The sequence below is a fragment of the Streptomyces sp. NPDC002623 genome, assembly GCF_053592635.1.
In genome coordinates, this window is the sequence record NZ_JBSFWB010000035.1 from 1 (window position 1) to 55,517 (window position 55,517).

Genomic DNA, 55,517 nt, shown 5'->3' on the forward strand with positions numbered 1-55,517 from the left:
CAGCGACATCCGCACCATGGCGGAGATGGTCGAGAAGACCGGCCAGGGCGAGATCTTCAAGGCGCAGGACACCGAGGCTCGGGCCGGCCGGCCGACGGGTCCGGGGTCGGATCCGGAGGACGGTCCGGTGGCGGCCGGGCCGGCTACCGGGCTTGACGACATGTCACTTCACTCCCTGCCGCTGGGCGATCTGCTTGGCCTGGCTGACAGCGTCCTTCCAGGCCGTGTCGGGGTCCTTGCCCTTGGCCTCGATGCTGGTGAGCTCGCTGTAGAAGGGAGCCGAGACCGCCGCGTCGGCCGGGGCCTCGTAGGCGGCGGGGATCTTCTCGGCCGCCGGTCCGAAGATCTCGATGGTCTTCTGGCCGCCGAAGAAGGCGTCGCCGCCGGTCAGCGCGGGCAGTTTGTAGGCGGCCGGGGCGGTCGGGAACAGGGCCGCGTCGGTGAAGCCGCGGGCCTGGTTCTCGGGGCTGAGGATCCAGCTGATGATCTTGAAGGCCTCTTCGGGGTTTCCGCTGGTCGCGGGGATGGCCAGGAAGGACCCGCCGAGGTTGGACGGCCCGCCCGGCAGGCTCGCCACCCGCCACTTGCCCTTGGTGCCCGGGGCGGCGTTGCTGATGTCCAGCGCGTGCCAGGCGGCGCCGATCTCGGTGCCCAGGGTGCCGGCGCCGATCGCCGCGTTCCACGTGTTGTCGTTGATCTTGGCGTCGATGCCGAGGGTGTAGGGCTTCACCGCGGTGGTCCAGGCGGTGCGGATGTGGTCCTGGTCGCCGATGAACTTGCCGTCCTCGTCGATGAACCGGGTGGTTCCCTGGCCGACGACCATGGTGAAGACCGAGCCGATGTTGTTGACGAGGTAGGTCTTGGGCACGGCCTTGTGCAGCTCGACGCCGGCCTTGAAGTAGTCCTCCCAGGTGGCGAGTTGCGCGGAGACCTGGGCGGGGTCGGTGGGCAGTCCGGCCTGCGCGAAGAGGTCCTCGCGGTAGAAGGTGGCGCAGGGGCCGATGTCGATCGGGAAGCCGATGAGCTTGCCGTCCTGGGTGGTGGCCTGCTTCAGCTTCCACGACAGGTACTGCGGGACCAGCTTGTCCGCGCCGACGGTCTTCAGATCGACGAAGCGGTCGGCGTTGGGCAGGAAGGAGGCGATGTCCTCGCCCTTGATCCCGGTGATGTCCGGGGCGGACTGTGCCGCCCGCAGGCCGGTGAGCAGCTTGGTCTTGAAGTCGCCGCCGACCACGGAGGTCTTGAGGCTGATCTCGGAGAAGTGCGTCTTGGCGTCCGCGACGACCTTGTCGCTCAGGCCGCCGGCCCAGTACCAGAGGCTCAGGTTCTTGCTGTCCTTGCTGCCGCTCGACCCGGAGCCGCCGCACGCTGCGGTGGCGCCGGCCGCGGCGGCCGTCAGTACGGCGGCCTGGAGGAATCGTCTGCGGGAAAGGTCCACGGTCTTCTCCTAGTTTTCGGCATGTCAAAGAGGGGCCTGGGGCGCTGCGGGGACCGAGTGGCCGAAGGGCATCGGCGTGGTGTGAACCCTTCGGCCACCCGGGGCTTGTGACCTGGTCCTCTCAGACGGTGCCGATGCGTCCATGGCGGCGTAATGCGCCGTTCATCCGCTTCGGCCGACCGGAGTGGGGTCCGGAACTGGCTCCGAATTACGCAAGAGAGTGCACCCGGTGCGCAGGTTTGACAAGGGTCAAGCACGTATCGAGACATTCATGCGTGACTTTGCTTGAGTTTGGCGAGTTCGCGAGTATGGTCTGCCGCATGCTCCCTGACCGAAGACATCAGCTGATCCTGCGTGTCCTGCGCGCGGACGGGCCCACCTCGGCGGTCTCGCTGGCCGTGAAGGTCGGGGCCAGCCAGGCCACCATCCGGCGCGACCTCGTGCAGCTGGAGGAGGAGGGCCTGCTCAAACGCGTCTACGGGGGCGCCGCGCCCGTGCTGGGCGAGGACGACCCGTTCGCCGACGTGGCCGCCGTCCGGGTCGAGGCGAAGGACGCCCTGGCCGCCTGGTGCGCAAACCTCGTCATGGACGGCGAGACGGTCCTGCTCGACATCGGCACCACGGCCCACCGGGTGGCCCGTCATCTGCACGGCCGGTCCCTCACCGTGATCACCAGCAATCTCGCCGTCTACGAGGAGCTCCAGGACGACAAGGACGTCCAGCTGATCCTGTTGGGCGGGGTGGTCCGGCGCGACTACCGCTCGCTGGTCGGCTTCCTCACCGAGGACAACCTGCGGCAGATCCACGCCGACCGGCTGTTCCTCGGCACCAGCGGGGTCCGCCCCGACGGGCAGGTGCTGGACACCACCGCCGTCGAGGTGCCCGTCAAGCGGGCGATGATCGCCGCGAGCGCCCAGGTGGTGCTGGTGGCGGACGCCGGGAAGTTCCCGGGCACCGGCATGGCCCGGGTGTGCGGTCCGGAGGAGCTGGACGTCGTGGTGACCAACGCCCCCGGGGACGAGAAGACCTGTAATCGACTGCGTGAGGCGGGAGTTGAGGTGGTCGAAGTATGAGACTCACGATCCTGGGCGGCGGCGGTTTCCGGGTGCCGCTGGTCTATCGCGCGCTGTTGGGCGACCGCGGCCCGGGGCGCGTCACCGAGGTGACCCTGTACGACCTCGACGCCTCCCGGCTGACCACCATCCACAAGGTCCTCGCCGACCAGGCCGCCGGGCACCCCGACGCCCCCGTCGTCACCGTGACCACGGACCTGGACGAGGCGGTGACCGGCGCCGACTTCGTGTTCTCGGCCATCCGCGTCGGCGGGCTCGGCGGACGCGCCGCCGACGAGCGGATCGCCCTGGAGGAAGGCGTCCTGGGCCAGGAGACCGTCGGCGCGGGCGGCATCTCCTACGGGCTGCGCACGGTCCCGGTGGCGGTGGAGATCGCCCGCCGGGTCGCGGCCCTGGCGCCCGACGCCTGGGTCATCAACTTCACCAACCCCGCCGGCATGGTCACCCAGGCCATGACGGCCCATCTCGGCGACCGTGTGATCGGCATCTGCGACTCCCCGGTGGGTCTCGGCCGCCGGGCGGCCGGCGCGATCGGCGCCGACCCGGCCCGCGTCCGCCTGGACTACGTCGGGCTCAACCACCTGGGCTGGCTGTGCGGTCTGTACGCCGACGGCCGGGACCTGCTGCCGGCGCTGTTCGCGGACGAGGCGGCCCTGACCTCCTTCGAGGAGGGCAAGCTCTTCGGCGCCGACCTGCTGCGCACGCTCGGGGCGCTGCCCAACGAATACCTGCACTACTACTACTTCAACCGCGAGTCGGTCGGCTCCGCTATGGCCGCCGAACAGACCCGGGGCGCGTTCCTCCACTCCCAGCAGCAGCACTTCTACGACTCCCTGGGCACGGCCGAGGGATCGCCGCCGGCCGCGCGGGCCGCCTGGAACGCCTGGGACGCCACCCGGCTGGAGCGCGAGATCACGTACATGGCCGAGAACCGGGACGCCGTCGGCATGGGCGAACGCGACTCCTGCGACCTGGAGTCCGGCGGCTACGAGCAGGTGGCCCTCGCCCTGATGCGGGCCATCGCCCTGGACGAGCGCGTCTCCCTGATCCTCAACGTCCGGGGCCGCGGCCGGATCGACGTCCTCGATGACGACGACGTCGTCGAGGTCCCCTGTCATGTGGACGCCAACGGCGCCCGGCCCATCGCCGGAGCCCCGCTGCCCGACCACGGCAAGGGCCTGGTGTGCGCGGTCAAGGCCGTCGAGCACGCCGTCATCCACGCCGCCGCCACCGGTGAGCGCGCCCACGCGGTCAAGGCGCTGACCATCCACCCGCTGATCGACTCGTACGCCGTCGCGAAGCGGCTGCTCGACGCCTACCAGCGCCACTTCCCCGAACTCGGCTATCTGGGCCGCTGACCTTCCTCCGGGACGCCGTCCGGGTGCTCGAAGGCGTCGAGCGGCGGGACCGGGCGCGGGCCGGAGCCCGGACGCCAGCCCAGGTCCAGCTTGCGCAGGCCGACGCCGTCCGGCGCCCAGATGTGGCAGCTGTCGAGCACCCCGGCCGTGGCGCGGGGACCGTTCGCCGGCTCGCCCGCGGCACGGCGTCGCGCGTTGGCCGACATGGCGGACTGCACCACGGCAGGTCCGAGCACCCGGGCCAGCTCATAGAGGTGGGAGCAGCCCGAGACGCCGCGGAAGCGCTGCTGGACGGCCCGGTTGTATCCGGCGGCCACGCTGAGCCCGACCAGGCCGTCGAAGGCCGGCGCGATGAGCGGGCACTCGGCGTGCGGGAAGGTCCGCAGGTCCGCCGCGGCGGCCGTGATCACCATGTCCGTGCGACGGACGCGCACGGCCAGCGTCATCCGGTGGACCGCACCGGCCGGTCCCTGCGCCCACGGCCGCTCGTCGCACAGCTCCGCCTCGACCGAGATCTCCTCGCCGTCCTCCTCCCGGGCGGTGACGGTGATCGTCCGGCGGTGCAGCGGGGGTTCGGCGGGGGTCATGACGCGGTCGCCTCCGGTGCAGCCTGCGGCTCGTCCTGAAGTTCGTCCTGCGGTTCGGTCTGCGGTTCGGTCTGCGGTTCGTTCTGCGGTTCGTTCTGCGGTTCGTTCTGCGGTTCGGTCGCGTGCTCGCCCAGTCCCGCGAACTCGGGCGGCCTGCGCTCGATGAAGCTGCGCACGCCCTCGCGGTAGTCGGGGGCGCGCTTGGCCGTGGCCAGGAGGGCGGCCGCGTGGTCGCGGGCTTCGGTGAAGGTCCTGGCCTGGTCGTCGGCGAGCTGCCGTTTGATGAGCGACATCGCGTACGGGCTGGCCGAGCGGGCCAGTTCGCTCGCGTAGGCGAGTGCCGCCGGGAGGAGTTCCGCCGGCTCGACCAGTCGGTTGACCAGGCCCATCGCCAGGGCCTCGGCACCGGTGATCCGGCGTGAGGACAGCAGCAGATCGCTGGCGGCGCCATGGCCGACCAGCCGGGGCAGGAGCCAGGACACGCCGTCCTCGGCGACCAGCCCGCGTGCGCTGAACGCGGCGGCGAACTTGGCGTGCGGCACGGCGAACCGGACGTCGCACATCAGCGCCTGGTTGAACCCGATGCCCGCACAGGCGCCGTTGATCGCCGCGACGACGGGCTTCGGGAAGGACATCGGGCGGGTGCGCGGCGGCAGCCGATCGGTGGGCCACGGGCGGGCGCCGGACGAGGCTCCGTCCAGCACGCTCATGTCCATGCCCGGGCAGAAGCTGCGCCCGGCGCCGGTGAGCACCACGGCCCGCACCCGTGGATCGGCCTCGGCGCGGTCGAACAGCTCGTTGTAGAGCAGCTCCGTCTCCAGCGTCCAGGCGTTGTGCCGCTCGGGCCGGTTCAGGGTGAGCAGCATGACGCCGTCGTCGGTGAGTTCGGTGAGGATCACCGGGGTCGGCGGGGCCACCGGGGCCATCGGGGTCGGGTTCTCGGTCATCGAGGTCTCTCCCACCAGCCTAATAGGTAGATGAATCACCTGTATACCAGAAGCCTCGCCGAAGTCCCGCCAAGGGAAGATCCACCCATCCCTTGACCTGGTACCCTCGATGCACTAAGACGATTCATTTTGCTATTTGAGGAGCCCACCGTGGCCGAGGCAGCCCGCGCAAGCGAAACGGCGACCGTGCCCGTCCCCGCCCGCAGCCGCGTCGGGCGTCAGGTGCGGGTGCCGAAGACCGCCGAACTGGTCGCCGCGCATCTGCGCCGCCAGATCGTCCGGGGCGAGCTGCAGCCCGGCGACGCACTGCCGCCCGAGTCGGGCCTGATGGAGCAGTTCGGGATCTCCCGGCCGACCCTGCGCGAGGCGTTCCGGGTGCTGGAGTCGGAGTCCCTGATCACGGTCCGCCGCGGCGCCCACGGCGGCGCCCGGGTGAGCGCGCCCGACGCGGAGGTCGCCGCCCGCTTCGCCGGCCTGATCCTCGAGTACCGCGGCGCCACCCTGGGCGACCTCTACCGCGCGGCCGCCATGATCGAGCCGCCCTGCGCCCGCCAGCTCGCGGCGAAGAACACGCCGGACGACATCAAGCGGCTGCGTGCCGCGGTGGCCGCCGAGAAGACCGTCCTGGACGACCCGCTCGCGCTGGTCGAGGCCCAGGACGCCTTCCACGCGCTGCTGGTCGAGCTCACCGGCAACCAGACCCTGATCCTGCTGTGCAGCATGGTGCGCACCATCATCGACCGCGCCAACGCCTCGTACACCGCGGCCGCCACGGACGCCGAGACGCAGAAGGCGCAGGCCCTGAAGGGGCACCGGGCGCATGTGCGACTCGTCGGACTGATCGAGTCCGGCAAGGCGGACGAGGCGGAGAAGCTGTGGCAGCGGCACATCTCCAGCGCCGACGACGTCGTGAACGCGGCGGGCCCCAAGACGGTGCTCGAACTCCTCGACTGAGCCGACCCCGGCTCCGCCTGCCGACACCGCCCGCCGTCACCCCCTTGCCTCAGCGAAACAGTTAGATAATTATAGGAGGCGTACCGATTAGCTCTGGGGTCCGGAGGCGACGGCCATGGCCGAACAGCGCAAGCGCATCTTCGACTGCGACCAGCACATGTACGAGGAGCGGGACTCCTTCACCCGCTACCTTCCCAAGGAGTTCCTCGGGGCGGCTGTCGCGCCGGTGACGCTGCCGGACGGGCGGGAGGTGATTCTCGCCGGGGACCGGATCGTCGTATGCCTGGAGCCGGAGTTCGGCCAGGTGTACCGCCCGGGTTCGCTGAAGGAGATGCTCAAGGCGATGGCCTCGGGCAACCCCGAGGAGACGTACCGGTTCGAGCCGATGCACGAGGCGTACCAGAACCGCGACGCCCGGCTGCGGGTCATGGACGAGCAGGGACTGGACCAGACGATCATGTACCCGGGCGGCTGGGCTCTGGTCGCCGAGGAGTATGTGAAGGGCGTCGAGCCGCTCTACGCCAACTACCACTCGTTCAACCGGTACATGAACGAGGTGTGGGGCTTCGACCACCAGAGCCGCATCTACGCCCCCGCACTACTCTCGCTGCGCGATCTGCCCAGCGCCGTCAAGGAGTTGGAGTACGTCCTGGAGCAGGGCGCCCGCTTCATCCTGCTGCCCACCGGGCCGGTGTACGGCCGCTCGCCGGGCGACCCGTACTTCGACCCGTTCTGGAAACTGGTCAACGAGGCCAAGGCCAGCGTCTGTTACCACATCAGCGAGTTCTACTACAACTCGCAGGTGGCGCCCTCGTGGGGCTTCGACCCCCACCCCATCCACTTCCGGATGTCGGCGTGGCAGTGGCAGAACACCTACGGCCAGCGGCCCATCGAGGAGACGCTCTCCGCGCTCATCTTCGACAACCTCTTCGGCCGCTTCCCCGACATCAACGTCCTGGTGTCCGAGTTCGGCGCCGAGTGGGTGCCGCACTTCGTGCGCCACATGGACAAGAGCCGGGGCATGGGCCGCAACGGCCCCTGGATCGGCGGGCAGTTGGAGGAGCGGCCCAGCCAGGTCTTCCGCAAGCACATCCGCGTGGTGCCCTACCCCGAGGACGACACCGTGGCCCTGGTCAAGCGTCTCGGCTACCACGAGTCCATCGTCATGGGCTCCGACTTCCCGCACGCGGAGGGCCTGGCCGACCCGGCCGACTTCCGCAAGCTGATCTCGGAGCTGGACGAGTCGGTCCAGGACGACATCATGTACCACAACGCTCAGCAGCTGATCAGCCGCTGAGCGCCATGGAACCTCGCCTGGCGGCGGGCCCGGTCCGGCTCTAGGGCCTGTCCGGTCGATCAAGTCGCAGGAAAGCGACGGTGCCGAATCAGCACCGGTGAGCGGGGTGATGGGGGTCCCCCCGCTCGAGCGCAGTCGAGAGTGGGGGAGCGTGCAGCTGCAAGGCGGAGGAGGGCGTCGACGCGGAGCGTCGGCAACCGACGACAACGCAGCAGATGTGCGTGCCACACCCCGCGTCTGCGGCATGATCGGCCGGACAGGCCCTAGCGGACCAGGCCCGCCGCCAGGTTCGCCATGTCGGCGATGAACGCGGTGCCGTGCGGCGAGTGGTCGTAGCCGGCCAGCGGGTAGCCGTTGCTCAGACAGGCGAAGGACAGGCCTGACTCCGGGTCCATGAAGCCGAGTTGGTAGGCCGCGCCGGCGCTGCCGAACAGCGCCGGCGACCCGGTCGACGGCAGACCGCTGCCCGCGTCGGGGCCCGCCACGGTCACGAACAGCCCCATGCTGGTGCGCCGGCTGCCGCCCCCGCCGTAGATCTGCTCGCCGCGCGGGTGCTCGGTCAGCCTGATCCGCCGCCCCTCCGCCACCGCCTCCGGCTTCCACAGGCCCGAGTGCTCCAGCGCCTGGAAGTAGAGCGCGACGTCGGCGGCCGTGCCGACGAGCGCGTGGCTGGGCTCGCCGGCCGCGAGGACGCGCGGGTCGGACAGGTACCAGGGGCCCCACGGGTCCGGCTCCTGGTCGTCATCGGTGCGGTCCGTCGCGAGCATCGGGGCGACGGTGGCCGACTGCCGGTCCTCCGGGACGCCCAGCTCGATCGACGACAGGCCGAGGGGCCGGGCGATCCGCTCGTGCAGATAGTCGGCGAAGGCCAGACCCGTGCGCCGCTCGACGATCTCGGCGATCAGCCAGGCCGCCGAGGTGAGGTGGAACTGGAAGCGGCTGCCCGGTGGGCAGTCGAGCCGCCAGCGCCCGAAGGCGGCGAGCCGCTGCTCACGGTCGAGCATCTTGGGGTACCCGAGAGGCGCGAACGGGAAGCCGGCGGTGTGCGTGAGCACCTGCTCGACCGTCACCGCCTCCTTCCCGTTGGGCGCGAACTCCGGGATGATCGCGGCGACTTGCTCCCCCACGTCCAGGAGCCCGTCGCCGATCAGCTTCCACACCGCGCCCGCGACGATCGACCGTCCGACGGACTGGAGGACGTACCGGGTGCCGGGACCGGCGTCGCCGTAGGTCTCGAAGGCCGCCAACCGCCCTTCATGAGCGACGGCGACCTGCGCGGACGGCAGGGGACCCTGCTCGACCTCCCGGCGGATCCGGCTCAGCAGGGTGTCGAGGCGGACCGGGTCGACCGTGTCAGGCACGTGTTCCTCCTTCGTGCGGCTCCCGCAGCCGACTGCGGACGAGCTTGCCGTTGGCGTTGCGCGGCAGTTCGTCCACGAACCACCAGCGGACGGGGACCTTGAACCCGGACAGCCGGGCGCGGGTATGACTTCTGAGCGCCGTCGGCTGCGGCGGGGCGTCGGGATCGGCCGGGACGACGAAGGCGACGACGGTCTGTCCGAGCCGTTCGTCGGGCATGCCCGTCACCGCCGCGTCCGCCACCGCGGGATGTGCGGCGAGGACCGTCTCCACCTCCAGCGGATGGACGTTCTCACCGCCGCGGATGATCATGTCGGTGCGCCGGCCGAGGAGGTAGAGGTAGCCGTCGTCCGCGATCCGGCCCAGGTCTCCGCTGTGCAGCCAGCCCTCGGCGTCGATCCGGAAGAAATGGTCGGCGCGGGCGTGGATCTCGCCGATGCCGTCGGGCCCGGGATCGTCGACCCTGACCTCGACCCCGGGAGCGGGCCGCCCCACCGAGCGCAGCAGTTCGGTGCGTCCGGCGACCGCCTCCCGGTGGTCCTCGGGGGTGAGCACGCTGATCGGGGAGCCCTCGGTCTGGCCGAACATGTTGAGCATACGGACGCCGGGCATGGCCTCGTACGTCCGTCGCAGGGTGCCCGGGCGGACGGGCGCGCCGCCGTACTGGAGGACCCGCAGCGTTTCGTGGCGGGCCTCGCCGGCGGCCAGGAGGGTCTCCAGCATCGCCGGGACCATGCTGGTGTGCGTGGCCCCGAGGCACCGCAGCAGGGCCCAGCCCTCGACGGTGAAGCGGGGCAGGCCGGTGATCAGCGCGCCCGCGGCGAGCGCGACGGCGATGTTGCCGAGGCCCGCGATGTGGTGGAAGGGGGCGCTGCCGCCGTAGAAGCTGTCGGCGTCGAGCGCGCACAGCTCGCCGTTGACGCGGGCGCGGGCGGCCAGGCGTCGTTGGGTCATGGGGACGGGCTTGGGCCGTCCGGTGGTACCGGAGGTGTGCAGGACGGCGGCGAGTTCGTTGGGGTCGGCGGTCAACTCCCGTTCCGTGGCCGCCAGTTCGGGGACGACCGCGACCCTGCGGCCGGAGAGCTCGGCGACCTGTCTGCCGAGCTCGGCGAACTCGGGCTGCACGAGCAGGACTTGACCCCGTGTCTCCTGGACCACGGCGGCGATCTCGTACGCGGTCATCCGGACGCCCAGCGGGGCGAGCGGACGGCCGGACCCGGCGCCGCCGACGACGAGCGCCAGGGCTTCGGCGGAGGTGGCGACCAGCGCCGGGACCGGTGCGCCGGGCTCCAGCCCGAGCGTGTCCAGCCAGTCGGCCGCGCCGCCGGCCCGGTCGAGGAGTTCGCGACCGGTCCAGGTCAGGTCGCCGAACCGGGCGGCGGGTCGGGCGTGGTCGTAGGCCCGGCTCACCATGGCGGTCCAGGTGGCCACCTCGTCACTGCTCCAGGCGGGCCGCCGCGGTGCCGCTGACCACCTCGACGCCGTTCTGGTTGACCGCGGTGAGGGAGAAGCGGGCGACCGCTCCGGACTGCGAATCCTCCACCGACTCCACGGACTCGACCGACTCGACGGTCACCGTGGCGGTGAGGGTGTCGCCGGGCCAGACCTGGGCCTTGAAGCGCACGCCGTAGCTGAGCAGGGCCTCGATGCCGACCCAGTCGGTGAGCACGCGTCCGGCCATGCCCATCGTCATCATCCCGTGGGCGAAGACGCCCGGATATCCGGCGACCTCGGTGGCGAACACCTCGTCGGTGTGCACGGGGTTGTAGTCGCCGCCGGCGCCCGCGTACTGGACGATCCGGGTGCGCTTGAGGTCGTCGACGAGCACGCGCTCGCGGCTCTCCCCGACCTTGACGTCGTCGATGTGCAGGGTCATCGGCCCTCGTCCTTCCTGGTGACCGGCCCCTCGGGCACGACGGCCACCTGACGGGCCGTGACGACCGGTTCGCCGGCCGCGTCCCGGTACTCGGTGATCCGCTCGCTGAACAGCAGTCGTCCGCTGCGGCCCCGCTTCTCCCAGCTCCCGCCCGGTACGACGTGGGCGTACAGCGTCTCGCCCACGCGCACCGGACGGTGGTACTCGTAGTGCTGCTCGGCGTGCAGGCCCCCGCCCCACTCCGGCATCACCCCCGGTGCACGACCGGAGCCGAACCACTCCTGTCCGGCCCCCGGCCGCATCCGGTAGTCCGGGTCGTACTGGGCGCTCGCGATGGTGAAGGTCGGCGGGGCGAACTCCGCGTACGAGGGGTTCTCGTCGCCGATGGCGCGGGCGAACATCATGATGTGCCCCGCCTCGACGGGGAACGGTTGCGCTGTCATCTCGTCAACTCCTCGGTCAGTACGGCAGGAACGCGTCGCGGGTGGCCTCTTCGGGATCGAAGTCCGGCGGCAGGCCCTCGAACTCGGGCTCGCGCTTCTCGACGAAGCTCGCCACGCCCTCGCGGAAGTCCGGTGAGCCCGCGAAGAACTCCATCGCGGAGTAGGAGCGGGCCAGGGCGTCGGTGAAGGGGCGGTCGAGGTCGCCGTACACCTGGTGGCGTACGACGGCCATGGCGCGCGGTGAGCAGTTGCGGGCGATGTCACGGGCGTAGGCGCGGGCGGAGTCCAGCAGGTCCGCCGGTTCCACGACCCGGCTGACGAGACCGAGGGCCTTCGCCTCGTCGGCGTCGAAGACGCGGCCGGACAGCAGCAGGTCGAGCGCGTTCTCCAGGCCGACCACGCGGGGCAGCACGTACGGCAGGTTGTACTCGCCGGCCAGGCCGCGGCGGGTGAACGCGGTGGTGAAGCGGGCCCCGCGGGCGGCGAACCGGACGTCGCAGACGAGGGCCTGGACCAGGCCGATGCCCGCGCACGCGCCGTTGACGGCGGCGATCAGCGGCTTCGGCATGTTCCGCTTGCTGTACATGGGCACGCGGGCCTGTAGGTTCAGGGACTGGCCGGGCTGCGCGTTCCGCTCCAGGCGCTGGACGTCCATCCCGGGGCAGAAGGCCCGGCCCGCGCCCGTGACGATCACGACCCGGACGGCCGGGTCCTGCGCGGCCTCGTCGAGCAGCGCGAAGTAGCGGCGCTCCATGGGCAGGCTCCAGGCGTTCTTGCGCTCGGGCCGGTTGAGGGTGACCGTGGCGACGCCGTCCTCGTCGACCTCGTACAGCACCAGGTCGTCGTCAGCGTCCTTGCCGGGCTCATCGGGCATCGCGTCACTCCTCCGTCAGCGGTTCGATGGGGTCGCCGACACCGGCCCGTTCCCCGGAGATGCTCACCACGACCTGCCCACGGGCACAGATACGGCCGTCGGCCATCACGTCGACGTCGGCGAAGTGCAGTCTGCGGCCCCGCCGCAGGCAACGGGCGTAGGCAACGGCCTCCTGGCCCCGGGCGAGCGCGAGGTACTGCACCGACATCGACACGGTGCTGAGCAGACTCCCCTTGGTGAAGTCGTGCCCGGAGATCACGGCTCCCGCGCCCGCGGTGTCGATGAGCGCCGAGATCACCCCGCCGTGGAAGACGCCCTCGTGGGCGGAGAGGGTCTCGGTGTAGGGGAGTGCGATCTCGACTCCGTCCGGGTCCCAACGCGTCACGCGCAGGCGGCAGAAGCGGTTGAAGGCGACCCCGCGCTCCCAGCGGGCCCGGAACCACTCGCGGCGTTCGCGCTGTTCCTGGTCGGTGAGGGTCCTCGCCGCGACGGTCATCCGCGCACCTTCCGGTCTCTGCCTCGCTACCCAGGTCCATATAGTTACATGATTCAGCGCCATCCGCGAGCATCGATGTATCATTTATCTAACCAATTAAGAGGGAGCGTGCTCGATGCCGTCTGCCGCCCTGGAGGGGATCCGCATCCTCGACCTGTCCCGTATTCTCGCCGCGCCGCTGGCCACCCAACTGCTGGGCGACCTGGGCGCCGAGGTGATCAAGGTCGAGCGGCCCGGAGCGGGCGACGACTCACGGACGTACGGGCCCCCGTTCGCGCCCGGGACGGACACCGCCGCCTTCTATCTCTCCTGCAACCGCAACAAGCGGTCGGTCACCGTGAACCACGCCACCGCCGAGGGGCAGGAGCTGATCCGAGCGCTCGCCGCACGCTCGGACGTCGTGGTCGAGAACTTCCGTGTCGGCACCCTGGCGAAGTACGGCCTCGACCACGAGAGCCTGCGCGGAATCGATCCCCGGCTGGTCTATCTGTCGGTCACCGGCTTCGGACAGACCGGCCCCTACGCCCGGCGGCCCGGCTACGACGGGATCTTCCAGGCCATGTCCGGGATGATGAGCGTCTCCGGGCACCCGGACGAGCCGATGAAGGTCGGCATCAGCATGGTCGACATCCTCACCGGGCTCTACGCCTCGACGGCCGTGCTGGCGGCCCTGCGACACCGGGACGCCACCGGGGAGGGCCAGTTCATCGACCTCTCCCTGCTGGACTGCGGGCTGGCCTCGCTGTCCCACTTCGCGATGAACTACCTGGTCTCCGGCGAGGTGCCCGAGCGGCGCGGGAACGGCGGGTACGGGGGGATCCCGTCCCAGTCGTTCATGTGCAGCGACAGACCGCTGTTCCTCGTCGCCGGCAACGACAAGCAGTTCGCCGCGTTCTGCGCGGCGGCCGACCGCACCGATCTGCTCCAGGACCCGCGGTTCGCCACGACCTCCGCGCGCATCGCCCACCGCACGGAGATCCTGCCGGTGCTCCAGGACGTCCTGCGCACCCGGACCCGCGACGAGTGGCTGGCCGTGCTCGACCGGCACGACGTGCCCGCGGGGCCGTTCAACGAGCTGCCCGAGGTCTTCGCCGACCCCCAGGTCCGGCACCGCGAGATGCTGGTCGAGGCCGGCGGACTGCCCTTGCTGGCCAACCCCGTCCGGCTCTCGGCGACCCCCGTCGAGGGATACGCACCGCCGCCCGCGCTCGGCGAGCACACGGCCCAGGTCCTGGGCGAGCTGGCAGGGGTGACGGAGGATCGGCTGGCGGAGCTGCGGGCGCGGGGGGTGGTCTAGGACCTGTCACACCTGCTCGACGAAGGTGGCGGCGCCCTTCTCGATGGTCACGGCGACGGTCGGACTGCCGGGCTCAGCCGATCAGGGTCCGCCCGCCCTCCAGCATCAGCGTCGCACCGGTCAGATAGGCCATGTCGTCGGAGACGAGCGCGGCCACCGCGCGGCCGATGTCCGCCTCCGGGTCCCCCATCCGGCCGAGCGGAATGGCACCGAGCACGCTTTCGGCCTTCTCCGGGTGTGCGGCGAAGAAGTCCTCCGCCGCAGGGCTCAGCGCCGCCGGACACACGACGTTCACCCTGATCCCGTACGCGCCCCACTCCCGCGCGGCCACCCGGGTCAGCCCCCGGATCGCCTCCTTGGCCATCGCGTACGCCGCGAAGGTCGCCTCGCCCTGCACCGCGGCCGAGGAGCCCAGGTTCACCACGCTGCCCCGGCTCGCCCGCAGCTGGGGCAGGGCCGCCTGCATGGCGTGGAACACCGCCAACGGGCCGCTGCGGTAGGCGAGTTCGACGTCCGCGTACGACGTCTGCTCCAGCCGGCGCTGCACCGACGACTGCGCGTTGTTGACGAGCACGTCGAGGGCGCCGAACTCCCGTACCGTCTCGGCCACCATGCGGTCGACGTCGTCCCGCTCGCCGACGTCCCCGACCACCGTGAGCGCCCGGCCGCCGCGCGCCGCGATCTCCGCGGCGGTGTCCTTCAGCGTGCGTTCGGTGCGGCCGGTGATCGCCACCGCCGCGCCCTGCGCCGCCAGCGCGAGCGCGATGCCCCGGCCGACCCCCTGGCCGCCGCCGGTGACCAGCGCCGTCTTCCCCGAAAGCCGTGTCATCACGTCTCCTTCCCGTTCTTCCAGAAGTCCGTCCAGGTGGGAAAGGCGTCGGGCAGCGCGGGCCGGCCGGCGCCCGCCCAGCCCTCGAAGGCCGCCGCCTGGGGACGCTCGGTCACATCGGCCGCGTACCAGTGCTGCTCGCGGCGCCGGGTGAAGTACCACTCGCCGTCGACGCGCGCGTAGTCGTCGAGATAGCGGATCGCCATGACGATCCATCGCTCCCCCACCTCGTGCTCGGCCCGGCAGTACACGGAGCCGGTGGCGGTGTCGCGGCCGGTGAACTCGATCCGGTGGCCGCAGATCTGGTGGACCGACCGGTGGAATCCGCGGACGAGCGGGTCGATGAACGCGCGCAGCGTCTCCCGACCGCTGCCCAGGCGCCCCATGTCGACGTCGGGCGCGAAGCAGCCCACCCAGGCGTCGAGGTCACGGGCGTCCACGGCGAGCGCGTAGCGGACGGGCAGCTGCTGGACGGCGAGATGCGACTCGATCCGGTCCAGGCGCTCTTCGAGTGACGTCGTCATGGCCGGGGTTCCTTCGGCAGGCCGAGGATCTGTTCCCCGATGATGTTGCGCTGGATCTCGCTCGATCCGCCGTAGATCGTCTCCGCGAGGGAGAGCAGGAAGGAGCGCTGGCGGGTGTCCAGGCCGTAGTCCTCGCCGACGATCTGGCCCGCCGGACCTGCCAACTCCATGGCCAGATGGCCGAGTTGCTGGTGGCGTGTCGAGGCGTACAGCTTGGCCGTGGCGGCCTGGGCGCCCGGGGTGCGACCCGCGGTGAGTTCGGCGACGGTCCGCAGGTTGGTGGTGCGCATGATGCGTACGGAGATCCAGGCGTCGACGATCCGGCGGCGCAGCATGGGGTGGTCCAGGGCGCCCCGTTCCCGGGCGAGGTCGATCAGCGCCTCCGCCTCCCGTTCGAAGGTGAGCTGCTGGGGGAGCAGGGTGGTGCCGCGCTCGATGCCGAGGGTGGTCATCGCCGTGCGCCAGCCCTGGCCGACCTCTCCGACGACCAGGTCCGCGCCGGTGCGGGCGTCGGAGAGGAACACCTCGGCGAACTCGTCCTGACCGGCGAGGTTGCGGATGGGCCGGATCTCGACGCCCGGCTGGTCGGCCGGGAGGAGGAGCATGGTGAGCCCTTGGTGCCGCACGGAGTCCGGGTCGGTGCGGGTGAGGAGATAGAGCCAGTCGGCGTGGACGCCGAACGAGGTCCACACCTTCTGCCCGTTGACCACCCACTCCGCGCCGTCGCGTTCGGCCCGGGTGCGGACGGAGGCCAGGTCGGAGCCCGCGCCGGGTTCGCTGAACCCCTGGCCCCAGAGTTCCTCGACGGCGAGGATCGGGGGCAGGAACCGCTTCTTCTGCGCCTCGGCGCCGGTCTTGAGGAGCATCGGCCCGAGCAGGTCCAGGGCGTTGCCCGTGGCGCGGTAGGGCGCGTTCGCCCGGGCGTACTCGTACTCGAAGACGATCTCCTCGATCAGGCCGAGGCCCCGGCCCCCGTACTCCTCGGGCCAGCCGACGCCCAGCCAGTTCCCGGCGGACAGCTCACGGTCCCAGGCGAGCCGCACCCCCCAGGCCTCGCCGTCGGTGGGGCCGCCCACGCCCCGGTGCTCGGCGAACTCGCCCACGAGGTGGTCCGCCAGCCAGTCCCGCAGCTCGTCGCGGAACTCGCGTACGGCGGGACCGAAGTCCAGTTCCATGTCGGCTTCCATGTCAGCTCCCTTGCCGGTGATCGCGGGCCGGTGGTCAGATGCCGAGCCGGGCCGCGAGCAGCTCACGGTGGTACGACGGCGTGCCCAGCAGCGCCTCGGAGCTCTTGGCCCGCTTGAGGTACAGGTGGGCGGGGTGCTCCCAGGTGAAGCCGATCCCGCCGTGGACCTGGATGTTGTCGCCCGCGACCTTGGTGAACGCCTCCGAGCAGAAGGCCTGGGCGATCGCCGCCGCGATCGCGGTCTCCGTCTCGTCGTCGGCGTCCAGCGCCCAGAGTCCGCCGTACGCGGCCGAGCGGGCGGACTCGATCTCCATGAGCATGTCGGCGCACTTGTGCTTGACGCCCTGGAAGGAGCCGATGGGCCGGCCGTACTGCTCGCGGATCCTGGCGTAGGCCACCGCGGCGTCCAGAGCGGCGGAGGCTCCCCCGACCTGTTCGGCGGCCAGCAGGACGGAGGCGGTGGCGAGGGTGCGTTCGAGGGCGGGCCAGGCCGTGCCCTCGGCGCCCAGCAGTCGCGCGGGGGTGTCCGTGAACTCCAGCCGGGCCTGTCCGCGGGTCTGGTCGAGGGTGGGCAGGGGCGTGCGGACCAGGCCCGGCGCGTCGGCGTCGACCGCGAAGAGGCTGATGCCACGGGGGGTACGGGCCGCGACGAGAAGCAGGTCGGCCAGGTGCCCGTCCAGGACGTAGGTCTTGACGCCGGTCAACTGCCAGCCGCCGTCCGCCCTGCCGCGCACGGACTCGCAGGCGGACTCGCGGGCGGACTCGCGGGCGGACTCGCCCGTGGACTCACGGGCGGTGAGCCGGATGCCCGGCTCGTCCCAGCGGCCGCCGTCCTCGGTCAGCGCCAGGGTGGCCACCGTCTCGCCGGACGCGATGCCCGGCAGCAGCTCACGTCGGGCCCGTTCGTCCTCGCAGCGCAGCAGGGCCTCGGCGGCCAGCGCCACGGTGGCGAAGTACGGCGAGCACAGCAGGGCGCGGCCCGCCTCCTCGAAGACGATGCCGAGGTCGACGTAGCCGAATCCGGAGCCGCCGTACTCCTCGGGTACGGCGAGTCCCTGCAGACCGAGCTCGCCGGCCATCCGACGCCAGACGACCGGGTCGTGGCCCAGCGGGTCGGCCGCCGGGCGGCGCACCTGCGCATCGCCGCAGTGCTTGGCGAGGAACGACCGTACGACCTTGCGCAGTTCGTCCTGTTCCTCGGTGAAGGAGAAGTCCATGCCTCGTCTCCCGCTTGTCGACCCGACCACGATACAGTTAGATAATTATAGTATCCGCACTGATTGCACCAGGAGCGCGACGTGACCGATCTCTACGCCGAGTTCACGAGCCTGACCTTCGAGCGGCCCGCGCCCGGCGTGCTGCGCATCGTGCTGGACGCCCCGAACCTCAACGCCGTGGATCCGCGGATGCACGGCGAGCTCGCCGACCTCTGGCCGGTCGTCGACCGGGACGCGGACACCCGTGCCGTGCTGGTCCAGGGGGCCGGCCGGGCCTTCTCGGCGGGCGGGACCTTCGACTCCATCGACGCCCTGACCGAGGAGTACGCGGTGCGCGCCCGGGTGATGCGCGAGGCCCGGGACATGGTCTACGGGGTGATCAACTGCTCCAAGCCGGTGGTGTCCGCGATCCACGGCCCGGCGGTCGGCGCGGGGCTGGTCATCGGCATGCTCGCGGACATCTCCATCGCCGCCCGCACGGCGAAGATCGTGGACGGGCACACCCGGCTCGGGGTCGCGGCCGGTGACCACGCGGCCATCTGCTGGCCGCTGCTGTGCGGCATGGCCAAGGCCAAGTACTACCTGCTGACCTGCGAGGCGCTCACCGGCGAGGAGGCCGAGCGGATCGGACTGGTGTCAAAGTGCGTGGACGACGGCGAGGTGCACACGGAGGCACTGCGCGTGGCGAAGGTCCTGGCCACCGGGCCCGCCAGTGCCCTCAGCTGGACCAAGCGGTCCCTCAACCACTGGTACCGCACCGCGCAGCCGATCTTCGAGGCCTCCCTCGGGCTCGAGTTCTTCGGGTTCGGCGGGCCCGAGGTCGTCGAGGGACTCGCCGCGCACCGCGAGAAGCGCGCACCGGATTTCGAGGGCGTGGCCGGCAAGCATCCGATCGACCTCTGATCCCCGCCTCGACCTCTGATCCCCGCCACTCACGAGGAGCCACCGATGACATCCGAACCCACCACCGCCACCGCCCGTGACATCCCCCCGCTGGTGCGGGGACTGACCTACGAGGACATGCCCGCGGGGCAGGTCTTCCGCACCGCCCGGCGCACGATCACCGAGACCGATCTGGTCAACTTCATCACCTGGGGCGGCTTCAACGAGCCCCTGTTCTGGGACGCCTCGCACGCCGCGGACGGCGGCTACACCGGCCGGCTGGTCCCCGGGGCGCTGACGTACTGCATCGCCGAGGGGCTCGTGCTCCAGACGAACGTGCTGCACGGCACCGGACTCGCCTTCCTGCACATGGAGCTGACCGTGCAGGGGCCGGTCTACGTCGGCGACACGCTGTACGCCGTCGTCGAGACCACGAAGTCGCGCCCGTCCGCCAAGCCCGGCCGGGGCGTGGTGACCAGCCGGATCACGGTACGCAACCAGCGCGACGAGGACGTGCTCGTCTACACGCCGGTGCGGCTGATCCGGGGCCGGGACTACGAGGCCGGGACGCCCTGAGGCCGGCCGGGGGCCGGTACGAGCGTCAGCACGGACAGGGAGTGACCGGGTCCGGGCTCCCCGCCGGGGTCGAAGGCCTCGCCGTGCACCCAGTCCGAGGGGATCGGCGGGCGGGACGGGAGCTCGTGGTCGGGGACCGCCATCGCGTACAGGCGGGTGTAGCGGAACTTCGCCTCCAGGTTGTCCAGCACGGACCAGTACTCGTAGCCGCACACGTCCACCCCGGCCGCGACGAGTCGGGCCAGCCAGGCGAGTCGGGCGCGCAGCAGGTTCCGGCGCCGGGCGTCGTCGCCGTGTCCTGACGCGTCGACGAGATCCAGATCGCCCATGCCGTTGTCGACGATCGAGAGCGGCGGCAGCAGCTCCCCGTAGAGGTCGTGGAGGCCGGCGACGGCGTCGGCGAGTCCCTCGGGGAGGATGGGCCAGCCGTAGGCGGTCGTCTCCACCTCGTCGAAGGGGACGATCGCGAAGCCTAGGCCCACGAGCAGGCGGTTCACCTCGTTGAGGGCGCTCAGGCACTTGGCGGTGGGCAGGACGCGCGGCAGGTTCTCGGGGGCGGTGACCCGGAACGGCGTGTGCCAGGACAGGCCGAGGACGTCCTGTTCGGCCGCGATGATCTCCAGGTCGCCCGGGCGCACACAGCCGCTGGCCTCGACGGGGGAGACGTCCTCCTCGGTCACCATGTGCTCGCCGAGCAGCAGGGGGTCGAGGAAGAGCCGGTTGGTCCAGCTCTCCAGGCGCTCGACGGCGAGCCGGTCGAAGGGGTCGTCGGTGGCCGGGTAGCAGCCGACCAGCGTGACCGTGGTCCCGATCCGGCCCCGTGCGCCGGCGGCCCGGAGCGCCTGGGTGGCGAGTCCGCAGGCGAGCAGGATGTGGTGGACGGTGGGCAGACCGGCTCGGCCGATCCCCCGGGCCGGTGGATACATTCCGGCCACATGGTCCGCGAGGGTGGGTCCGGCCAGGTCGGTGGAGGTGATCCAGCGCTCCACCCGGTCGCCGAAGCGGCGGCCGAGTTCGGCGGCATACGCGGCGAAGTGCTCGGCGGTGTCCCGTTCGAGCCAGCCGCCGGCGGCGTCCAGCCAGGGCGGCAGGGTCCGGTCGAACAGGGTGAGGCCGGGCCGTACTCCTTGGGCGAGCAGGGCGTCGAGTGCGCGGTCGCAGCGGTCCAGGGCGTCCCGGTCCCAGCTGCCCGGGCCGTCGGGCTGGAGTCGCGGCCAGCCGGCGACCAGCCGGCGTGCGTCGACGTCTGCGCCGGTGAGCTGCCGGATGTCCTCGGTCCACCGGCCGAAGTGTCCGGCCCGTTCGGGCGGGGGCGGCAGCGGGGCCGCGATGGTGTCGGCGGTGGCGACTCCCCAGTCGACACCGCGCAGCGATTCATGCAGGAAACCATCGCTCATGGTTACCGTCCAGGCGGTGAATGGTTTAGCGCATTCAACTGAATGCCCGCCGTCGGGACGCTAACACTTCACGCAGACCACGACAATGTTTCGGCCAGATCTCCGCGCCTGACCCGCCGCCGGTGGCTCACTCGTCGAAGGGGCGGAAGTCCTCGTCCCGCCACCAGGGGTAGATCGCGGGCATGTCCGCGCTGACCCGGCCCGGGAACTTCGGGGGGCGTTTGGCGAGGAACGACTCGATGCCCTCGGTGGGGTCGGGGCCGCCGCCGATCTGGCTCATGATCCGTGAGTCGAGGCGGTGGGCGGTCATGGGATGGGGCTCGCCGAGCATCCGCCACATCATCTGCCGGGCCAGGGCGACCGAGATCGCGGAGGTGTTCTCGGCGATCTCGCGGGCGAGGGCGTAGGCCGCCGGCAGCAGTTCCTCGGGCGGGTGGACGGAGCGGACGAGCCCGGCGGAGAGGGCCTCGTCGGGGCCGAAGACCCGGCCCGTCGCCACCCACTCCAGGGCCTTCTGCATCCCCACGGCCCGGGGCAGGAACCAGCTCGCGGCCGACTCCGGCACGATGCCGCGGCGGGCGAAGACGAAGCCGAACCTCGCCGACGTCGACGCCAGCCGGATGTCCATGGGCAGGGTCATGCTGGCGCCCACACCCGCGGCCGGGCCGTTGACCGCCGCGATCACCGGCTTGGTGCAGGAGAAGATCCGCAGGGCGACCCGGCCGCCGGTGTCCCGGTGCCGGGCGCCCGCCGTACGGTGGTCGAAGGTCGAGCGGCCGGAGCTGACGTCGGCGCCCGCGCAGAAGCCGCGTCCGGCGCCGGTCACCACGATCACCCGCACCTCGTCGTCGGCGTCGGCCGCGTCCAGGACGTCGAGCAGGTCCTGCATCATCTGCGGTCCGAAGGCGTTGAGCTTCTCCGGTCTGTTCAGGGTGACGGTGAGGATCCGGTCCGCCGTCTCGGCCCGCACGGTCTCGTACTGCATGCACACCCTCCACTGCCCTGTTTCCAGTTGAGCTGAATTAGTTATACCATTCAACTCTACTTACTCATTACAGGTGTGCGACGGAGTGGCGATGACGGATCTGGTGGTGACGGCCGTCGGGCCGGTCAGACTGGTGGAGCTGAACCGGCCCGAGCAGCGGAACGCGATGAGCGAGGAACTGCACACCCGGCTCGCCTCGGTGTGGTCGGAGCTGGCGGCCGACCCGCAGGCGGGGGCGATCGTGCTGACGGGGCGCGGCCGGGCGTTCAGCGCCGGCGGCAACCTCGACCTCATGACCCGGGTCCAGCGCGACGAGGCCTTCCGGGAGCGACAGGTCGACGAGGCCCGCCGGATCGTCACCGGCATGCTCCGCTGTCCGCTGCCCGTGATCGCGGCCGTCAACGGCCCGGCCGTGGGCCTCGGCAGCAGTCTGGCCCTGCTCAGCGACCTGGTGCTGATCGCCGACGACGCCTATGTGGCCGACCCGCACGTCCAGGTCGGGCTGGTCGCGGGCGACGGCGGCGCCTATCTGCTGCCGCTGCTCGTCGGCGCGACCCGGGCGAAGGAGCTGCTGTTCCTCGGCGAGAAGGTGAGCGCCGAGGACGCGGTACGGCTGGGGCTCGCCAACCGCGCCGTGCCCCAGGACAAGCTGCTGGACGAGGCCATGGAGCTGGCCCGGCGGCTGGCCGCCCAGCCCGCGCAGGCGCTGCGCCAGACCAAGCTGGCGGTCAACCGGCACCTGGAACAGGCCCTCGGCACGGTGATGGAACCGGCCCTGCTCGCCGAGCGGGACACCATGCACGCGCCGGACCACATCGCCGTCGTCGAGGAGATCATCGCCTCGCGCGCCCGCCGCCGAGCCGACGGAAAGGGCTGAGGCATGGACTTCGCGTTCAGCGACGAGCAGGAGGAACTGCGGCGCACGGTACGGGCGTTCCTGGCGGACACCTCGCCCGAGACCGAGGTGCGGCGGCTGATGGAGACCCCGGAGGGCTTCGACCGGGCGCTGTGGCGCAGGCTCGGTTCGGAGCTCGGGGTGCTGGGGCTGGCCGTGCCCGAGGAGTACGGCGGCGCCGGGTGCGGGCCGGTCGAGGTGGGCGTCGTCCTGGAGGAGGCGGGCCGCGCGCTGCTGTGCGCGCCGTTCCTGTCCTCGGCGGTGCTGGCCACGACCGCGCTGCTGGGCAGCGACGACGAGGAGGCCCGGGAGCGGCTGCTCCCCGGGCTGGTCGCCGGCGAGTCGGTGGCGACGCTGGCCCTGACCGAGGACTCCGCCCGCTGGGACGCGGCGGGAATCGGGCTCACCGCCCGTGCGACCGGGGGGAGTTGGCTGCTCACCGGGCACAAGACGTTCGTCCTCGACGGCGCCTGCGCCGATGTCGTCCTCACCGTGGCCCGGGCCGCGGACGGCATCGGGGTGTTCCTGGTCGACGGCGACGCGGCCGGGCTGCACCGCGCGCCGCTGCCCACCCTGGACCCGACCCGTCGGCAGGCGCGCCTCGACTACGACGGCGTACGGGCGACCCGGCTGCGGACGCACGGCGACGGCTGGGACCTGGTGTCCCAGGTGCTCGACCGGGCGGCGGTGGCGCTGGCCGCCGAGCAGGTCGGGGTGGCCTCGCGCGCACTCGACATGGCCGTGGAGTACGCCAAGGTGCGGCATCAGTTCGGGCGGCCCATCGGCTCGTTCCAGGCCGTGAAGCATCTGCTCGCCGACGTCCTGCTGGAGGTGGAGTCGGCGCGCGCGGCCGCGCACTACGCGCTGCTCGCCGCCGAGGGCGGGAGTCCGGAGCTGCCGGCCGTGGCGAGCCTCGCCAAGGCGTTCTGCTCCGACGCGTGTCTGACGGCGACCAGGGAGAACATCCAGGTCCACGGCGGCATCGGCTTCACCTGGGAGCACCCGGCCCAGCTGTATCTGAAGCGGGCCAAGACATCGCAGCTGCTGTTCGGCGATCCCGCGTACCACCGGGAGCTGCTCGTACGGAGAATCGGCATGGAAGCAGGCGAGGGAGCGGCATGAAGGTCGACGGAAAACTCAACGTGTGGAGCACGGCCGAAGTGGTCGAGGAGGCCCGCCGCCACGAGAAGGCGGGCTACGACGGGCTGTGGGCGTCGGAGTCCAAGCACGATCCGTTCCTGCCGCTGCTGCTGGCGGCCGAGCACACCGACCGGCTGGAGGTCGGTACCGCCATCGCGGTGGCCTTCGCCCGCTCCCCCATGCAACTCGCCCACACGGCCCATGACTTGCAGACCTACTCCGGCGGACGCTTCTCGCTGGGCCTCGGCAGCCAGATCAAGCCGCACATCGAGCGGCGCTTCTCGATGCCGTGGAGCCGGCCGGCCGCGCGGATGCGGGAGTACGTGAGCGCGCTGCACGCGATCTGGGCCGCCTGGAACGAGGGCGAGCGGCTGAACTTCCGGGGCGACTTCTACTCGCACACCCTGATGTCCCCGTTCTTCTCCCCGCCGCCCGCCGTCGGCGGGGCGCCGAAGGTCTTCGTGGCCGCCGTCGGGGAGGCGATGACGCGGGTGGCGGGCGAGGTGGCGGATGGGCTGCTGGCGCACGGCTTCACCACCGAGCGCTATCTGCGGGAGGTGACCCTGCCGACCGTCGAGGCGGGGTTGGCAACCTCGGGCCGGGCCCGCGGCGACTTCTCCGTCTCCCATCTGCTGCTGACCGCGACCGGCCGGACGGAGGAGGAGATGGCCCGCGCGATCGACGGCACCCGTGGGCAGATCGCCTTCTACGGCAGCACCCCCGCCTACCGGGGCGTGCTGGAACTGCACGGCTGGGGCGAACTCGGCGACGAGCTGCACACGTTGTCGACGTCCCGGCGCGAGGACAAGTGGGAGGCGATGGCCCGGCTCGTCGACGACGAGGTCCTGCACACCTTCGCGGTCGTGGCGGAGCCGGAGCGGGTCGCGGGCGAGATCCGGCGCCGGTACGGGGCGCTGGTCGACCGGGTGTCCTTCTACACGGCGTACGAGATCGACGCCGAGGTGTGGGAGCCGATCGTGCAGGAGCTTCGAGCGGGCTGACCGTCAGCCGAGCAGGTCCAGCACGGTCGTCATGGACCTGCTCTGCAGCAGATAGTCCTCGGCCTCCTGGAGGTGGACGCGCCACAGCTCCTCGGCGGCCTCGGTCCGGCGGGCGGCGACCAGGTCGACGAGCGCGACATGGGCGCGGAAGCCTCTGCGGTTGGCCCGCACGTTCTCGGGGCTGCCGGCGTCGAGGTCGACATGGGACCAGTTGGCCTGGTCGATGATGTGCCGGACCATGCCGTTGAGGACGCCCAGCGTCTGGTTGCCGGCGAGTTCGACGACGAGCGCGTGGAACTCCATGTGGGCGCGGATGAACGCGGAGGGGTCGTCCATGAGGAGCTCGGCCGCGGCGACCGCGGCCCGCAGCCGCTCCAGGTCCTCGTCCGTGCGCCGCTCGGCGAGCAGCCCGGCGCAGGGCGCCTCGATCACCGTACGGGCGTCGTAGACGTCCTTCAGGGTCGTGCCCCGGTATTCGAGGACGACGCCCGCGTAGCGCGCGGCGACCGTGCCCTCCGGGATCTGCACCCGCGCCCCGCCCCGCGCGCCCCTGCGCACGGTGATCAGGGACTCCGACTCCAGCACCCGGAACGCCTCGCGCAGGGTGGGGCGCGAGACGGCGAACTCCTCCATGAGCGCGGTCTCCGACGGCAGCGCCTCGCCCTCGGTGAGCTCGCCCCGCACGATCATCCGGCGCAGCCGTGCGGCCACCAGCTCGGCCATCTTGGGCACCCGTACCGGCGTGTTCACCACGGCGTCCACCCCTGCCTTCATCGACTCTGCTCGGGCACGAAGTACGGCAGCGCGATCTCGTCGGTGAGGGCGCGGAAGTCCACCCGCACACGCAGACCGATGACGACCTGATCGGGGTCTCCCGCGTCCACGTGCGACAGCAGGACGCCCCCGTCGTCCAGGTCGATCACGGCGAGCGCGAAGGGCGTGTCGAAGCCGGGGCCGGGGGCGCGGTGGACGACGGTCACCGAGTAGACGGCGCCCCGCCCGGCGCTCGGGGCGTACGTCCAGTCGCGCGCCAGGCACCCCGGGCAGGCGGGCTCGGGCACGAAGAAGCGCAGTCCGCACGCCGGGCACTGCGGGACGACGAGTTCACCGCGGCGGGCCGCTGCCCAGAACGGCTCGGACAGCGGGGTGGGGACGGGTACCGGCCTGCTCATCGGGTCCTCCCCAGCACGCTCATCTCGTAGTGCTGCGCCCCCGAACCGGCGTTGCCGACGACGGCGAGTTCGGCGCCGTCGACCTGGTGGACGGCGGTGCCGCGCAACTGCCGTACCGCCTCGACGACCTTGAGCGTCATCTGCTGGGTCCCGTTCCACGCGTAGGCCAGACAGCCGCCGTCCGGATTGACCGGATGCGTTCCGCCGACGGCGATGGCGCCACTGGCGGCCAGGGGGCCGCCCTCGCCTTCGCCGCACAGTCCGAGCGCCTCCAACTGCCGGATGATCTCGAAGGAGTTGGGGTCGTAGAGGGAGAAGACGTCCACGTCGTGCGGGCTCACCCCGGCCATGGCGTAGGCGCGGCGGGCCGCGTCCCGGCCGAGCTGTCCGACCTCGCGGTGCAGCGCCGGGTTGGCGTAGGCCGCCTGGTGGTACTCCATGCCGCCGCCGAGCACGGCGACGGGCGGCTGCGGCAGGTCGCGGGCGCGTTCGGCGGTCGTCACGACGAGGGCCGCGCCGCCCTCGCCGACGATGCAGCAGTCCAGCAGATGGAAAGGAGTGGCCACCATGCGGGACGCGAGGACGTCGTCGGCGGTGTAGGGGCCGCGCCCGTACATCATCGCCTCGGGGTTGGTGGCGCCGTTGTTGCGGAGGGTGGCGGCGACCTCCGCGAGCTGGCGGGAGGTCGTCCCGTACTCGTGCATGTGCCGTGCCGCCACCAGGGCGAACTGGGCGACGACATAGCTGCCCCAGACGTCGGCGAACTCCAGCGGCACCCCGGCGCCGACGGGCCCGGTCCCGCGCGAGACCAGTTTGCAGCCGCCGACCACGACGGTGTCCGCGTACCCGGCGCGTACGGCGGCCGCCGCCTTGAGCAGCCCGCGCGAGCCGGCGTTGTCGAGCATGGAGTCGCTGGTCCAGCGCAGGTCCCGGCCGAGCAGCCGCGCCCAGGAGCTGCCCTCGCCGGGCACGCCGCCCGGCCCCGGCCAGTCGACCTGGGCGCCGTCGACGTCGGCGGGTGCGAGTCCGGCGTCCGCGATCGCGCCGGTCACCGCTTCCAGGGCCAGGTCCATGGCGTCGCGGTGCGGCAGGGACAGCGCCTGTTCGGTGGCGTGCACCCCGACGACGACGGGCTGCCGGGGGTCGACGGGACTCACCGTCCCGCGCCCAGCTGGGCGCCGCCCGGATAGCCGCCCCCGCCGAAGCGCTCGTCGAGGGTGTCGTAGTCCTTGGCGAAGTCCGCCGTCCGCGGCAGCGCGTCCACGAACTCCACCGTCTTCGGCTTCTTGTACGAGGCGATCCGCGCCCGGCAGTGCTCGACGACGTCCTCGGCGGTCACCGGATCGGCGCCGGGCCGGAGCACGACGACGGCCTTGACGTCCTGCGCCCAGCGCTCGTTGGGGACGCCGATGACGGCCGCCTCCTTGACGGAAGGGTGCGCCTCGATGCAGTTCTCCACCTCGGCGGGGAAGATGTTCTCGGCCGCCGACTTGAGCATGCGGGTCGTGGTGCCGAGGAAGCTGATCGTGCCGTCGGCCTCGCGTCGGCCGAGGTCGGTGGTGTGCCACCAGCCGAACCGGAACCGCTCCTCGTTGATCTCCGGCCGGTTCCAGTAGCCGAGGTGGACGAGATCGCCGCGGACGCAGATCTCGCCGACCTCGCTCTCCGCGCCCTGCTCGTCGAGCACGCGGACGGCCGCGAAGGGACCGGGCCGTCCCGCGTTGCCGAGGCCGCTGCCGCCGTGGGCGCCGGTCACGGCGAAGCCCGTCACCTCGGTCTGGCCGTAGCCCCGGCCCTCGCCGCCGCCGTTGCGGGTGAAGCGGCTGGTGTCGGTGGGCACGGTCCCCTGCCACAGCGGCGCGGCGACGCTCGCCCGCAGGCTGGACAGGTCGTGGCCGGCCTCCCGGTTGAGCGCGACGAGCCGGGCGATGGTCGGAGGCATCAGATAGGCGTGGGTGCACCGTTCCGCCGCCAGCAGGGGCAGCAGTTCCTCGGCGACCACGCGGCGCACCACGACGTTCTTGCCGCCGTGCACGAAGGCCGGGACGCCCCAGAACTGGTAGTTGCCGATGTGGAACATCGGCCCGGCGCCGAGGAAGGCGGTCTCGGCGCCGATGTCGCCCATCCAGGCGGCGCTCGCGCCCATGGCGATCAGGTTGCGGTGCGAGAGCATCGAGCCGGACTGCCGGCCGCTGATCGCCGCGGTGTAGATGACCAGCAGGGCGGAGTCGGGGTCGACGTCGGGGGCGGGTCGGGCCGGGTCCTCGGGGGCGCCGGAGGCGAGGAAGGACTCGTAGGTGCCCGGGCCCTCGGCGTCGTGCCGCAGCCACAGCGCGCGGTGGCCGTCGCCGAGTTCGGCGCGCGCCTTGGCGACCGTCCCGCCGATCTCCTCCTCCTGCCAGACGACGACCTTGGGGTCGAAGTCCTCGACGGCGAAGGCCATTTCGGGGGCCGCCCAGCGCCAGTAGCCGGGGCAGACCATGGCGCCGGTCTTGGCGGCCGCGCCGAGCAGCTCCCAGATGCGGAAGGAGTTCTGGCCCAGCCAGAGGATGCGGTCGCCGGGACCGACCCCGGCGGCCGTGAGGGCGTCGGCGAGCCGGTCGGTGCGTTCGTCCAACTGCGGCCAGGTGAGCCGGACGTCGCCGTCGACGAGGGCGACGCCGTCGGGAAAGGACCGTCGGTGCTCTCGGATGATGTCGCCGAACGTCAGGCGGCGGGCGGAAGTCACGTGAGCTGCTCCTGTGAGGTCTCGTCGGCCGCGGGCTGCGCCGAAGCCGCCCACCGGCCGAGCTTAAATAGCTAACCTATTTATCGAAGCTAGTCAATGCGGTCGACCGTCGCGCTCAGAGCCCGAGCGAGCGGCCCACGATCTCCTGCATGATCTCCGAGGTGCCGCCGAACACCCGCTGCACCCGGCTGTCCCGCCAGATGCGGGCGATCTCGTACTCGTTGACATAGCCGTAGCCGCCGTGCAGCTGCATACAGCGGTCGACGACCTCCCAGCAGGTCTCCGTGGTCCAGTACTTGGCGGCGGCGGCCTCGTCGGCGGTCAGCTCTCCGTCGACCAGCGCGAGGATGCAGCCGTCGAGGTAGCCCCGGGCGGCGGCGATCCTGGCCTTCATGTCGGCGAGGGCGAACCGGTTGGCCTGGAACTCGCCGATCGGCCGGCCGAAGGCGGTGCGGTCCTTGGCGTACGCCAGGGTGACCCCGAAGGCGCGCTCGGCGGAGGCGAGGGCGGCGACGGCGATGGCGAGCCGCTCGGTGGGGAGGTTGCCCATCATGTGGTAGAAACCGCGCCCCTCCACTCCGATGAGGTTCTCGGCGGGGACGCGGACCTCGTGGAAGAAGAGTTCGGCGGTGTCCTGGGCCTTCATGCCGATCTTGTCGAGCTTGCGCCCGCGCTCGAAGCCCTCGGCGCCGCGCTCGACGACGATCAGACTGATGCCCTTGTGGCCGGCCTCCGGGTCGGTCCTGCAGGCGACGACGACCAGGTCGGCGAGGATGCCGTTGGTGATGAAGGTCTTGGAGCCGTCGATCACCCACTCGTCGCCGTCCCGGCGGGCGGTGGTGCGGATGCCCTTGAGGTCGGATCCGGCGGCCGGTTCCGACAGGGCGAGCGCGCAGATCGTCTCGCCGCTGATCACTCCGGGCAGCCAGCGGGCCTGCTGTTCGGGGGTGGTCAGGCCCATGAGATAGGGCGGGATGACGTCGTTCTGGAGCCCGAGCCCGATGCCGACGGCGCCGGTGGCGGCCATCTCCTCCGCCATGACGGCGTTGTAGCGGAAGTCCTGGACGCCCTGCCCGCCGTACTCCTCGGGGAACTGCCAGCCGATCAGGCCCGCCTTTCCCGCGGCGGTCCAGGCGGCCCGGCCGACCTGCCCGTCGGCCTCCCACTGCTCGGTGTGCGGGACGCATTCCCGCAGGTAGTAGGCACGGGCGGTCTCGCGGAACAGCTCGTGCTCCTCGGTGAAGATCGTTCGGCGCATCCTCGACTCCCCACTTCTGCATCTCGCTTATTCAGCTTAAGTAGTTATACGATAGCGCTGTTTTTGGATTCGGGTCGGGTTCGGGACAGGGAGGGCGCGTGAGCGTACGGGACAAGGTGGCACTCGTCACCGGAGCGGGCCGCGGCATCGGAGAGGCCATCGCCGACGCGCTGGCCGCTCAGGGAGCCTCGGTCGCCGTGTGCGACGTGGACGCGGAGGCCGCCGGCAAGGTCGCGGCCCGGCTCGCCGAGCGGCACGGGGTGCGCGCGGCCGGAGTCGGCGCGGACATCTCGGACGGCGCGGCCGTGCGCTCGGCCGTGCAGCGGGCGACCGCCGCGTTCGGCCCGGTCGACATCCTGGTCAACAACGCGGCCGTCGACGTCATCGGCCGGTTCGTCGACAGCGACGAGGCGACCTGGGACCGGATCATCTCCGTCAACCTGCGCGGCACCCTCACCGTGACCCGGGCCGTCCTCGACTCGATGATCGAGCGCGGCGGCGGCCGGATCGTCCACATCGCCTCGGACGCCGGCCGGGTCGGCTCGTCCGGCGAGGTCGTCTACTCGGCGACGAAGGGCGGGGTCATCGCCTTCGGCAAGGCCCTCGCCCGCGAGGTCGCCCGGCACGGCATCACCGTGAACAGCGTCTGCCCCGGGCCGACCGACACCGCGCTGCTCGGGCAGGTCGCCGAGTACAGCCAGAAGATGTACGACGCGACCGTGCGCGCGATCCCGCTGCGCCGCGTCGCCCGCCCGGACGAGATCGCCCGCGTCGTGGCCTTCCTCGCGTCCGACGACGCCGCCTATGTGACCGGGCAGACGCTCTCGGTCAGCGGCGGCCTCACGATGGTCTGAGGTGAGGGACATGCTGCGCGTCGAACTCCGCGACAGGGTCGCCGTGCTGACCCTGGACCGGCCGGAGCGGCTCAACGCGATCGGGACCGGGACGGTCGGCCGGCTGCGGGCGGCCCTGGCCGAGATCCACGACGACGACCGCGTCCGCGCCCTCGTGCTGACCGGGGCGGGGCGGGCGTTCTCGGCCGGCGCGGACCTCGGCGAGATCGAGTCGTTCACCAGGCCCGGACAGTTCCGGGACTTCGTCGGACGGCTCACCGAGGCGTTCGCCGTGCTGGAGGAGTTCCCGAAGCCGTCGGTGGCGGCCGTCCACGGGTTCGCCTTCGGCGGCGGTCTGGAACTCGCGCTCGCCTGCGACCTCAGGGTGGCCGAGCGCGGCGCCCGGCTCGGGCTGCCGGAGATGAAGCTCGGCGTCCTGCCCGGCGCGGGCGGCACCCAGCGGCTGCCGCGGCTGGTGCCGCCGGCCGTCGCCAAGCAGATGATCCTCACCGGCGAACCCGTCGACGCCGCACGGGCCCATGCGATCGGCCTGGTCAACGAGCTGGCCGCGCCCGGTGAGGCGCTCCGGACGGCCGAGGCGCTGGCGGGCCGACTCGCCGCCGGTGCGCCGCTGGCGCTCGCGGCGGGCAAACGCCTGGTCGACCGCGGGCTCGGCATGGATCTGGAGGCGGCCGTCTCCTACGAGCGGGAGACCGTCTCGGTGCTGTTCTGCACCGAGGACCGCGTCGAAGGGCTGAAGGCGTTCCGTGAACGACGCCCCGGGGAGTTCCGCGGTGTCTGACGTCAGGGAGGTGGCCGTGCGGCCGCTGGAAGGCATTTCCGTGGTGGAGCTGGGCATGTGGGTGGCCGCTCCGGCCGCCGCCGCCATGCTGGCCGACTGGGGCGCGGACGTGATCAAGGTGGAGGCGCCGACCGGCGACCCCAACCGCTACACGCTCAAGCACGTCGGCCAGGACATCGACAGCGCGCCGCCCTTCGAGACCGACAACCGGGGCAAGCGCAGTGTGGTCCTCGACCTGCGGTCGGCGGACGGCAAGGCCGCGCTGGAGCAACTCCTGGCGCGCGCCGACGTGTTCGTCACCAACCTGCGCCCGGGCGCCCTGGAGCGGCTGGGCCTGGGGCCCGAGGAGATCCGGGCGCGCCACCCCCGTCTCGTCGTCGGCACCCTGACCGGATACGGCTGGACCGGCCCCGAGCGCGACCGTGCCGGGTACGACGTCTCGGCGTTCTGGGCCCGCCCCGGCATCGCCGCCATGCTGAACCCGGCGGGCGAGCCGCCGCCCGGCATCCGCCCGGGCCTCGGCGACCGCACCGCCGCCGCCAACCTCGTGGCCGGTGTGCTGGCCGCGCTGCTGCGCCGGGCGCGCACCGGCGAGGGCGGCGTGGTCGACGTGTCGCTGCTCAGGTCCGGGACGTACGCGAACGGCAACGACCTGGCCCTGCAGAACTTCTTCGGCCGGCGGGGCCGGACCCGCCCGCGCACCGAGCACGAGTCGCCGCTCTACAACTGCTACCGGGCCGCCGACGAGCGCTGGTTCTGGCTGGTCGGCCTGGAGGGCAACCGCCACTGGCCGGGCGTCGTGAAGGCGCTCGGGCGCGAGGACCTGGCGGCGGACGAACGGTTCGCCACCGGCAGCGCCCGGCGCGGGCACGTCCGCGAACTGATCGCCGCGTTCGACGAGGAATTCGCCCGCCGGCCGCTGCACGAGTGGGCGGAGCGGTTCGACGCCGAGGGCGTGTGGTGGGCGCCCGTGCAGACCCTGGCGGAGGTGTCGGCCGATCCGCAGGCGGAGGCGGTCGGGGCGTTCGTCGAACAGCCCGGCATGGGCGACGCGCCGCCGCTGCGCACGGTGGCGACACCGGTCGGCTTCTGGGGCGTCGACGACACACCGCGCGGCGGCGCGCCGACGCTGGGCCAGCACACCGACGAAGTACTCGACGAGCTTCGGCACACAGGGAGGTAGAGGGTGGGCATCCTCGACGACAAGGTCGCCATCGTGACAGGCGGCGGACGCGGGCTCGGCCGGGCGCACTGTCTGGCGCTCGCCGCGGCCGGGGCGACCGTGGTGGTGAACGACCTCGGCTCCGGCATCCACGGCGAACGGACCGGCGACTCCCCCGCCGACGAGGTCGTCGCCGAGATCACCGGGCGCGGCGGGCAGGCGGTCGCCAACCATGCGTCGGTCACCGACTGGGCGGCCACGGAGGCGATGGTGGCGGACACGGTCGCCGAGTTCGGGCGACTGGACGTCATCGTCAACAACGCGGGCATCGTGCGCGACCGGATGCTGTTCTCGATGACCGAGGCCGAGTTCGACGCGGTGATCGCGGTGCATCTGAAGGGCTCCTTCGCACTCACCCGGCATGCGTGCGCGTACTGGCGGGAGGCGTCGAAGCGGGGTGAGCGGGTCGCGGGCCGGGTCATCAACACCACGTCCGGAACAGGGTTGTTCGGCAATCAGGGGCAGTCCAACTACGGCGCCGCGAAGGCCGGGATCGCCGGGCTCACGGTCCTGACCGCCCTGGAGATGCGCAGGTACGGCGTCACCGCGAACGCCGTCTCGCCGATCGCGGCCACCCGGATGACGCAGGGGCTGGAGGTCGGCGCTCAGTTGGCGGACGGCCCCGAGGGCTTCGACCCGCGCGATCCCGCCAACGCCTCGGGCGTGGTGGTCTACCTGGCCTCCGACGCCGCGTCGTGGCTGACCGGCCAGGTGCTGCGCATCGAGGGCAACCGCCTCAACCGTCTCCAGGGCTGGACCGTTTCCGGCGTGTACCCGAGCCGGTCCGGCGAGGCGCTCACACCCGAGGAACTCATGGACGCCGTACCGCAGTTGTACGGGGCCGCGCCCGCCGGCCGGGCCACCGGAGCGGGCCAGTGAAGGGCCAGGACGCCGCAGCCCTGGTGCTGCGCGCGACGCTCGGGCCGATGCTCTTCGCGCACGGCTGGAACAAGGTCGACGGGCCGGGCGGACTCAAGGGCACCACGGGCTGGTTCGAGGCGCTCGGCCTCAGACCGGCGGAGGTGCACGCCCGGATGGCGGCCGGCACCGAGATGGCGGCGGGAGCGGCCATCACGCTCGGCGCGGCGAATCCGCTTCCCGCAGCCGCGGCGATCGGCCTGATGACGGTGGCCGCCCGGACCGACCACCGCGGCAAGGGCTTCTTCGTCTTCAAGGGCGGCTGGGAGTACGCCGGTGTGGTGGGCGGCGCGGCCGTGGCCCTGGCCGCGCTCGGCCACGGAAGGTACTCGGTCGACGCGCTGCTGCCTCACCAACGGGCGGGCGCAGGGGCCGCGTTGCTGGCCGCGGGGCTCGGGGCGGCGAGCGCGGCGGCGCTGCTGGCCGTGTGCTACCGGCCTGCCGAGAAGGCTGATGAGACAGACAAATGAACCCGATCGATCAGGGAGGCGTCATGGACGCGGCTGACTTCAGCGCGGTGCTGTCCGAGGTCCGGCGCTTCGTACGCGAGCGCGTCGTGCCGCTCGAGGCGGAGATAGACGAGAAGGACGAGATGCCCGCGGACATCCGCGAGGCGGCCAAGAAGATGGGGCTGTTCGGCTTCGCGCTGCCCGAGGAGTACGGCGGGCTCGGGCTGTCGATGTACGACGAAGCCCGGTTGATGTTCGAGCTGGGGTACACGACCCCGTCGCTGCGCTCGATGTTCGGGACGAACAACGGCATCGCCGGGCATGTCCTGACGGTGGGCGGCACACCGGAGCAGAAGGCGCAGTGGCTGCCGAGGATCGCCTCGGGTGACGTCCTGGCGTCGTTCGCGCTCACCGAGCCGGAGGCCGGGTCCGACCCCTCGACGCTGACGACGCGTGCCCGCCTCGACGGCGACCACTGGGTGATCGACGGGGCCAAGCGGTACATCACCAACGCGCCGCTCGCCGACGTGTTCATGGTCTTCGCCCGCACCGACCCGGACGCCCCGCGCACCCGCGGCATCTCGACCTTCCTGGTCCCGGCCGGCACGCCGGGCCTCACCGTGGCTCCCCGGGACCACAAGATGGGCCAGTTCGGCGCCTGGACGGCGGACGTGTACTTCGACGACGTACGCGTGCCGGCGAGTGCGCTGGTCGGCGGGGCGGCCGGGCTCGACCGGGGCTTCGCCACGGCGATGGGCTGCATCGCGCACGGGCGGGTCCATATCTCGGCGCTGATGGTCGGCATGGCCGAGCGTCTGGTCGACGAGTCGGTGGCGTACGCGAGCACCCGCAAGCAGTCCGGCAGGCTCATCGGCTCCTTCCAGCTCGTCCAGGGCCTGATCGCCGACTCGCAGACGGACTACTACACCGGCCGGGCCACCGTCCTGGAGGCCGCCCGCGCCTTCGACGCCGGTACCGATCTCAAGATCGGACCGTCCTGCGCGAAGTACTTCGCCAGCGAGATGGTGTGCCGGGTCGCGGACCGCGCGGTGCAGGTCCACGGCGGGGCGGGCTATATGCGCGGGGTCGCCGTCGAGCGCTTCTACCGCGACGCCCGGCTGTTCCGCATCTACGAGGGCACCAGCCAGATCCAGCAGGTCATCATCGCGAAGGCGCTGCTCGGCGAGGCCGCCCGCGGCTGACTCTGCCCCTGCGGACCGGCCCCGGTTGCCCCGGCGTGCCCCGACCCGCCAGTACAAGGGCAACTCGGCGTTTACGCAACGTTGTTGCGCTATTGTCGCGCCGACATGCGGCACGCGAGACACCGGGATTCCCATGCATGACCAGAACCGCAGCAGGTCCGACGTGATGGCCTACGCGGCGGCAGGCATGGAACCGCCGCCGGTGGTCCCATTGCGTCCGAACGACCCCACGCAGGTCGGCCCGTACCTCCTGCTGTCGGTGCTCGGCAGCGGCGGGATGGGCCGCGTCTATCTGGGCCGGGACACCACCGGCGGATCCGGTCGGGCCGCGGTCAAGGTGGTCCGGCCCGAGTACGCGGAGGACCCCGTCTTCCGCAGGCGCTTCGAGCGGGAGATCAGCGCGCTCGGCCGGGTCCAGGGGGCGCACACCGCGCGGCTGCTGGGCAGCGGCAGCGACGAGGGCCTGGTGTGGGTGGCCACCGAGTACATAGCCGGGCCCACGCTCGCCGAGGCCGTCGACGCGCGTGGGCCGTTGGACGCCGAGGGCGCCTGGCGGCTGGTGGCCGACCTGGGGCGGGCGGTCGAGGCGGTGTGGCGGCAGGGGATCGTCCATCGCGATCTCAAGCCGTCGAATGTGATCCTCGGGGCGGACGGCGCCCGGGTCATCGACTTCGGAGTCGTCCAGGCCACCGACAGCACCTCGATCACCGCCACGGGCCAGAACGTCGGCACCCCGGCCTTCATGTCCCCGGAGCAGGTCCGGGGCAAGGAGGTGACGGCCGCGTCCGACGTCTTCTCGCTGGCCTGCACCCTCGCCTACGCCGTCGCGGGGACGCCCCCGTTCGGTCAGGGCAGCGGCGTCGACGTCCTGCACCGGGTGGCCTTCGATCCGCCGCACGAGGACGTCCTCGAGAAGGTCGCGGCCGTCGACGAGGACCTGGCCGCGTTCGTCCGGGCCTGTCTGGACAAGGACCCCGAGCAACGTCCGGCACCGGACGTCGTCTTCCGGACGGCCATCGGCCACCAGCTGTCCGCCCCGGCCGCGAGCCCGCCCCGGTCCTCCCGGGGCGTGAGCTTCGCCCGGCGTCCCGACGCACCCGACCCCTCGCCCTCCCCCGCCCCTGTCGAGCCGCCCATCACGCCTGCCGCGCCCGCCGCACCCGCCGCGCCTGATGCCCGAAAGCGAAGAAAGAAGCTGGTGACAGCCGTGGCCGCGGCGGCCGTGCTGGCGCTGACCGCCGGGGGCGTCACCGCGGCGATGCTGTCCCAGGACGACGAGAGCACGACGGCCGATTCCGGGCCGCAGCCCGCCCCGTCCGGTTCCGTGCTCGGCAGCCCGGCCTCGGCGCCCGGCACCTCGTCCTCGGCGAACTCGGAGGCCTCGCCCACCCGCATCGAGGTCTCCAAGAGCCCGCAGGAGTCGGCGTCCACGGCGCCCACCACCGAGGCCGCGGTCTCGGACATCCGGTCCACGGGCTGCCCGGAACAGATCGCCTCGGGGGCCCGGGGCGCGTGCGTCACGGTCCTGCAGAACCTGCTCAACGGCTACGGCCTCCACGTCACGGTCGACGGGAACTTCGGCGCGGCAACGGTCGCCGCGGTCAAGGTCTTCCAGACCGAGGCCGGGATCAGCGCCGGCGGGACGGTCGACGCGCAGACCAAGACGCTCCTCTACAGCAAGCCGCGCGGACCGGTCAGGACCGGCAGGCTCACCGTCAGGCAGAGCGTCGACGGCTCGGACGTCGACCGCTGCCTGGACGCGGACACCGGCAGCTCGGGCCGGACGATCCAGGTCTGGACGTGCACGGGTACGAGCAACCAGGCGTGGGCGCTGTATCCGGTGCCCGGGCAGAGCGCCCAGTACATCCTCGTCAACCGGAGCACTCACCTCTGTCTGACCGCCGACGGCAGCGCCCAGAACGGCCAGGGGATCCGCGGCGCCGACTGCGCCGGGCGGTCCCCGCAGAAGTGGAAGCTCGGGGCCTCCGGCCCGGCCGGCGGCACCGAGCTGGTCAGCGTCCCGGACGGCTTCTGCCTGGACGCCGAGGCCTCCGGCTCGGGCCAGGACGGTCAGCGGATCCAGGGATGGGCGTGCGCGGGCAACGGCAACCAGGCGTGGGCCTGGCGCTGAGGCCGCCCGGGTCCCGGCGCCTGCGATCGTGCGGGGTCGTGCCGGGCCGTCAGATGCCCAGCCGGTCCAGCAGCCGCTCGTGATAGACGGCCGGCCCGCCGAACAGCAGCTGCGAGGACTTGGCCCGCCGGAAGTACAGATGGGCCGGGTGCTCCCAGGTGAAACCGATGCCGCCGTGGACCTGGATGTTCTCCGTCGCCGCGAACAGGTACGCCCGGGAGCAGCAGGCGTGGGCGACGGCCGCGGCGACCGGGAACTCCGCGGCCCCCTCCTCGGCCAGCCGTGCCGCCTCCCGGGCGGCCGCCTCGGCCAGTTCCACCTGGACCAGCATGTCGGCGCACTTGTGCTTGACCGCCTGGAAGGAGCCGATCGGCCGGCCGAACTGGTGCCGGACACGCGCGTGGTCGGCGCTGGCCTCCAGGCACCGGCGCGCGCCGCCCGCCTGTTCGGCGGCGAGCCCCACCGAGGCGATGTCCAGCACCTTGGCCATGATGTGCCCGCCCAGTCCGTCCGCGCCGACGGGTGTGGCGGTCACGGAGTCGAAGGTCAGCCGCGCCAACGCCCGAGTGGCGTCGAGGGTCTTCATCGCCGCGGCCGTCACGCCCGGCGCCGTTCGGTCCACCGCGAAGAACGACGGACCGGCGACGGTGCGGGCCACGACGAGGAGCAGGTCGGCGGTCGTGCCGTCGATGACGAAGCTCTTGCGGCCGTTCAGCTTCCAGCCGCCGTCCCCGTCCGGCGTCGCACGGGCGGAGATCAGGGCGGGGTCCCAGGAGCCGTCGTCCTCGGCGACCGCGAGGGCGGCCGTGGTCCGCCCGGACGCGATGCCGGGGAGATGACGCGCGCAGGCTTCCTCGTCCCCCGAGGCGAGCAGGGCCTGGGCGGCGAGGACGACCGTCGAGAAGAAGGGCGAGCAGAACAGGCTGCGGCCCATCTCCTCCAGTACGACGCCGAGTTCGACGGGCCCGAAGCCGTCGCCGCCGTACTCCTCGGGGATGGCCAGGCCCGGCAGCCGCAGCTGGTCGGCCGCCTGGGCCCACACCTGCGGGTCGAAGCGCGGCTCGCTCTCCATGAGCTTGCGCACCGCGTCCTCGGAGGACTTGGCCGCCATGAACTCCCGTACGGAATCCCGGAGTTCTTTCAGTTCACTGTCGTCGGCGCTCATGCGCGGGTCTCCTTCGGCAGGCCGAGGACGCGTTCCGCGAGGATGTTCTTCATGATCTCCTCGGTACCGCCTAGGATGCGCAACGCCGGGGTGGCCAGGAGCAGTTCGGTCCAGGCGTAGGTGCCCCACCTGCCGGTGTCGGCGATGATCCGGGGGCCGAGGCACTCGGAGACGAAGTGCGCGGCACGGGTGAGGTTCTGACCGTACATCAGCTTGGCGACGGACCTCTCCGGGCCGGGGGCGACGCCCGCGCGCAGGGTGCGCCGGGCGCGGTCGTTGAGGTAGCCGGTGGCCATGGCGTCCACGAGGAGTTCGGCGAGGCGGCCCCGCAGGGCGCGGTCGTCCCAGGTCCAGGTGGCGCGCATGAGCGCCGAGAGGCGGTCCGGGGACAGGGCGGCGCCCACCGGTCCCGCACCCTCGCTGCCGACCGTGTCGCGCTCGTTCATCAGGGTGGTCAGGGCGACCGTCCAGCCGCCGTCGACCTCGCCGAGTCGGTGGTCGTCGGGGATGCGGACGTCGGTGAGGAAGACCTCGTTGAAGTCGGCGCCGCCGGTCATCTGGCGCAGCGGCCGGACCTCGACGCCGGGGGCGTCCATGGGGACCAGGAAGGCCGTGATGCCGCGGTGCTTGGGCGCGTCGGGGTTCGTGCGGGTCAGCGCGACGCCTATCTCGCTGTGCTGGGCGACCGAGGTCCACACCTTCTGGCCGTTCAGCACCCAGTACTCTCCCTCGCGGACGGCCCGGGTCGACACGCTCGCCAGGTCGGAGCCGGCGCCGGGCTCGCTGAACAGCTGGCAGGCGATGGCGTCCCCGCGGTACATCGCGGGCAGCCAGCGGTCCTTGATGTGGGGCTGGGCATGGGCGAGGATCGTCGGCCCGATCATGCCGAGCCCGACGACACCGAGCACTCCGGTGTCGGGGACGGCGTACTCGGACTCGACGGCGTCGTAGAGCAGGTCGTGGACGGGGGTCAGGCCCCGGCCGCCGTACTCGGGCGGGCCGGTGATCCAGCCGAAGCCGTTCTCGTGGCGGACGCGCTGCCAGTCCCGCGCCCGCCGCACCTCCTCGCGGTCCTCCTCGGGCGGGAGGCTGCTGAAGTAGGCCATCGTGTCGTCGCCCTCGCCCCAGGTGAAGGCGGTGCGGTCGGGGGCCTTCACCGCGTGCGCGTCGAGGAAGCGGCGCGCTTCGGCGGCGAAGTCGTCGAGGTCCTGTTCCATGTTCCGGCTCCGCGTTCAGGTAGAGAGGATCGTCACCGCCGACACGCCCGGCGCGCCGTACAGGTGGGTGTAGCCGACGCGGGGCGTGCCGGGGATCTGCCGATCCCCTGCCGTGCCGCGCAGTTGGAGGACGATCTCGTGGATCTGGCGCAGTCCGGACGCGCCGATCGGTTCGCCGTTGCCGAGCAGACCGCCGTCGGTGTTGACCGGGAGCCGGCCGCCGATCTCGGTGGCGCCCTCGGCGATCAGACGCTCCTGCTCGCCGTCCTTGCACAGGCCGTTCTCCGCCATGTGGATGACCTCCGACCCGGCGTCGGTGTCCTGGAGCTGGGCGACGTCGACGTCCTCGGGTCCGATGCCCGCGAGCTCGTAGGCGGCTCTGGAGGCGTCCACGGTCGGGCTCTCGACGAGCTCCCCGACCGGGAAGGACGGGCTCTGCACCTCGAAGGCGCCGAGTCTGCGGCTGCGCAGGGCGGTGGAGCGGACGCGGACGGGTTTTCCGGTGTACTTGTGGGCCCGGTCGGCGCGGCACAGCACGAGGGCGGCGGCGCCTTCGTCCGGGCCGCAGTACATGAACTGGCGGAGGGGATGGTTGAGGACCGGGGAGGCGAGGATCTCCTGCGGTGTGAGGGGAGTCCGGCGCCAGGCCTTCTCGTTGGCGGCCGCGTTGCGGAAGTTCTTCGAGGCCACGCGGGCGAGCGTCTCGTGGGAGATGCCGTGGTCGTGCATATAGCGGTTGATCTTCATGCCGAAGAAGTGGGTGGTGAGGAAGAGCCCGGTCTGTCCGTACCAGGAGGGGATGCCCGCCACCGACGGATCGGCGGCGAACGCTCCGCGGGGGTGCTTGTCCAGGCCGATCGCGATGGCGAGGTCGTGTTCGCCGGTCTCGATGGCGCGGGCGGCCAGCGCGACCGCCGTGCCCGCCGTGGCGCAGCCGTTGAACACCCCGCGCAACGGGATTCCGGTGAGGCCGAGCCGGGCGACGATGGCGTCCGGGTTGGCGACCTCGTAGCTGCCGATGTAACCGCCCTGGATCTGCGGCCACTTGACGCCGGCGTCGGCGAGCGCGAGCCGTACCGCGTCCGCGCCCATGTCCAGGGCCGGCTTCCCGGGGAACCGGCCGAAGGGGTGGAGCCCCACGCCGATGACGACGGCCTCGGTCATGACGTCTCCTCCTGCGACTCGACAGGCTCGACAGGCTCCTCGGCCGGGGCGAACGCGAACGTGACGACCTCGGTGCCGTCGTCCTGCACGGTGTAGGGCACCAGCGTCAGCCGCATGGGCTGCCCGATGCGCAGCCGCTGCGGGTCGGACTCGGTGAGGCGGGCCTCGACCAGCAGTTCGCCGGGGAGTTCGACGTAGCCGACGGCATAGGGCTCGAAGGCCTCGGGACCGTCGTACGGCGGGGACGGCGGGCGGAAGTCCTGGGTCGTGTACGTCCACAGCGTGCCGCGGTCGGCGAGCAGCCGTCGTCTCGACTCCGCGCTCGCGCACCGGACGCAGTCCGGGGCGGCCGGGAAGCTCACCAGGCCGCAGTCGGCGCACTCGGAGCCGATGAGGCGCAGGGGGGTCGACGGAGCGGGGGGCCAGGTGAACAGACCTTCGGCGACCGGTTTCTGAGTGATCGTCATGTCACGCGCCCTTCCGTTCGCCCAGGGCGTCCGCGTTCGGCGCGGCCTTGGCCACCAGGTCGGGGACGACCGAGGTGAGCTCCTGCGGGGTCCACCGGGTCTGCGCGCTCGCGCCGGGGCCGTTGACCCAGCCCTCCAGGACCGTGATGCGGTTGCCGACGACGCCGAAGACCCGGCCGGTGACCTCGCGCGAGGCCGCGGAGCCGAGCCACACCACGAGCGGTGAGATGGCCTCCGGGGTGAGGTCCTCCGCCTCGGCGGCCCGTTTCATCATCTCGATGTCCTCGGTCAGCCGGGTGAGCGCGGTGGGCGCGATGGCGTTCACGGTGACGCCGTAGCGGGCGAGTTCGGCGGCCGCGATGACGGTGAGGCTCGCGATGCCGGCCTTGGCGGAGCCGTAGTTGGACTGGCCCGGGTTGCCGAAGACGCCGGACGGCGAGGTGGTGTTGATCACCCGGGCGTCGTTGGCGTGCCCGGCCTTGGCGCGCTCGCGCCAGTACGCGGCGGCGTGGTGCAGGGTGGCGAAGCTGCCCTTGAGGTGCACGGCGAGCACGCTGTCCCAGTCCCGCTCGGTCATCGACACGATCATGCGGTCGCGCAGGATGCCGGCGTTGTTGACCAGGACGTCGAGGCCGCCGTACGTCTCCACGGCCTGCCGCACGAGGCGGCCGGCGCCGTCCCAGGCGGAGATGTCGTCCGTGTTGGCGACGGCCCGGCCGCCGGCCGCGACGATCTCGTCCACCACGGCCTGGGCGGGTCCGGCCGAGGCGCCTCCGCCGTCGCGCGCCCCGCCGAGGTCGTTGACCACGACCCTCGCCCCGTGCGCGGCGAACGCCAGGGCGTGCGCCCTGCCGATGCCGTTGCCGGCGCCGGTGACGACCACGACCCGGCCGTCGACCACTCCTTCGCCCACTGCCTCGACCACTCCTTCGGACATCATCGACTCCTTGCTGACGAAAGCTGGTCGGCCTGCGCGAACAGGACCCGTGGGTCCTCGCTGCCGCAGGCGCACCGGGCGGTGATCACGCGGCCCGCGATGCCGAGCGGCGTCTCGGGGAGCGGCGAGCCGCGTCCCTCGCCCGCCGCCACGGACAGTTGTCCGTCCCGCTCGCCGACCCGCCATTCGGCGGCGTTGACATGGGCGCCGGAGCGCTCGGGGCACTCCAGGGCGAGGGCCGGGCCCAGGGCCGAGATCAGGAAGGCGGGGACGCCCGCTCCGCGCAGTACCGGTACGGCGGCGGGCCGGGCCAGGAGGAGGCGCGTCTGCCGGAACATCTCCGCGAGGTCGGCCGTTCCGCTGAGCCCCTCCAGGGTCTCGGCGGACAGGCCGATCATCGCCTGCGGCCTGAGTTCGCGGTGGAAGACCGAGGTGCGGCGGTGGTCCCAGCCCATCGCCTCGGCGATGCCGTAGGTCACCCGCAGGCCGCGCAGCGCCCCGATCATCGCGTGGCACCAGAAGCCCTCGAAGCCCGAGGCGGTCAGCACGGCCCGCTCCCCGGCGGTGAGCCCGTGTCCGCGCAGCCGGTCGGTGATCCAGGCGGTGTCGCGGGCGATCTGCGCCCAGCTGAGGTCGGTCTCGCGCATCCCGTCGGCGGCGGGGAAGCGCACCAGGTAGGCGAGGTCGGGCCGGTCGAGTTCGCGGGCCCGGGCCAGGGTGTCGGCGCGTGCCATCAGTGCTTCACCACCCGGGGGAACTTGGCGACGCTGGTCATGGTCCGCAACAGCTCGTCCTCGGTGCGCAGATCGAGCACCGGCTGCACGCCGGTCCGTTCGCGCACGGCCCTGCCCAGCCGTCCGGCCAGGGCGTCGACGTCGCCGGTGACGCCGGGGTCGTAGCCGACCCGCAGCCGCAGTTCCTCGACCTCGCGCCGGTCGCGCACGATCTGGAACACTCCCGCGACCGTCTCGGGCTGGTCCTCGACCGCCTGCCAGATGTCGGCGAGGACCACCGAGCGGCCCCGGACGAGGGTCTCGTCGCCGCGTCGGCCGCCCACCCACATACGGGCGTGGGTGCGGCCGCAGCCGCAGCGGTCCCGGGACATCCGCACCAGGTCCTCGCTGCGGTAGCGGATCAGCGGGGCGGCCCGGTTGTCGAGGTCGGTGGCGACCAGTTCGCCCAGGTCGCCGTCCGGGACGTCACGCCAGCCGGGTTCCGCGCTCTCGTCGAGTTCGAGGCACTCGGCGAAGACGGTGTCCTCCCAGAGGTGGAAGCCGTCGTGCTCGCGGCACTCCCAGGCGGTGCCGGTGTCGGCGGCGCTGGTGTACTCGTAGACGTCGATGCCCCAGTCGCCCCGGATCCGGTCGCGCATCTTCCGGCTGAGCGGCTGGCCGGCGCAGGAGGCGCCCTTCAGCGAGGAGAAGGCCTCCCTGAGGTCCACCTTGTCGGCCAGGTGCTCCAGCTCCACCATGTGCGGGTACATCATCTGGAGGTAGACCGGCCGGTACTCCCGGATGGCGTCGACGATCTCGTGCATCCGGCCGAGCCAGATGTCCACCTCGATCACCACGGCTCCGAGGGCCTGGTACCCGGGGTCCATGAGGTTGCGGAAGTTGCCGGCGGCGCTCAGCACCCGGTCCCCCGGTCTCAGGCCGAGCTCCCACAGGTCGCGTACCGACGCGGCCACCAGGGGCGGGGCGTCCTCCCAGATCTCGGCGAAGAACTCCGGGTCGCCGGTGGTGCCCGAACTGGAGGAGACCGAGGTCAGCTCGTCGACCGGGACGCAGAGCAGCCCGCCGAAGGGGTCGCCGGTGCGGGCCCGGTGGGCGCGGATCATGTCCTTGGTGATGAAGGGGATCCGGGCCCGGAAGTCCGCCAGCGAGCGGACGTCCCGCGGGTGCACCCCGTGCGCGTCCCACAGTTCGCGGTAGAAGGCCGAGTTGGCGTAGGCGTACCCGACGAGCTCCAGGACCCGTTCCTCCTGCCGCGCGCGCAGTTCCTCGCGGGGCATGGTCTCGACCTGGGGCTCGAAGTACCTGTCAGCGGTGTCCCTGTCACCGGCCATGGCGCCTCCTCGCGGCTCAGTGCCCAGATCTTGCAACTATCAGCGCAATCAGTCAACCAATTGGACGGATTCAAAGACGAGAGCCCGCACCGCCTTCCCTTCCGTCGCCCATACAACTAAAATCGCTAACTGATTACATCTATTGGCCCGAAGGAGCGTCATGACGAAGATCTGGGTCAACTCGGGGGACTCCCATGTGATGGAGCCCGCCGACGTGTGGACCGAGCGCCTGCCCGCACGGCTCGGGGCCCGGGCGCCGCGCAGCGAACGCGGCGAGAAGTACGAGATGCTCTACATCGACGGCGAGCGCATCGACCGGCAGCTCGGCGACTTCATGGACGCCATGCGTCCGCCGGGCGCCTGGGATCTGGAAGTCCGGCTGGCGGACCTCGACCAGGAGGGCGTGTGGGGCCAACTGGCCTTCCCCTCCATGGGGTTCTGGCTCGTGTCGATCACCGACCGGGAGCTCGCCCGGGAGACCGTGCGCGCCTGGAACGACTGGGCGTACGACGAGATCCTCAACCGGAACAAACGCGTCATCACCACGGCGTGCGTCTCCACGGCGTCCGTCGAGGACGCGGTCGCCGAGGTCGAGCGGGTGGCGGAGATGGGCTTCCAGGCGATCTTCCTGCCCTGTTCGACCCGGCCCGGCGAGGAGTACGCCCTGGAGCGCTGGGAGCCGCTGTGGACCGCGGTCGAGCGGGCCGGTCTGGTGCTCGGCTTCCATATCGGCACGGGCGGCGAGAACGTCGTCTTCCGGGGCCCCGGCGGCGCGGTCGTCAACTACATGGAGACGACGTACCCGGGCATGCGCGTGGTCTCCCACATGGTCGCGGGCGGCGCCCTCGACCGGCATCCGGACCTGCGGATCCTGATCGCGGAGGGCGGCGCGGGCTGGGTGCCGGCCATCGGCGACCGGATGGACGAGGCGTACCGCCAGCACGGCATGTTCGTCCGGCCGAAGCTGAGCCGGCTGCCCAGCGAGATCATCCGGCAGCAGGTGTACGCCTCCTTCCAGCACGACAGGAGCTCGGTGGAGATCGTCGAGTCGACCGGCTACCGCAACGTGATGTGGGGCGACGACTACCCCCACCTGGAAGGCACCTACGGCCACACCCAGTCCACGCTGCACGACCTGTTCGACGGCGTGTCCGACGACATCCGTGAGCGCGTCACCCGCGGCACCTTCGACGAGCTGTTCAAGCTGCCCGAGCAGACTCCCCAGGAGGCGGCCGTCTGAGCGGCGTCCACGACGCGGGCCCCTACCCCGAGGACCTGGAACGGCCCGGACTCGTCAGGACCGGGCGGTCGACCTTCGTCAGGCCCGTCCGGCCCGAGGACGCCGACCGCCTGGTCGCCTTCGTCGGCAGTCTGTCCCGGGCCACCCTGGCCTACCGCTCCCTCGGCCCGGTGGTCCGCGTGCGCGACGACGTCATCCGGCGCGGCGCCCGGGTGGACTACCTCAACGAGCTGGCGCTCGTCGCGCTGGCCGGCGAGGAGATCGCGGGCGTGGTCCGCTATGTCCGCGACCCGGCCGAACCGGAGCACGCCGAGGTCACGTTCACCATCCGGGACGACCATCAGAGCGAGGGGTTCGGCAGGCTGCTCCTGGAGCACATCGCCGCCGCCGCGCGCGCCCGCGGCATCCGGGTGCTGGAGGCAGACGTCCTCGCCGACAACACCCGCATGATCAACGTGTTCCTCGGCTCCGGCTACCGGGTCGAGGCCGGGCCGCCCGGCCAGATCGTCCACTTCGAGATCGCCGTCGACCCGCAGGCCCTCGCCGTGGCCCGGGCGGAACGCCGTGAGCACACCGCCGTACGGCGTTCGCTGCGCCCGCTCCTCGAACCGGGGTCGGTGGCCGTGATCGGCGCCAACCGCGATCCCCTGACGATCGGCCACGAGATCGTGGCCAACCTGCTGCGGGGCGGCTTCCGCGGCGAGGTGTTCCCGGTCAACCCGCGGGCCGAGCGGATCGCCGGGCTCCGGGCGTACGCCCGGGTCCGGGACCTTCCCGAGGCTCCCGAGCTGGCCCTGGTGGCCGTGCGGGCCGCGGCGGTGCCCGAGGTCGTACGGGAGTGCGCGCAGGCCGGGGTCAAGGCGGTGGTCGTCGTCTCCACCGGCTTCGGCGAGACGGGGGCGGCCGGGCGGGCGGGCGAACTGGAGCTGGCCCGGTTCGCCCGCGCCTCCGGAATGCGGCTGGTGGGCCCGAACTGCATGGGCGTGGTCAACACGACCCCCGCGGCGCGGCTGGCCGCGACCTTCTCGCCCGCCCTGCCGGAGCCCGGCCGGGTGGCGATGTCCAGCCAGTCCGGGCCGCTGGGGCTCGCGGTGCTCGACTACGCACGGCGGCTGCGGCTCGGCTTCTCCGGCTTCGTCTCGGTGGGCCACGCCGTGGACGTGTCCACCAACGACCTGCTCCAGTGGTGGGAGGAGGACCCGGCGACCTCGGTGATCCTGCTGCACGTCGAGACCTTCGGCAACCCGCGCCGGTTCGCCCGCGTGGCCCGCCGGATCGCGCCGCGCAAACCGATCGTCGCGGTCCACCCGGGCCACGCCGACCCGTCGGTGAGCTCGCTGTTCGCCCAGTCGGGCGTGATCCGCACCCGCAGCCTCCAGGAGCTGTTCGACGTCGCCCTGCTGCTCGCCCACCAGCCTCCCCCGCCCGGCGACCGGGTCGCGGTGATCACCAACGCGGGCGGGCCCGCGGCGCTGACGGTCGGGGCGTGCGCGGCGAGCGGGCTGCGCGTGCCCGCGCTCGGCGAGCGCACCCGGCAGCGGCTCCGTTCGGCGCTCGGCCCCCGCGCGGACGTCGCCAACCCGATCGACCTGACCCCGACGGCCACCGCGGCGGACTACCGGCAGGCGCTGGACGCCGTACTGGCCGACGACGGGATCGACGCGGCCGTCGTCCTGTTCATGCCGCCGCTCGCGGACAAGCCCGACGAGGTGGCGTCGGCGATCCTGGACGCGGCCGCGGGCCGGCCCGAGAAGCCGGTGGTGGCCAGCTTCCTGGGCGGCGCGGGCGTCGCGGATCTGCTCCACCGGGGCGAACTCGTCGTGCCGACCTACACGTTCCCCGAGGCGGCCGCCGCCTCGCTCGGACACGCGGCGGCCTACCAGGCCTGGCGCAGCACGCCCGCCGGCGTCGTGCCCGATCTTCCGGAGATCGACGTCGAGCGCGCCCGCGCGCTGCTGGCCGACCGCCCTCCCGGCCCGGTTCCCGAGGGGATCGCCGCCGAACTGCTCGCCGCGTACGGAATCGCCGTACGGGACACGGAACCGGGTCCCGGCCCGGACGCGTTCCTCTCCGTCAGCGCGGACCCGGTCTTCGGGCCGGTGGTCGCCTTCGGCCTGACCGGGGACTACGCCGATCTCATGGCGGACGTCGCCCACCGGGTCACCCCGCTCACCGACCGCGACGCCCGCGAGATGGTCCGCTCGCTGCGGGCGACCCCCCTGCTGGAGGGCCGGGGCGTCGCGTTCGGGGCCCTGGAGGAGACCGTCCTGCGGATCTCGGCGATGGTCGAGGACCTGCCCGAGATCGAGGCACTGGAACTGCGGCCGGTACGGCTGCTGCCGCCCGGGGGCGGGGTGGCCGTCGCGCGGGCGACGCTCCGGCTCACGCACCACGAAACAGGAGGAGGCCTCTCATGAAGGTGGGCATCTACTTCGACCTGCGCAACCCGCCGCCGTGGCGGCAGAACTGGTCACGGCTGTACGGGTTCGCGCTGGAGATGTGCGAAGAGGCGGACCGGCTGGGCATCGACTCGGTCTGGTTCTCCGAGCACCACGGCTTCGAGGACGGCTATCTCCCGCAGCCGCTCACCATGGCCGCGGCGGCCGCGGCCCGTACCCGCCGGGTGCGCCTGGGCACGGCGGTCGTCGCCGCACCGCTGCACGCGGCGCCCGAGATCGCCGAACAGGCCGCGCTCGTCGACATCATCAGCGACGGCCGGCTGGACCTCGGGCTCGGCACCGGCTACCGGGTGCCCGAGTACCGGCTGTACGGAGCCGACCTGACCAGGCGCTACACCACGACCGACCAGCGGGTACGGGAGATCCGCGGCCTGTGGGCCGAGTCCCTGGTCACCCCGGGCCCGGTCCAGGACCCGCTGCCGATCTGGCTCGGCTACCAGGGTCCGCAGGGCGCGCGTCGGGCCGGCCGGCTCGGCACCGGGCTGCTGTCGCTGGACCCGGCGCTGCTGACGCCGTACCGGGAGGGGCTCGCCGAGAGCGGGTACGACATGTCGTCGGCCCGTATGCAGGGCTCGTTCACCACGTTCGTCACCGAGGACCCCGACGGCGACTGGCCGGTGGTGCGGAAGCATCTGGCGTACCAGTGGGACAGCTATCGCCGGTACATGGTGGAGGGCACGGACCAGCCCGCGCCCCGGCCCATCGACCCCGAGAAGTGGCGGGAGACCGGACTGAGCGCGACCGGCGTCGGCCGGTTCCTGTACGGCACACCGCAGACCGTCGCGGACGCCGTCAAGGAGTACGTGACAGGGCTGCCCGTCGAGGGTGTGTTCCTGTGGGCGTCCCTGGCCGGGATGCCGGAGGAGATGGTCGCCCGCCAGGTGCAGCTGATCGCGGGGAAGCTGCGCCCGCTGCTCGCCGACGCGTGACGGACAGGCCGACGGACACCGAGGAGCACATCATGTCGACGACGGGATCCGGCGGGACCGGAATCACGGCACCGAACGGGCACTGGGCGGGGACGGGCATGCCGGAACCGCCCCGGACCGCCGGGGGCGTGACGCTCTGCGGTGGGTGCCGTGCCCTCGGGGCATGCCGGCTGGGCGTGGAGCGCGAGCGGCTCGACGAGGACGGCGTGGCCCGGTTCGAGCTGAGCTGCCCGCGCTCCCACGAGGGCGGGCCCGAGGTCGCGCACGGCGGCTGGACGGCGGCCGTCCTGGACGACTGTCTCGGCCATCTCCCGCTGCTGCACGGCGTGATGAGCGTGACGGCCGAGCTGACGGTGAGCTTCAGGAAGCCGGTGCCGGTGGAACGGCCGCTGGAGCTGCGGGTGTGGGCGGACCGGCGGGAGGGGTCGCGCTGGTACATCGCGGGCGAGCTGACACTCGCGCCGGGCGGGGCCGTACTGGCCCGGGCCTCCGGGATCTGGGTGACCCGCGACCGGAGCCACTACGCGCGGCACGCGAAGTGGCTGGCCGGCCAGGACGGCGAGGCTCAGTAGGCGAGGCTCAGTAGGAGCGCAGGCCCATGCTGCGGGCGATGCCGTTGCGCTGGATCTGGCTCGTGCCGCCGGAGACGGTGGCCACGATCGACTCCCGGTAGCGGAAGCTCATCACGCTCTCCGTCGAGAAGCCGTGCCCGGCGAGGACCTGCATCCCGAGCCGGGCGGCGGCCACGTACGTCTCCGACCCCTTGAGCTTCGCCATCGATCCCTCCCTCGTGCACGGCCTGCCCCGGTCGAGCAGCCAGGCGGCGCGGTAGGCGAGCAGCCGGGCGGAGTCGATCTCGGTCTGCAGGTCGGCCATGGCGTGGGCGAGGGCCTGGAAGTTGCCGATCGGCCGGCCGAAGGCGTGCCGGGTACGGGCGTATTCGAGCATCTCGTCGAGCGTGGCCTGAGCGGCCCCCAGGTAGCCGCCGCTGATGATGACCTTCTCCAGTTCGATGTTGGAGAGCATCACCTTCCAGCCCTCGTCGCGTGGACCGACCAGGTTCTCCTTCGGCACCAGCACATCGTTGAAGAAGACCTCGTTGGTGCCGAGGATGTGCCGGGCGAGGGTGGGGGTCCGGCGCACCTCGACGCCGTCGGTCGAGGGGTCGACGAGCAGCAGGCTGATGCCGCCGTGCTTGGGTTCGCGGGGTCCGGTGCGCACATAGGTGGCGATGGTGGTGTCGGGCAGTCCGCCGCCGGTGCACCACGCCTTCTGGCCACGGACCAGGAAGCAGTCGCCGTGGTCCTCGGCGGTGGTGCGCAGCGCCGCGGCGTCGGACCCGCTGTCCGGCTCGCTGAGACCGACGGCGAGCCGGTGGCGGCCGGTCATGACGTGCTCGCGGATGAAGTCGCGCTGGGTATCGCTGCCCCACCGGAACACCGTGAGGCCGGGGATGAGCACCCCGATGTAGCACATGGCGACGTCGAAGCTGGCCCGCCCCAGCTCCTCCGCGATCAGGACGAGTTCGAGCGGTCCGCCGCCGTCGCCGCCCTCCGCCTCGGTGAACGGGAGGGAGAACCAGCCCAGCTCGGCCATCCCCCGGAACAGCTCGGGCGGCACCACGCCCTCCTCGTCCCACCGCTTGGCCTGCTCGGCCGGGCACACGTCGGCGACGAACTGCCGTGCCGTCGCGCGCATCAGGTCCTGCTCGTCGGTCAGCCCGAAATCCACGGCCACTCCTCGCACCACTACTAGGCAATTCATCTATCTAATTATTCTACGTTAGCGGATATGGTTCTGGGGAGCCCGAGAAGCACGAGGAGTGCGTACGCGCCGGTCGGCGTACCGTCGTAACTGTGGACGCCGCTGCGGACCGACTCGTGTCCTGTGCCACGCGTGAGGTCCGACTCCGCGCGGACCGGCTGATCCATGACGTGGAGCAGGCCCTGCGCCGCGACGTGCCCGACATCTGGGAGGACCCGGACATCGCCCGGCTGATGGCCGAGAGCGTCGCCGAGCACATCCTCGTCGCCCTGGCCGCTCTGGAGGAGGGCGTCGAGCCGAGCCTGCTGTCGACCTCCGCCATCGACCTGGAACGCACCCGTCGGGTGGCCAGGCGCGGCTCCCCGCTCAGCGTGATGCTGCGGTCGTTCCGGCTCGGGCAGGGCGTCGTCCTCGACCGGCTGCTGGCCGAGCTGCCCAAGCTCACGGACGACGCCGAGCTGGTCAGCACGGCGGCCCGCCAGCTCGTCGCGACGGCCACCGGGTACGTCGACCGGCTGTCGGAGCAGGGGGTGGCGACCTACCAGGAGGAGCGGGACCGGCGGCTGCGGTGGCGGCTGTCGATCGTCAACGACGCGAGCATGCGCATCGGCACCACCCTCGACATCGTCCGCACCACCCAGGAGCTGGCCGACCTCGCCACCGAGTACTTCGCCGACCTCGTCACCGTCGACCTGCTCGACTCCGCGCTCCGCGGACACGACACCCAGGCGGAGGGCCCGCTGGTGCTGCGCAGGGTCGCCCAGCGGTCGGCGGCGGGCGTCCCGGAGCCGACGACCCGGCCGCAGGAGCTGCACACCTGGCCGGACGGCACACCGCCGGCGCGCGCCCTGCTCACCGGACGGCCCGTCCAGCACCGCTCCGGCCCGGCCGGCACCGCCCACGCGACCCTGGTGGTGCCACTGCGCGCCCGCGACTCCGCCCTGGGCATCGCCCAGTTCGTCCGCCATCGCAACCCCAGCGCCTTCGACGACGAGGACCTGCTCCTCGCCCAGGAGATCGCCGCGCGGGCGGCGGTGGCCGTCGACAACGCCCGCCGCTACACCCACGCCCGCAGCGCCGCCCTCACCCTCCAGCGCAGCCTGCTCCCCCGGCACACCGCACGGCAGTCGGCCGTCGACATCGCCAGCCGCTATCTGCCCGCCGGCGGACAGGCCGGCGTGGGCGGCGACTGGTACGACGTCATCCCGCTCTCCGGCGCCCGGGTCGCCCTGGTGGTGGGCGACGTGGTCGGCCACGGCATCCACGCCGCGGCCACCATGGGCCGGCTGCGGACCGCGGTACGCACCCTGGCCGACATCGACCTGCCGCCGGACGAGCTCCTGACGCATCTGGACGACGTGGTCCTGCGGCTGTCCGCCGAGTCCTCCACCGACCCGGACACGGAGACCGACGCCGACGGGGACGCGGCGCGAGCGGGCGGGACAGTCCTGGCGGCGGGTGGGCAGGAGGGCGGGGAGGAGATCGGCGCGACCTGTCTGTACGCCGTCTACGACCCCGTCCGCGGCCGCTGCACCCTCGCGCGCGCGGGGCACGTGGTGCCCGTCGTGGTGGCCGTGGACGGAACCGCCGACCTCCTCGAACTCCCCGCCGGGCCCCCGCTCGGCCTGGGCGGGCTGCCGTTCGAGGCGGCGGAGATCGACCTGCCCGAGGGCAGCGTCCTCGCCCTCTACACCGACGGCCTGATCGAAGCCCGCGACCACGACGTCGAGACGGGCCTCGCCCTGCTCCGGGAGACCCTCGCCCGGCCCTCCCCCTCGCTGGAGGCGACCTGCGACGCCGTCCTCGACACCCTGCTGCCGACACGACCGGAGGACGACGTCGCGCTGCTCCTGGCCCGCACCCGCATCCTCGGCAGCGATCACGTCGTCGGCTGGGAGCTGGACGCCGATCCGGCCGCCGTGTCCCAGGCCCGCTCCGACGTCGCCCGGCAGCTCGGCGTCTGGGGACTCGAGGAGCTCGCCTTCACCGCCGAGCTGGTGGTCAGCGAGCTGGTCACCAACGCCGTCCGCTACGGCCGGCCGCCCATCCTGTTGCGTCTGATCCACGACCGTTCCCTCCTGTGCGAGGTCTCCGACACCAGCAGCACCACCCCTCACCTGCGCCGGGCCCGTGTGTTCGACGAGGGGGGCCGCGGCCTGCTGCTGGTCGCCCAGCTCGCCGAGCACTGGGGAACGCGCCACGCCCGAGGCGGCAAGACGGTCTGGGCGGAACTGGGCGACTCCGCCGGCCTCCCGGCCTGGGACATCGGATGACCGAAGAAAGACAGGAAGGACCGGACACATGAGTGTGACCAGCGTGGACAAGGACTTCGACAGCCTCTCCCTCACCCTGACCGCCGAGTTCCCGGCCGGGGCCGAGCAGGTGTGGCAGCTGTGGGCGGACCCCCGTCGGCTGGAGCGCTGGTGGGGGCCGCCGACCTACCCGGCGACCGTCGAGAAGCACGAGCTGACCCCGGGCGGCGAGGTCGCCTACTTCATGACGGGCCCCGAGGGCGACGAGCACCACGGCTGGTGGCACGTCACCTCGGTCGCCCCGCCGGCCTCCCTGGAGTTCACCGACGGCTTCGCCGACGCCAAGGGAAACCCGAGCCCCGGCATGCCGACCACCACCGTGCAGGTGCGGCTGACCCCGCACGGGGACGACACCCGCATGGAGCTCCGGTCGGGTTTCGGCACCCGGGAGCAGATGGAACAGCTCATGACCATGGGCATGGAGGAAGGCCTCAAGCAGGCGGTCGGCCAGATGGACGAGCTCCTCGGCGAGTGACATGGACGCCCACGCGGACAAGGGCCGGGTCAGGGGATCTCCTGCTCGGCCCAGATGATCTTTCCGTCGGCCGTGTACCGGGCCCCCCACCGATGGGCGAGCTGGGCCACCAGAAAGAGGCCGCGGCCCCCCTCGTCCGTGATCCGGGCATGTCTCAGTCGCGGGGCGGTGCTGCTGGCGTCGGCGACCTCGCAGGTCAGGCGTGCGTCGTACAGCAAGCGCAGCCGTATGGGCGGTGTGGCGTAGCGGACGGCGTTGGTGACCAGTTCGCTCACGATGAGCTCTGAGGTCATGGCCAGCTCCCCCAGTCCCCAGGCCTCCACCTGACGGGTCGCCCGGGCGCGGACGTCGGCGACGGCGGCCGGGTCCGCGGGCACCTCCCAGGAGACGACGCGGTCGGCGGCCAGGGCGTGGGTGCGGGCCATCAGCAGGGCGATGTCGTCGGGCCGGGGCACCGGCACGAGCTGTCGCACGGCCGAGGTGCACAGCTCGGCCAGATCGGCCGTCCGGGTGTCGGACCGGGCCAGCAGCTCGCCGAGCCGGGACATGCCCCGCTCCAGGTCGCGGTCGACGCCCTCGATGAGGCCGTCGGTGTAGAGCCCGATCAGGCTGTTCTCGGCGAGCTCGATCTCGGTGGCCTCGAACGCCATCCCGCCGAGCCCCAGCGGAGGCCCGGCCGGGGGCTCCGGGAACGACACCTGTCCGTCGGGCGAGACGACGACCGGCGGCGGGTGTCCGGCCCGGGCCATCGAACACCGGCGGGTGACCGGGTCGTAGACGACGTACAGACAGGTCGCCCCCAGGAAGGCGGTCGTGCTCTGCCGGTCCGTCGCGTCGTCGCTGCGCTCCGCGCTCAGCCGGAGCACGAGATCGTCGAGGTGGGCCAGCAGCTCGTCGGGGGGCATCTCCATGTCGGCGAGGGTCTGCACGGCGGTGCGCAGTCGGCCCATGGTCGCCGCGGCGGCGATGCCGTGCCCCACCACGTCGCCGACGACGAGACCCACCCGTGCCCCGGACAGCGGGATCACGTCGAACCAGTCGCCGCCCACGCCGTCCGTCGGGTCGGCCGGCAGATAGGAGGAGGCCACCTCCAGCGCGCTGCCGCCCGCCAGGGCGTGGGGCAGCAGACTGCGCTGCAGGGTGACCGCCGCCGTGTGCTCGCGGGTGTACCGGCGGGCGTTGTCCACGCACAGCGCCGCCCGCGCCACCAGCTCCCGGGCCAGCAGGACGTCGTCGGACCGGAACGACACCGGATTGAGCGACCGTACGAAGGTGGCGAGGCCCAGGGCGGTGTTCCGGGCCCGCATCGGCACGGAGATGAGGGAGTGCAGTCCGAAGGCGCGGATGCTCTCGGCCCGTTCGGGCTGTTCGGCGACCCACGGCCGGTCGGACGGATCGAGCACGGGGATGAGGATCGGCTCGCCGTCGATGAGCAGGTTCGCGTCGTGCGTCGGGGGGAGGAAGTCCACCCGGTCGCCGACACGTGCCACGGCCTCCGGACAGCCCTCCCGCACCGAGCTCATCCCGGCGCGGCGCATCTCCGGCCGAGCGGGGGCCGGTCCGGCGTCGGTCAGCCAGGTGCCGTGCCCTTCGGTGCTGAGCACCGGCTCCAGGAGGTCGACGATGACGAAGTCGGCGAAGCGGGGGACGGCGAAGTCGGCGAGTTCCTGCGCCGTGCGCATCACGTCCAGGGTCGTGCCGACCCGGGTCCCGGCCTCGTTGACCAGCGCCAGCAGCTGCCGGGCGTTCCACCGCTCGGTGACGTCCTGGACCATGTAGCAGACCCCGGTGATGGAGTCGTCGACGCCCACCAGGGGGAAGAAGGACGTGGAGTAGGCGCGCTGACGGTGCGGATCGGCCCAGCTCCAGCCCAGGTACTCGTAGTCGGTGATCGGGGCGCCGGTCTCCAGGACCTTGCGCATCAGCCCCTCGATGGTGACCGCCTGCAGCCCGGGCAGCAGTTCGCTGAGCCGTCGC

The 55,517-nt window shown here is 72.1% G+C and carries 52 protein-coding genes (1 of these 52 running past the window's edge); 23 read left to right on the forward strand and 29 right to left on the reverse strand.

Going from position 1 to position 55,517, the window contains the following annotated elements; all coding sequences use genetic code 11:
- Positions 1-163: 163 nt before the first annotated feature.
- Positions 164-1,438: an extracellular solute-binding protein gene (locus ACWD4O_RS39585; RefSeq protein ID WP_451287804.1), complete on the reverse strand. Its 1,275-nt coding sequence runs from the start codon at positions 1,436-1,438 to the stop codon at positions 164-166.
- Positions 1,439-1,758: 320 nt separating this feature from the next.
- Between ACWD4O_RS39585 and ACWD4O_RS39590 the strand changes: the two genes are divergently transcribed.
- Positions 1,759-2,511: a DeoR/GlpR family DNA-binding transcription regulator gene (locus ACWD4O_RS39590; protein WP_451287806.1), complete on the forward strand. Its 753-nt coding sequence runs from the start codon at positions 1,759-1,761 to the stop codon at positions 2,509-2,511.
- A complete protein-coding gene (locus ACWD4O_RS39595; protein ID WP_451287808.1) occupies positions 2,508-3,869 on the forward strand; it encodes a 6-phospho-beta-glucosidase in 1,362 nt (453 codons plus the stop codon). The genes ACWD4O_RS39590 and ACWD4O_RS39595 overlap by 4 nt, the downstream gene beginning before the upstream one ends.
- On the opposite strand, the gene ACWD4O_RS39600 is transcribed toward ACWD4O_RS39595, so the two are convergent.
- Positions 3,854-4,456 (reverse strand): DUF2889 domain-containing protein, encoded by a 603-nt coding sequence (locus tag ACWD4O_RS39600; protein WP_451287810.1) that lies wholly within the window; start codon positions 4,454-4,456, stop codon positions 3,854-3,856. The genes ACWD4O_RS39595 and ACWD4O_RS39600 overlap by 16 nt on opposite strands.
- On the reverse strand, positions 4,453-5,403 hold the full coding sequence (locus ACWD4O_RS39605; RefSeq protein ID WP_451287812.1) for an enoyl-CoA hydratase-related protein: 951 nt from the start codon (positions 5,401-5,403) through the stop codon (positions 4,453-4,455). The genes ACWD4O_RS39600 and ACWD4O_RS39605 overlap by 4 nt, the downstream gene beginning before the upstream one ends.
- A 150-nt stretch (positions 5,404-5,553) precedes the next feature.
- Here ACWD4O_RS39605 and ACWD4O_RS39610 point away from each other — a divergent pair, with 150 nt between their 5' ends.
- Together ACWD4O_RS39610 and ACWD4O_RS39615 are read left to right on the forward strand one after the other, a co-directional pair.
- On the forward strand, positions 5,554-6,357 hold the full coding sequence (locus ACWD4O_RS39610; RefSeq protein ID WP_451287814.1) for a FadR/GntR family transcriptional regulator: 804 nt from the start codon (positions 5,554-5,556) through the stop codon (positions 6,355-6,357).
- A 115-nt stretch (positions 6,358-6,472) separates the two neighbouring features.
- Positions 6,473-7,654: an amidohydrolase family protein gene (locus ACWD4O_RS39615; protein WP_451287816.1), complete on the forward strand. Its 1,182-nt coding sequence runs from the start codon at positions 6,473-6,475 to the stop codon at positions 7,652-7,654.
- 263 nt (positions 7,655-7,917) lie between these two features.
- Here ACWD4O_RS39615 and ACWD4O_RS39620 read toward each other — a convergent pair whose 3' ends face one another.
- Genes ACWD4O_RS39620 through ACWD4O_RS39645 form a run of 6 tightly spaced genes read right to left on the reverse strand, consistent with a single transcriptional unit; the run spans position 7,918 to position 12,702 of the window.
- Complete coding sequence (locus ACWD4O_RS39620; RefSeq protein WP_451287818.1) at positions 7,918-9,015, reverse strand: serine hydrolase domain-containing protein; 1,098 nt, start codon at positions 9,013-9,015, stop codon at positions 7,918-7,920.
- On the reverse strand, positions 9,008-10,444 hold the full coding sequence (locus tag ACWD4O_RS39625) for a class I adenylate-forming enzyme family protein (RefSeq protein WP_451287820.1): 1,437 nt from the start codon (positions 10,442-10,444) through the stop codon (positions 9,008-9,010). The genes ACWD4O_RS39620 and ACWD4O_RS39625 overlap by 8 nt, the downstream gene beginning before the upstream one ends.
- A 4-nt stretch (positions 10,445-10,448) precedes the next feature.
- Positions 10,449-10,889 (reverse strand): MaoC/PaaZ C-terminal domain-containing protein, encoded by a 441-nt coding sequence (locus ACWD4O_RS39630; RefSeq protein ID WP_451287822.1) that lies wholly within the window; start codon positions 10,887-10,889, stop codon positions 10,449-10,451.
- Positions 10,886-11,332, reverse strand: coding sequence for an FAS1-like dehydratase domain-containing protein (locus tag ACWD4O_RS39635; protein ID WP_451287824.1), 447 nt, complete (start codon positions 11,330-11,332; stop codon positions 10,886-10,888). The genes ACWD4O_RS39630 and ACWD4O_RS39635 overlap by 4 nt, the downstream gene beginning before the upstream one ends.
- Positions 11,333-11,348: 16 nt before the next feature.
- On the reverse strand, positions 11,349-12,206 hold the full coding sequence (locus ACWD4O_RS39640) for an enoyl-CoA hydratase-related protein (RefSeq protein ID WP_451287826.1): 858 nt from the start codon (positions 12,204-12,206) through the stop codon (positions 11,349-11,351).
- A 4-nt stretch (positions 12,207-12,210) separates the two neighbouring features.
- Positions 12,211-12,702 carry a PaaI family thioesterase gene (locus ACWD4O_RS39645; protein WP_351912218.1) on the reverse strand — a complete coding sequence of 164 codons (492 nt, stop codon included), beginning with the start codon at positions 12,700-12,702 and terminating at the stop codon, positions 12,211-12,213.
- 115 nt (positions 12,703-12,817) lie between these two features.
- Between ACWD4O_RS39645 and ACWD4O_RS39650 the strand changes: the two genes are divergently transcribed.
- A complete protein-coding gene (locus ACWD4O_RS39650; RefSeq protein ID WP_451287829.1) occupies positions 12,818-13,999 on the forward strand; it encodes a CaiB/BaiF CoA transferase family protein in 1,182 nt (393 codons plus the stop codon).
- A 73-nt stretch (positions 14,000-14,072) separates the two neighbouring features.
- On the opposite strand, the gene ACWD4O_RS39655 is transcribed toward ACWD4O_RS39650, so the two are convergent.
- Genes ACWD4O_RS39655 through ACWD4O_RS39670 form a run of 4 tightly spaced genes read right to left on the reverse strand, consistent with a single transcriptional unit; the run spans position 14,073 to position 17,755 of the window.
- On the reverse strand, positions 14,073-14,828 hold the full coding sequence (locus ACWD4O_RS39655; protein ID WP_451287831.1) for an SDR family NAD(P)-dependent oxidoreductase: 756 nt from the start codon (positions 14,826-14,828) through the stop codon (positions 14,073-14,075).
- Positions 14,828-15,352, reverse strand: coding sequence for a nuclear transport factor 2 family protein (locus ACWD4O_RS39660; RefSeq protein ID WP_451287833.1), 525 nt, complete (start codon positions 15,350-15,352; stop codon positions 14,828-14,830). Before ACWD4O_RS39660 ends, ACWD4O_RS39655 begins: the two co-directional genes overlap by 1 nt.
- Positions 15,349-16,527: an acyl-CoA dehydrogenase family protein gene (locus ACWD4O_RS39665; protein ID WP_451287930.1), complete on the reverse strand. Its 1,179-nt coding sequence runs from the start codon at positions 16,525-16,527 to the stop codon at positions 15,349-15,351. The genes ACWD4O_RS39660 and ACWD4O_RS39665 overlap by 4 nt, the downstream gene beginning before the upstream one ends.
- Positions 16,528-16,573: 46 nt before the next feature.
- The gene (locus ACWD4O_RS39670; protein ID WP_451287835.1) at positions 16,574-17,755 is read right to left on the reverse strand and encodes an acyl-CoA dehydrogenase family protein; all 1,182 of its coding nucleotides are present in this window, start codon (positions 17,753-17,755) and stop codon (positions 16,574-16,576) included.
- Positions 17,756-17,836: 81 nt separating this feature from the next.
- Between ACWD4O_RS39670 and ACWD4O_RS39675 the strand changes: the two genes are divergently transcribed.
- Positions 17,837-18,658 carry an enoyl-CoA hydratase/isomerase family protein gene (locus tag ACWD4O_RS39675; RefSeq protein ID WP_451287837.1) on the forward strand — a complete coding sequence of 274 codons (822 nt, stop codon included), beginning with the start codon at positions 17,837-17,839 and terminating at the stop codon, positions 18,656-18,658.
- A 45-nt stretch (positions 18,659-18,703) separates the two neighbouring features.
- Positions 18,704-19,213: a MaoC family dehydratase gene (locus ACWD4O_RS39680; RefSeq protein ID WP_451287839.1), complete on the forward strand. Its 510-nt coding sequence runs from the start codon at positions 18,704-18,706 to the stop codon at positions 19,211-19,213.
- Here ACWD4O_RS39680 and ACWD4O_RS39685 read toward each other — a convergent pair.
- Both ACWD4O_RS39685 and ACWD4O_RS39690 read right to left on the reverse strand, forming a co-directional pair.
- Positions 19,192-20,610, reverse strand: coding sequence for a glycoside hydrolase family 1 protein (locus ACWD4O_RS39685; protein ID WP_451287840.1), 1,419 nt, complete (start codon positions 20,608-20,610; stop codon positions 19,192-19,194). The two genes, ACWD4O_RS39680 and ACWD4O_RS39685, sit on opposite strands and share 22 nt — an antisense overlap.
- Positions 20,611-20,737: 127 nt before the next feature.
- Positions 20,738-21,595 carry a crotonase/enoyl-CoA hydratase family protein gene (locus ACWD4O_RS39690; RefSeq protein ID WP_451287842.1) on the reverse strand — a complete coding sequence of 286 codons (858 nt, stop codon included), beginning with the start codon at positions 21,593-21,595 and terminating at the stop codon, positions 20,738-20,740.
- A gap of 91 nt (positions 21,596-21,686) precedes the next feature.
- Between ACWD4O_RS39690 and ACWD4O_RS39695 the strand changes: the two genes are divergently transcribed.
- Genes ACWD4O_RS39695 through ACWD4O_RS39705 form a run of 3 tightly spaced genes read left to right on the forward strand, consistent with a single transcriptional unit; the run spans position 21,687 to position 24,631 of the window.
- On the forward strand, positions 21,687-22,472 hold the full coding sequence (locus ACWD4O_RS39695; RefSeq protein ID WP_451287845.1) for an enoyl-CoA hydratase/isomerase family protein: 786 nt from the start codon (positions 21,687-21,689) through the stop codon (positions 22,470-22,472).
- 3 nt (positions 22,473-22,475) lie between these two features.
- The gene (locus tag ACWD4O_RS39700) at positions 22,476-23,612 is read left to right on the forward strand and encodes an acyl-CoA dehydrogenase family protein (protein WP_451287847.1); all 1,137 of its coding nucleotides are present in this window, start codon (positions 22,476-22,478) and stop codon (positions 23,610-23,612) included.
- Positions 23,609-24,631: an LLM class F420-dependent oxidoreductase gene (locus ACWD4O_RS39705; protein WP_451287849.1), complete on the forward strand. Its 1,023-nt coding sequence runs from the start codon at positions 23,609-23,611 to the stop codon at positions 24,629-24,631. Before ACWD4O_RS39700 ends, ACWD4O_RS39705 begins: the two co-directional genes overlap by 4 nt.
- 3 nt (positions 24,632-24,634) lie before the next feature.
- Here the strand turns inward: ACWD4O_RS39705 and ACWD4O_RS39710 are convergent, their stop codons facing one another.
- The 5 genes from ACWD4O_RS39710 to ACWD4O_RS39730 all read right to left on the reverse strand — a co-directional run bounded on the left by ACWD4O_RS39710 (position 24,635) and on the right by ACWD4O_RS39730 (position 29,789).
- Positions 24,635-25,405 (reverse strand): FadR/GntR family transcriptional regulator, encoded by a 771-nt coding sequence (locus tag ACWD4O_RS39710; protein ID WP_358802818.1) that lies wholly within the window; start codon positions 25,403-25,405, stop codon positions 24,635-24,637.
- On the reverse strand, positions 25,402-25,803 hold the full coding sequence (locus ACWD4O_RS39715; RefSeq protein WP_451287851.1) for a Zn-ribbon domain-containing OB-fold protein: 402 nt from the start codon (positions 25,801-25,803) through the stop codon (positions 25,402-25,404). Before ACWD4O_RS39715 ends, ACWD4O_RS39710 begins: the two co-directional genes overlap by 4 nt.
- A complete protein-coding gene (locus ACWD4O_RS39720; protein ID WP_451287852.1) occupies positions 25,800-26,960 on the reverse strand; it encodes a thiolase family protein in 1,161 nt (386 codons plus the stop codon). Before ACWD4O_RS39720 ends, ACWD4O_RS39715 begins: the two co-directional genes overlap by 4 nt.
- Positions 26,957-28,531, reverse strand: a complete 1,575-nt coding sequence (locus ACWD4O_RS39725; protein ID WP_451287854.1) for an AMP-binding protein — start codon at positions 28,529-28,531, stop codon at positions 26,957-26,959. Before ACWD4O_RS39725 ends, ACWD4O_RS39720 begins: the two co-directional genes overlap by 4 nt.
- Before the next feature lie 115 nt (positions 28,532-28,646).
- Positions 28,647-29,789: an acyl-CoA dehydrogenase family protein gene (locus tag ACWD4O_RS39730; RefSeq protein ID WP_451287856.1), complete on the reverse strand. Its 1,143-nt coding sequence runs from the start codon at positions 29,787-29,789 to the stop codon at positions 28,647-28,649.
- A 98-nt stretch (positions 29,790-29,887) separates the two neighbouring features.
- Between ACWD4O_RS39730 and ACWD4O_RS39735 the strand changes: the two genes are divergently transcribed.
- From ACWD4O_RS39735 to ACWD4O_RS39765, 7 genes are all read left to right on the forward strand, one after another.
- Positions 29,888-30,643: an SDR family NAD(P)-dependent oxidoreductase gene (locus ACWD4O_RS39735; RefSeq protein WP_451287857.1), complete on the forward strand. Its 756-nt coding sequence runs from the start codon at positions 29,888-29,890 to the stop codon at positions 30,641-30,643.
- 10 nt (positions 30,644-30,653) lie between these two features.
- Entirely contained in the window at positions 30,654-31,424 is a 771-nt protein-coding gene (locus ACWD4O_RS39740) for an enoyl-CoA hydratase/isomerase family protein (protein ID WP_451287859.1), read from the forward strand.
- On the forward strand, positions 31,417-32,607 hold the full coding sequence (locus tag ACWD4O_RS39745) for a CaiB/BaiF CoA transferase family protein (RefSeq protein ID WP_451287861.1): 1,191 nt from the start codon (positions 31,417-31,419) through the stop codon (positions 32,605-32,607). Before ACWD4O_RS39740 ends, ACWD4O_RS39745 begins: the two co-directional genes overlap by 8 nt.
- Positions 32,608-32,610: 3 nt before the next feature.
- Positions 32,611-33,525, forward strand: a complete 915-nt coding sequence (locus ACWD4O_RS39750) for an SDR family NAD(P)-dependent oxidoreductase (RefSeq protein ID WP_451287863.1) — start codon at positions 32,611-32,613, stop codon at positions 33,523-33,525.
- Positions 33,522-34,034: a DoxX family protein gene (locus tag ACWD4O_RS39755; protein WP_451287865.1), complete on the forward strand. Its 513-nt coding sequence runs from the start codon at positions 33,522-33,524 to the stop codon at positions 34,032-34,034. Before ACWD4O_RS39750 ends, ACWD4O_RS39755 begins: the two co-directional genes overlap by 4 nt.
- A 23-nt stretch (positions 34,035-34,057) precedes the next feature.
- Positions 34,058-35,215, forward strand: coding sequence for an acyl-CoA dehydrogenase family protein (locus tag ACWD4O_RS39760; protein WP_451287867.1), 1,158 nt, complete (start codon positions 34,058-34,060; stop codon positions 35,213-35,215).
- Positions 35,216-35,348: 133 nt separating this feature from the next.
- A complete protein-coding gene (locus tag ACWD4O_RS39765) occupies positions 35,349-37,346 on the forward strand; it encodes a protein kinase domain-containing protein (RefSeq protein WP_451287869.1) in 1,998 nt (665 codons plus the stop codon).
- 49 nt (positions 37,347-37,395) lie between these two features.
- Here the strand turns inward: ACWD4O_RS39765 and ACWD4O_RS39770 are convergent, their stop codons facing one another.
- The 7 genes from ACWD4O_RS39770 to ACWD4O_RS39800 are packed head-to-tail and all read right to left on the reverse strand — an operon-like array spanning position 37,396 to position 44,361.
- A complete protein-coding gene (locus ACWD4O_RS39770; protein WP_451287871.1) occupies positions 37,396-38,511 on the reverse strand; it encodes an acyl-CoA dehydrogenase family protein in 1,116 nt (371 codons plus the stop codon).
- On the reverse strand, positions 38,508-39,728 hold the full coding sequence (locus ACWD4O_RS39775) for an acyl-CoA dehydrogenase family protein (protein WP_451287873.1): 1,221 nt from the start codon (positions 39,726-39,728) through the stop codon (positions 38,508-38,510). Before ACWD4O_RS39775 ends, ACWD4O_RS39770 begins: the two co-directional genes overlap by 4 nt.
- 15 nt (positions 39,729-39,743) lie before the next feature.
- The gene (locus ACWD4O_RS39780) at positions 39,744-40,892 is read right to left on the reverse strand and encodes a thiolase family protein (protein ID WP_451287875.1); all 1,149 of its coding nucleotides are present in this window, start codon (positions 40,890-40,892) and stop codon (positions 39,744-39,746) included.
- Complete coding sequence (locus ACWD4O_RS39785) at positions 40,889-41,359, reverse strand: Zn-ribbon domain-containing OB-fold protein (RefSeq protein ID WP_451287877.1); 471 nt, start codon at positions 41,357-41,359, stop codon at positions 40,889-40,891. The genes ACWD4O_RS39780 and ACWD4O_RS39785 overlap by 4 nt, the downstream gene beginning before the upstream one ends.
- 1 nt (position 41,360) lies before the next feature.
- Entirely contained in the window at positions 41,361-42,296 is a 936-nt protein-coding gene (locus ACWD4O_RS39790; protein WP_451287879.1) for an SDR family oxidoreductase, read from the reverse strand.
- Positions 42,296-43,030: a hypothetical protein gene (locus ACWD4O_RS39795; protein WP_451287880.1), complete on the reverse strand. Its 735-nt coding sequence runs from the start codon at positions 43,028-43,030 to the stop codon at positions 42,296-42,298. The genes ACWD4O_RS39790 and ACWD4O_RS39795 overlap by 1 nt, the downstream gene beginning before the upstream one ends.
- The gene (locus ACWD4O_RS39800) at positions 43,030-44,361 is read right to left on the reverse strand and encodes a phenylacetate--CoA ligase family protein (RefSeq protein WP_451287882.1); all 1,332 of its coding nucleotides are present in this window, start codon (positions 44,359-44,361) and stop codon (positions 43,030-43,032) included. Before ACWD4O_RS39800 ends, ACWD4O_RS39795 begins: the two co-directional genes overlap by 1 nt.
- A gap of 160 nt (positions 44,362-44,521) precedes the next feature.
- Here ACWD4O_RS39800 and ACWD4O_RS39805 point away from each other — a divergent pair, with 160 nt between their 5' ends.
- From ACWD4O_RS39805 to ACWD4O_RS39820, 4 genes are read left to right on the forward strand one after another with little or no spacing between them, the layout of a single operon-like run.
- Positions 44,522-45,601, forward strand: coding sequence for an amidohydrolase family protein (locus tag ACWD4O_RS39805; RefSeq protein WP_451287884.1), 1,080 nt, complete (start codon positions 44,522-44,524; stop codon positions 45,599-45,601).
- A 35-nt stretch (positions 45,602-45,636) separates the two neighbouring features.
- On the forward strand, positions 45,637-48,018 hold the full coding sequence (locus tag ACWD4O_RS39810) for a bifunctional acetate--CoA ligase family protein/GNAT family N-acetyltransferase (RefSeq protein ID WP_451287932.1): 2,382 nt from the start codon (positions 45,637-45,639) through the stop codon (positions 48,016-48,018).
- Positions 48,015-48,989, forward strand: coding sequence for an LLM class flavin-dependent oxidoreductase (locus ACWD4O_RS39815; protein ID WP_451287886.1), 975 nt, complete (start codon positions 48,015-48,017; stop codon positions 48,987-48,989). The genes ACWD4O_RS39810 and ACWD4O_RS39815 overlap by 4 nt, the downstream gene beginning before the upstream one ends.
- A gap of 32 nt (positions 48,990-49,021) precedes the next feature.
- Positions 49,022-49,561 (forward strand): PaaI family thioesterase, encoded by a 540-nt coding sequence (locus ACWD4O_RS39820; protein WP_451287888.1) that lies wholly within the window; start codon positions 49,022-49,024, stop codon positions 49,559-49,561.
- A 7-nt stretch (positions 49,562-49,568) separates the two neighbouring features.
- On the opposite strand, the gene ACWD4O_RS39825 is transcribed toward ACWD4O_RS39820, so the two are convergent.
- Entirely contained in the window at positions 49,569-50,720 is a 1,152-nt protein-coding gene (locus tag ACWD4O_RS39825; RefSeq protein WP_451287890.1) for an acyl-CoA dehydrogenase family protein, read from the reverse strand.
- 125 nt (positions 50,721-50,845) lie between these two features.
- Between ACWD4O_RS39825 and ACWD4O_RS39830 the strand changes: the two genes are divergently transcribed.
- Both ACWD4O_RS39830 and ACWD4O_RS39835 read left to right on the forward strand, forming a co-directional pair.
- Positions 50,846-53,026, forward strand: coding sequence for an ATP-binding SpoIIE family protein phosphatase (locus ACWD4O_RS39830; protein ID WP_451287892.1), 2,181 nt, complete (start codon positions 50,846-50,848; stop codon positions 53,024-53,026).
- 28 nt (positions 53,027-53,054) lie between these two features.
- Positions 53,055-53,540, forward strand: a complete 486-nt coding sequence (locus ACWD4O_RS39835) for an SRPBCC family protein (protein ID WP_451287894.1) — start codon at positions 53,055-53,057, stop codon at positions 53,538-53,540.
- A gap of 29 nt (positions 53,541-53,569) precedes the next feature.
- Here ACWD4O_RS39835 and ACWD4O_RS39840 read toward each other — a convergent pair whose 3' ends face one another.
- Positions 53,570-55,517, reverse strand: partial view of a SpoIIE family protein phosphatase gene (locus ACWD4O_RS39840; protein WP_451287896.1) — the 3' portion only. 569 nt of this gene lie beyond the right edge of the window; 1,948 of the gene's 2,517 nt are visible here — the last part of the coding sequence; its start codon lies off the right edge, out of view — the gene reads right to left on this strand; it ends in the stop codon at positions 53,570-53,572.

What these genes read in the sequence shown, in the direction of transcription:
- ACWD4O_RS39590 (WP_451287806.1), top strand. Translation starts at nt 1,759, where the DNA reads ATGCTCCCTGACCGAAGACATCAGCTGATCCTGCGTGTCCTGCGCGCG.
- ACWD4O_RS39595 (WP_451287808.1), top strand. Translation starts at nt 2,508, where the DNA reads ATGAGACTCACGATCCTGGGCGGCGGCGGTTTCCGGGTGCCGCTGGTC.
- ACWD4O_RS39600 (WP_451287810.1), bottom strand. Translation starts at nt 4,456, where the DNA reads ATGACCCCCGCCGAACCCCCGCTGCACCGCCGGACGATCACCGTCACC.
- ACWD4O_RS39605 (WP_451287812.1), bottom strand. Translation starts at nt 5,403, where the DNA reads ATGACCGAGAACCCGACCCCGATGGCCCCGGTGGCCCCGCCGACCCCG.
- ACWD4O_RS39615 (WP_451287816.1), top strand. Translation starts at nt 6,473, where the DNA reads ATGGCCGAACAGCGCAAGCGCATCTTCGACTGCGACCAGCACATGTAC.
- ACWD4O_RS39630 (WP_451287822.1), bottom strand. Translation starts at nt 10,889, where the DNA reads ATGACCCTGCACATCGACGACGTCAAGGTCGGGGAGAGCCGCGAGCGC.
- ACWD4O_RS39635 (WP_451287824.1), bottom strand. Translation starts at nt 11,332, where the DNA reads ATGACAGCGCAACCGTTCCCCGTCGAGGCGGGGCACATCATGATGTTC.
- ACWD4O_RS39640 (WP_451287826.1), bottom strand. Translation starts at nt 12,206, where the DNA reads ATGCCCGATGAGCCCGGCAAGGACGCTGACGACGACCTGGTGCTGTAC.
- ACWD4O_RS39645 (WP_351912218.1), bottom strand. Translation starts at nt 12,702, where the DNA reads ATGACCGTCGCGGCGAGGACCCTCACCGACCAGGAACAGCGCGAACGC.
- ACWD4O_RS39650 (WP_451287829.1), top strand. Translation starts at nt 12,818, where the DNA reads ATGCCGTCTGCCGCCCTGGAGGGGATCCGCATCCTCGACCTGTCCCGT.
- ACWD4O_RS39655 (WP_451287831.1), bottom strand. Translation starts at nt 14,828, where the DNA reads ATGACACGGCTTTCGGGGAAGACGGCGCTGGTCACCGGCGGCGGCCAG.
- ACWD4O_RS39660 (WP_451287833.1), bottom strand. Translation starts at nt 15,352, where the DNA reads ATGACGACGTCACTCGAAGAGCGCCTGGACCGGATCGAGTCGCATCTC.
- ACWD4O_RS39665 (WP_451287930.1), bottom strand. Translation starts at nt 16,527, where the DNA reads ATGGAACTGGACTTCGGTCCCGCCGTACGCGAGTTCCGCGACGAGCTG.
- ACWD4O_RS39670 (WP_451287835.1), bottom strand. Translation starts at nt 17,755, where the DNA reads ATGGACTTCTCCTTCACCGAGGAACAGGACGAACTGCGCAAGGTCGTA.
- ACWD4O_RS39680 (WP_451287839.1), top strand. Translation starts at nt 18,704, where the DNA reads ATGACATCCGAACCCACCACCGCCACCGCCCGTGACATCCCCCCGCTG.
- ACWD4O_RS39685 (WP_451287840.1), bottom strand. Translation starts at nt 20,610, where the DNA reads ATGAGCGATGGTTTCCTGCATGAATCGCTGCGCGGTGTCGACTGGGGA.
- ACWD4O_RS39690 (WP_451287842.1), bottom strand. Translation starts at nt 21,595, where the DNA reads ATGCAGTACGAGACCGTGCGGGCCGAGACGGCGGACCGGATCCTCACC.
- ACWD4O_RS39695 (WP_451287845.1), top strand. Translation starts at nt 21,687, where the DNA reads ATGACGGATCTGGTGGTGACGGCCGTCGGGCCGGTCAGACTGGTGGAG.
- ACWD4O_RS39700 (WP_451287847.1), top strand. Translation starts at nt 22,476, where the DNA reads ATGGACTTCGCGTTCAGCGACGAGCAGGAGGAACTGCGGCGCACGGTA.
- ACWD4O_RS39705 (WP_451287849.1), top strand. Translation starts at nt 23,609, where the DNA reads ATGAAGGTCGACGGAAAACTCAACGTGTGGAGCACGGCCGAAGTGGTC.
- ACWD4O_RS39710 (WP_358802818.1), bottom strand. Translation starts at nt 25,405, where the DNA reads ATGAAGGCAGGGGTGGACGCCGTGGTGAACACGCCGGTACGGGTGCCC.
- ACWD4O_RS39715 (WP_451287851.1), bottom strand. Translation starts at nt 25,803, where the DNA reads ATGAGCAGGCCGGTACCCGTCCCCACCCCGCTGTCCGAGCCGTTCTGG.
- ACWD4O_RS39730 (WP_451287856.1), bottom strand. Translation starts at nt 29,789, where the DNA reads ATGCGCCGAACGATCTTCACCGAGGAGCACGAGCTGTTCCGCGAGACC.
- ACWD4O_RS39740 (WP_451287859.1), top strand. Translation starts at nt 30,654, where the DNA reads ATGCTGCGCGTCGAACTCCGCGACAGGGTCGCCGTGCTGACCCTGGAC.
- ACWD4O_RS39760 (WP_451287867.1), top strand. Translation starts at nt 34,058, where the DNA reads ATGGACGCGGCTGACTTCAGCGCGGTGCTGTCCGAGGTCCGGCGCTTC.
- ACWD4O_RS39765 (WP_451287869.1), top strand. Translation starts at nt 35,349, where the DNA reads ATGCATGACCAGAACCGCAGCAGGTCCGACGTGATGGCCTACGCGGCG.
- ACWD4O_RS39770 (WP_451287871.1), bottom strand. Translation starts at nt 38,511, where the DNA reads ATGAGCGCCGACGACAGTGAACTGAAAGAACTCCGGGATTCCGTACGG.
- ACWD4O_RS39775 (WP_451287873.1), bottom strand. Translation starts at nt 39,728, where the DNA reads ATGGAACAGGACCTCGACGACTTCGCCGCCGAAGCGCGCCGCTTCCTC.
- ACWD4O_RS39780 (WP_451287875.1), bottom strand. Translation starts at nt 40,892, where the DNA reads ATGACCGAGGCCGTCGTCATCGGCGTGGGGCTCCACCCCTTCGGCCGG.
- ACWD4O_RS39785 (WP_451287877.1), bottom strand. Translation starts at nt 41,359, where the DNA reads ATGACGATCACTCAGAAACCGGTCGCCGAAGGTCTGTTCACCTGGCCC.
- ACWD4O_RS39790 (WP_451287879.1), bottom strand. Translation starts at nt 42,296, where the DNA reads ATGTCCGAAGGAGTGGTCGAGGCAGTGGGCGAAGGAGTGGTCGACGGC.
- ACWD4O_RS39795 (WP_451287880.1), bottom strand. Translation starts at nt 43,030, where the DNA reads ATGGCACGCGCCGACACCCTGGCCCGGGCCCGCGAACTCGACCGGCCC.
- ACWD4O_RS39800 (WP_451287882.1), bottom strand. Translation starts at nt 44,361, where the DNA reads ATGGCCGGTGACAGGGACACCGCTGACAGGTACTTCGAGCCCCAGGTC.
- ACWD4O_RS39805 (WP_451287884.1), top strand. Translation starts at nt 44,522, where the DNA reads ATGACGAAGATCTGGGTCAACTCGGGGGACTCCCATGTGATGGAGCCC.
- ACWD4O_RS39815 (WP_451287886.1), top strand. Translation starts at nt 48,015, where the DNA reads ATGAAGGTGGGCATCTACTTCGACCTGCGCAACCCGCCGCCGTGGCGG.
- ACWD4O_RS39820 (WP_451287888.1), top strand. Translation starts at nt 49,022, where the DNA reads ATGTCGACGACGGGATCCGGCGGGACCGGAATCACGGCACCGAACGGG.
- ACWD4O_RS39835 (WP_451287894.1), top strand. Translation starts at nt 53,055, where the DNA reads ATGAGTGTGACCAGCGTGGACAAGGACTTCGACAGCCTCTCCCTCACC.